Annotated in this window: 37 protein-coding genes (2 of these 37 running past the window's edge); 16 read left to right on the forward strand and 21 right to left on the reverse strand. The window is 61.6% G+C overall.

Features of this window, described 5'->3' with window-relative positions; all coding sequences use genetic code 11:
- From clpB to HZ994_03505, 8 genes are all read right to left on the reverse strand, one after another.
- On the reverse strand, positions 1-1,517 hold the 5' portion of the coding sequence (gene clpB, locus HZ994_03470) for an ATP-dependent chaperone ClpB (GenBank protein ID QTN31424.1). 1,057 nt of this gene lie to the left of the window's left edge; 1,517 of the gene's 2,574 nt are visible here — the first part of the coding sequence; the start codon lies at positions 1,515-1,517; the stop codon falls past the left edge of the window.
- Between the two features lie 160 nt (positions 1,518-1,677).
- Positions 1,678-2,064: a hypothetical protein gene (locus HZ994_03475; GenBank protein ID QTN31425.1), complete on the reverse strand. Its 387-nt coding sequence runs from the start codon at positions 2,062-2,064 to the stop codon at positions 1,678-1,680.
- The gene (locus HZ994_03480; GenBank protein QTN31426.1) at positions 2,061-3,200 is read right to left on the reverse strand and encodes a homoserine O-acetyltransferase; all 1,140 of its coding nucleotides are present in this window, start codon (positions 3,198-3,200) and stop codon (positions 2,061-2,063) included. Before HZ994_03480 ends, HZ994_03475 begins: the two co-directional genes overlap by 4 nt.
- Before the next feature lie 61 nt (positions 3,201-3,261).
- A complete protein-coding gene (locus HZ994_03485; protein ID QTN31427.1) occupies positions 3,262-4,320 on the reverse strand; it encodes a ribonuclease D in 1,059 nt (352 codons plus the stop codon).
- Positions 4,321-4,635: 315 nt separating this feature from the next.
- Positions 4,636-5,331: a DUF1080 domain-containing protein gene (locus tag HZ994_03490; GenBank protein ID QTN31428.1), complete on the reverse strand. Its 696-nt coding sequence runs from the start codon at positions 5,329-5,331 to the stop codon at positions 4,636-4,638.
- Positions 5,332-5,374: 43 nt separating this feature from the next.
- Positions 5,375-6,787 (reverse strand): family 10 glycosylhydrolase, encoded by a 1,413-nt coding sequence (locus tag HZ994_03495; protein ID QTN31429.1) that lies wholly within the window; start codon positions 6,785-6,787, stop codon positions 5,375-5,377.
- Positions 6,788-6,800: 13 nt separating this feature from the next.
- Entirely contained in the window at positions 6,801-7,163 is a 363-nt protein-coding gene (locus HZ994_03500; GenBank protein QTN31430.1) for a zinc ribbon domain-containing protein, read from the reverse strand.
- 116 nt (positions 7,164-7,279) lie between these two features.
- The gene (locus HZ994_03505; GenBank protein ID QTN31431.1) at positions 7,280-9,037 is read right to left on the reverse strand and encodes a chloride channel protein; all 1,758 of its coding nucleotides are present in this window, start codon (positions 9,035-9,037) and stop codon (positions 7,280-7,282) included.
- A gap of 160 nt (positions 9,038-9,197) precedes the next feature.
- Here HZ994_03505 and HZ994_03510 point away from each other — a divergent pair, with 160 nt between their 5' ends.
- Complete coding sequence (locus HZ994_03510) at positions 9,198-10,700, forward strand: peptidase S10 (GenBank protein QTN31432.1); 1,503 nt, start codon at positions 9,198-9,200, stop codon at positions 10,698-10,700.
- Between the two features lie 6 nt (positions 10,701-10,706).
- Here the strand turns inward: HZ994_03510 and HZ994_03515 are convergent, their stop codons facing one another.
- On the reverse strand, positions 10,707-11,615 hold the full coding sequence (locus HZ994_03515; GenBank protein QTN31433.1) for a LysR family transcriptional regulator: 909 nt from the start codon (positions 11,613-11,615) through the stop codon (positions 10,707-10,709).
- Positions 11,616-11,706: 91 nt separating this feature from the next.
- On the opposite strand from HZ994_03515, the gene HZ994_03520 reads away from it, so the two are divergent.
- Together HZ994_03520 and HZ994_03525 are read left to right on the forward strand one after the other, a co-directional pair.
- Complete coding sequence (locus HZ994_03520; GenBank protein ID QTN31434.1) at positions 11,707-12,741, forward strand: ABC transporter substrate-binding protein; 1,035 nt, start codon at positions 11,707-11,709, stop codon at positions 12,739-12,741.
- A gap of 196 nt (positions 12,742-12,937) precedes the next feature.
- Complete coding sequence (locus tag HZ994_03525) at positions 12,938-13,345, forward strand: hypothetical protein (protein QTN31435.1); 408 nt, start codon at positions 12,938-12,940, stop codon at positions 13,343-13,345.
- Between the two features lie 170 nt (positions 13,346-13,515).
- On the opposite strand, the gene HZ994_03530 is transcribed toward HZ994_03525, so the two are convergent.
- The 3 genes from HZ994_03530 to HZ994_03540 form a co-directional block, all read right to left on the reverse strand.
- Positions 13,516-15,138 (reverse strand): ATP-binding protein, encoded by a 1,623-nt coding sequence (locus HZ994_03530; protein ID QTN31436.1) that lies wholly within the window; start codon positions 15,136-15,138, stop codon positions 13,516-13,518.
- Positions 15,139-15,150: 12 nt separating this feature from the next.
- Positions 15,151-15,909, reverse strand: coding sequence for a PspA/IM30 family protein (locus HZ994_03535; GenBank protein QTN31437.1), 759 nt, complete (start codon positions 15,907-15,909; stop codon positions 15,151-15,153).
- Positions 15,910-16,103: 194 nt separating this feature from the next.
- Positions 16,104-17,246, reverse strand: a complete 1,143-nt coding sequence (locus tag HZ994_03540; protein QTN34306.1) for a Gfo/Idh/MocA family oxidoreductase — start codon at positions 17,244-17,246, stop codon at positions 16,104-16,106.
- Between the two features lie 108 nt (positions 17,247-17,354).
- On the opposite strand from HZ994_03540, the gene vsr reads away from it, so the two are divergent.
- Both vsr and HZ994_03550 read left to right on the forward strand, forming a co-directional pair.
- A complete protein-coding gene (gene vsr / locus HZ994_03545) occupies positions 17,355-17,870 on the forward strand; it encodes a DNA mismatch endonuclease Vsr (protein QTN31438.1) in 516 nt (171 codons plus the stop codon).
- 370 nt (positions 17,871-18,240) lie between these two features.
- Entirely contained in the window at positions 18,241-20,817 is a 2,577-nt protein-coding gene (locus HZ994_03550; protein QTN31439.1) for a cytochrome c, read from the forward strand.
- A gap of 4 nt (positions 20,818-20,821) precedes the next feature.
- Here the strand turns inward: HZ994_03550 and HZ994_03555 are convergent, their stop codons facing one another.
- From HZ994_03555 to HZ994_03565, 3 genes are all read right to left on the reverse strand, one after another.
- Positions 20,822-22,606, reverse strand: a complete 1,785-nt coding sequence (locus tag HZ994_03555) for an SLC13 family permease (protein QTN31440.1) — start codon at positions 22,604-22,606, stop codon at positions 20,822-20,824.
- A 55-nt stretch (positions 22,607-22,661) separates the two neighbouring features.
- Positions 22,662-24,449: a sodium-coupled transporter gene (locus tag HZ994_03560; GenBank protein QTN31441.1), complete on the reverse strand. Its 1,788-nt coding sequence runs from the start codon at positions 24,447-24,449 to the stop codon at positions 22,662-22,664.
- A 260-nt stretch (positions 24,450-24,709) separates the two neighbouring features.
- On the reverse strand, positions 24,710-25,780 hold the full coding sequence (locus tag HZ994_03565; protein ID QTN31442.1) for a LacI family DNA-binding transcriptional regulator: 1,071 nt from the start codon (positions 25,778-25,780) through the stop codon (positions 24,710-24,712).
- A gap of 132 nt (positions 25,781-25,912) precedes the next feature.
- On the opposite strand from HZ994_03565, the gene HZ994_03570 reads away from it, so the two are divergent.
- Positions 25,913-28,327 carry an autotransporter-associated beta strand repeat-containing protein gene (locus HZ994_03570; GenBank protein QTN31443.1) on the forward strand — a complete coding sequence of 805 codons (2,415 nt, stop codon included), beginning with the start codon at positions 25,913-25,915 and terminating at the stop codon, positions 28,325-28,327.
- A 98-nt stretch (positions 28,328-28,425) separates the two neighbouring features.
- On the opposite strand, the gene HZ994_03575 is transcribed toward HZ994_03570, so the two are convergent.
- Entirely contained in the window at positions 28,426-29,490 is a 1,065-nt protein-coding gene (locus HZ994_03575; GenBank protein ID QTN31444.1) for a substrate-binding domain-containing protein, read from the reverse strand.
- Positions 29,491-29,642: 152 nt separating this feature from the next.
- On the opposite strand from HZ994_03575, the gene HZ994_03580 reads away from it, so the two are divergent.
- From HZ994_03580 to HZ994_03605, 6 genes are all read left to right on the forward strand, one after another.
- Positions 29,643-34,148: an autotransporter-associated beta strand repeat-containing protein gene (locus tag HZ994_03580; GenBank protein QTN31445.1), complete on the forward strand. Its 4,506-nt coding sequence runs from the start codon at positions 29,643-29,645 to the stop codon at positions 34,146-34,148.
- A gap of 382 nt (positions 34,149-34,530) precedes the next feature.
- Positions 34,531-36,879, forward strand: a complete 2,349-nt coding sequence (locus tag HZ994_03585; protein QTN31446.1) for an autotransporter-associated beta strand repeat-containing protein — start codon at positions 34,531-34,533, stop codon at positions 36,877-36,879.
- Positions 36,880-37,358: 479 nt separating this feature from the next.
- Positions 37,359-38,615, forward strand: a complete 1,257-nt coding sequence (locus tag HZ994_03590) for a DUF1501 domain-containing protein (GenBank protein ID QTN31447.1) — start codon at positions 37,359-37,361, stop codon at positions 38,613-38,615.
- A 6-nt stretch (positions 38,616-38,621) separates the two neighbouring features.
- A complete protein-coding gene (locus HZ994_03595; protein QTN31448.1) occupies positions 38,622-40,796 on the forward strand; it encodes a tetratricopeptide repeat protein in 2,175 nt (724 codons plus the stop codon).
- Positions 40,793-47,866 (forward strand): tetratricopeptide repeat protein, encoded by a 7,074-nt coding sequence (locus tag HZ994_03600; protein ID QTN31449.1) that lies wholly within the window; start codon positions 40,793-40,795, stop codon positions 47,864-47,866. The genes HZ994_03595 and HZ994_03600 overlap by 4 nt, the downstream gene beginning before the upstream one ends.
- A gap of 308 nt (positions 47,867-48,174) precedes the next feature.
- Positions 48,175-48,780 (forward strand): CIA30 family protein, encoded by a 606-nt coding sequence (locus HZ994_03605; protein QTN31450.1) that lies wholly within the window; start codon positions 48,175-48,177, stop codon positions 48,778-48,780.
- 43 nt (positions 48,781-48,823) lie between these two features.
- On the opposite strand, the gene HZ994_03610 is transcribed toward HZ994_03605, so the two are convergent.
- From HZ994_03610 to HZ994_03620, 3 genes are read right to left on the reverse strand one after another with little or no spacing between them, the layout of a single operon-like run.
- Positions 48,824-51,076: a hypothetical protein gene (locus HZ994_03610; protein ID QTN31451.1), complete on the reverse strand. Its 2,253-nt coding sequence runs from the start codon at positions 51,074-51,076 to the stop codon at positions 48,824-48,826.
- A gap of 35 nt (positions 51,077-51,111) precedes the next feature.
- Complete coding sequence (locus tag HZ994_03615) at positions 51,112-51,321, reverse strand: hypothetical protein (protein QTN31452.1); 210 nt, start codon at positions 51,319-51,321, stop codon at positions 51,112-51,114.
- A gap of 3 nt (positions 51,322-51,324) precedes the next feature.
- Entirely contained in the window at positions 51,325-51,501 is a 177-nt protein-coding gene (locus HZ994_03620; GenBank protein QTN31453.1) for a hypothetical protein, read from the reverse strand.
- 177 nt (positions 51,502-51,678) lie between these two features.
- On the opposite strand from HZ994_03620, the gene HZ994_03625 reads away from it, so the two are divergent.
- The 4 genes from HZ994_03625 to HZ994_03640 all read left to right on the forward strand — a co-directional run bounded on the left by HZ994_03625 (position 51,679) and on the right by HZ994_03640 (position 55,983).
- Positions 51,679-53,838, forward strand: a complete 2,160-nt coding sequence (locus tag HZ994_03625; GenBank protein ID QTN31454.1) for a hypothetical protein — start codon at positions 51,679-51,681, stop codon at positions 53,836-53,838.
- Positions 53,835-54,458, forward strand: coding sequence for a response regulator transcription factor (locus HZ994_03630; protein ID QTN31455.1), 624 nt, complete (start codon positions 53,835-53,837; stop codon positions 54,456-54,458). Before HZ994_03625 ends, HZ994_03630 begins: the two co-directional genes overlap by 4 nt.
- A gap of 119 nt (positions 54,459-54,577) precedes the next feature.
- A complete protein-coding gene (locus tag HZ994_03635) occupies positions 54,578-55,615 on the forward strand; it encodes an HAD hydrolase-like protein (GenBank protein QTN31456.1) in 1,038 nt (345 codons plus the stop codon).
- Positions 55,612-55,983, forward strand: coding sequence for a dihydroneopterin aldolase (locus tag HZ994_03640; GenBank protein ID QTN31457.1), 372 nt, complete (start codon positions 55,612-55,614; stop codon positions 55,981-55,983). The genes HZ994_03635 and HZ994_03640 overlap by 4 nt, the downstream gene beginning before the upstream one ends.
- A gap of 20 nt (positions 55,984-56,003) precedes the next feature.
- On the opposite strand, the gene HZ994_03645 is transcribed toward HZ994_03640, so the two are convergent.
- Together HZ994_03645 and HZ994_03650 are read right to left on the reverse strand one after the other, a co-directional pair.
- Positions 56,004-56,591, reverse strand: coding sequence for a hypothetical protein (locus HZ994_03645; protein QTN31458.1), 588 nt, complete (start codon positions 56,589-56,591; stop codon positions 56,004-56,006).
- Positions 56,592-56,615: 24 nt separating this feature from the next.
- Positions 56,616-57,671: the 3' portion of a hypothetical protein gene (locus tag HZ994_03650; GenBank protein ID QTN31459.1), read on the reverse strand. It continues 258 nt past the right edge of the window; only the last 1,056 of its 1,314 coding nucleotides appear in the window; its start codon lies off the right edge, out of view; its stop codon occupies positions 56,616-56,618.

Below are 57,671 nucleotides of genomic sequence, written 5' to 3' on the forward strand. Positions count from 1 at the left end.
AAATCCCCGTAGGTGATCTGCGAGGCGCGGGTCAGGTCGCCGATCCGCTGCGCCTTCTCCACATCCGTCTTCAACGAATCGATCTTCTCCTGGGCGATGCGCACCTGATCGATCACCTCCTTCTCGTTGCGCCACTGCGCCATCTTTCCGGAGGATTCCTCCTTCAGGTTCGCCTGCTCCTCGATGACCTTTTCCAGCCGTGCTGCGGATGCCTTGTCGCTCTCTTTCTCCAAGGCCTTTTTCTCCATCTCAAGCTGCATGATCTGGCGCTCTAGCACGTCGATTTCCGTGGGCATGGAGTCCAGCTCGATTTTCAGGCGGGAAGACGCCTCGTCGATGAGATCCACCGCCTTGTCCGGCAGGAACCGGTCTGAAATGTAGCGATCGGAAAGCACGGCCGCCGCCACGATGGCTCCGTCCTGGATGCGGACGCCGTGATGGACTTCGTAGCGCTCCTTGAGGCCGCGCAGGATGGCGATGGTGTCCTCCACGGAAGGCTCACCGACCATCACCGGCTGGAAGCGCCGCTCAAGCGCCGCATCCTTCTCGATGTATTTCCGGTATTCATCCAGAGTGGTCGCTCCGATGGTGTGAAGCTCGCCTCGCGCGAGCTGGGGCTTGAGCATGTTCGCCGCATCCGCCGCGCCCTCCGCCGCGCCCGCGCCGACGATGGTGTGCAGCTCGTCGATGAACAGGATGATCCTGCCCTCGGACTCCGTGACCTCCTTCAGGAAGGCCTTGAGCCGTTCCTCGAACTCACCGCGGAACTTCGCGCCCGCCAGCATCCCGGCGAGATCGAGGGCGATGACCTTCTTGTCCTTCATCGAGTCCGGCACATCCCCGGAAACAATGCGCCGCGCCAACCCTTCGACGATGGCGGTCTTGCCGACACCCGGCTCGCCGATGAGCACCGGGTTGTTTTTCGTGCGGCGGGAAAGCACCTGCAGCACGCGGCGGATCTCGTGGTCGCGGCCTATCACAGGATCGATCTTCCCGGCACGGGCGCGCGCCGTCAGGTCCGTCCCGTATTTCTCGAGCGTCTGATACTTGCCCTCCGGATCGGCATCAGTCACCTTCTGCGATCCGCGTATCTCCTTCACCGCCGCCTCCGCCTTCTTGTCATCGAGGCCGGCATCCTTGAGCAGCTTTCCTGCAGGCGAATCCCCTTTCAGCGAGCCTAACAGAAAGTGCTCCACCGACAAAAAATCATCGCCCATCCTCTCGCGGATCTTGTCGGCGGCATCCAGGCTGGCGCGCAGCCCGGCGCTGATCTGCGGTTGGGTCGATGCTCCCTGCACGCTGACCTCCCTGGAGAGCGCTGCAGCGGTCGCCGCCTTCAGCATCGGCACATCCACCCCCGCTTTCTGCAACACCGGCACGGTGATCCCGCCCTCCTGCTGGAGCAGGGCGAGCAGCACGTGAGCGCTCTTGAGTTCCGGGTGAGAGGATTTCGAGGCAAGCCCCTGCGCGGACTGGAGCGCCTCCTGGAGTTTCTGGGTGAGTTTGTCGAGTGCCATGGATTTGGGAAAACGGGTTGTATCCGGCGCCAGCCCTAACAGCTGTTACCACCGTGAATCTTATCCAAAAAAGCCATCCCCGCAAGCCCACACAGGCTGCGTATCTTCGCGGAAATGGCGCAGGGATTCGCGCGGCGGCATGATGCGCGGGCGGGAGCTTTCAGCAGTCCTCACGGATGCGGCGGACACGCTCCTGGGCCCAGGCGCGGTAACAGCGGAGGAGGACGGAGATGCAGACCAGGGTGACGGCTGTTTCCAGGGCGGGTGCGATGCCGCGCGGGCGGGTGCCGACGATGAATTGGGCGAAATCCGGGAAGTTCAGCACGCCGCGCCCGAAGCCAAGGAGGGCAAGGACTCCGCCGCCGATGATGCCGTGCCATGGCATTCCCAGGGTGAAGAGCCCGCAGATCAGGAAGCCCCCACCGAGGGTCAGGGAGCCGAGCAGGAAGGCCGTGCCCGCTTCCTTTTCGAGGCGCATCGTCCCGAGCATACCGAGGCCGATGATGATGGCGGCGGCGAGAAAGAGGGCGGTGCGGGCGGCTTTCATCGCAGCGCCCAGGAAATGTGTGGGGTGTAGAGATCCGGCTCCAGCAGGAAGGAATCGTGCCCTTTGTCGGAATGGACGGTGATGTGCATGACCGCGACGCCGGCGGCCTCCAGATGGCGGACAAGCTCGGCCTGCTCCTCGGGGTAGAAGCAGAAGTCCGAGTCGATGGAGAAGACCAGCCACTTCTGGCCGGCCTCGCGGCACGGTGCGAAGAGGCCTTCCGGGCTTTCCGCACCGCCTTCGGCAAGCGCGTCGAAACGCGACCACAGGTCGATGATGCGGAGGTAGGTGTTCGCATCGAAACGGCGGACGAATTTTTTGCCCTGGTGGAGCATGTAGCTCTGGAACTGGTCCTGGACGCGGTACCAGGCCAGGATGTCATCGGGCTGGACGACGTCCTGGCGGGCGCGGTTCTCGAAGGAATCGAGGTGGACGAAGGTCTTGTGGGAAATCATCCGGGCAAGGGCCAGGCCGTAGAATGGCGGCTTGGTGTCATAGAAATCCCCGCCGTTGAAATTCGGGTCGTTCTCAATCGCGAGGATCTGCTCGAAGAGAATGAGTTTGTTAAGGACGGTGGTGCGGAAGCCCGCAGCGATGTCGATGACGGTTTTGACGCGCTCCGGCAGGCGAGTGGCGAAGGCGAGGGCGATGAGGCCGCCGACGGATGGGCCGACGAGGGCGTGGAGCGTCGGGATACCGAGGGAATCGAGAAGGAGGGCGGTGGCGTTGACCTGATCGGTGGCGGAGATGGATGGGAAAGCGGCACCCCAGGGTCGGCCGGTCGCAGGATTGGGGGAGGCGGGGCCGGTGGAGCCGTAGCAGCCGCCGAGGTAATTCGGGCAGATGACGAAAAGACGGTCGGTATCGATGGCCTTGCCCGGACCTATCATGCTTTCCCACCAGCCCTCGTGGAGTTCCGGCTGCCAGAGGGCGCCTGTTCCGGGGATGCCGGGATTGTGGCCTGCGGCGTGGTGGGAGCCGGAAAGGGCGTGGAAAAGCAGGACGGCATTGGAGCCATCCGCATTCAGCTTGCCCCATGTTTCGTAGGCGATGGTGATGCCTGGAAGCGTTGAGCCATCGCGGAGGGCGAAGTCTACCGAGCTCTCGAAAAACCTTGTCTGGATGTCGGCGGGCATGGGCGTAAGATCGGGAAAGGGGCGGTGAGCGTCCAACACGGAAAACCGGGAGCGGTGAAAATCAGAGCTCGAGGAGATCACGCTGCCATTTCATCAGCAACTCTTCCGGCTGTGCCTCGCCGGCGGGAAAGGATTCGATGACGCTGCGGGAGGCGATGAGCGAACCGTCGATGCCAAGCTCGGAGGCGATCCCGTTGCGGCGTGCGATCATGGCGTCTACCCGCTTGTCGAACTCCCGGTCGCGCTTGCGGCGTTTCGTGACCACGCGTGCCGGCCATTCGGATTTCGGGAGATCCCTGAGGCCGGAGATCGTTTCCCGGAGGCGCTTGACCCTGTCACCGCGGAAGTGGTGGGGGAATTCGATGTTTTTCCGCTCGGCGAGAAGCATGCTCCATTCGATGAGGTTGCGGTTGGTGGCGACCATGAAGGAGGGCTTGTCCCATGACTCCGCTTCCTTGTCGCGCCAGTTCCACAAGGCGCGCAGGCAGGCGAGCCCGAAGGGATCGAGCTTTCCGCTGCCGGAGATGCGCCATTGGTCTTCCTTGGAGTCGTCGCGCTCCGCGACCTTGGCCCTGGCGCTTTCGCAGCTCTCGGTGAACCATTCGTGGCGGCCTTTTTCCTTGAGCCGTGCGACGATGATACCACCCATTTCCAGGAGGTAGCGGACATCGTTGAGGGCGTAGTCGATCATTTTTTCAGAGAGCGGGCGCTTGCCCCAGTCGGCCTTCTGAGAGGATTTGGAGAGGACGATGCCGAAGTAGTGCTCGACGAGGTTGCCGAGCCCGAACTTTTCGACCCCGAGCAGGCGTGCGCCGATCTGGGTGTCGTACACGGTGGGCGGTAATTCACCGAACTCCCGCTTGAGCATGGTCATGTCGTAATCGGCGCCGTGCATCCAGACGGTGGCATCCCTGAGGTATTCCTTGAGGGGTGACATGTCCTCGATGGCGAGCGGATCCATCAGCACGCAATCCGGTCCGGCAGTGAACTGGATGAGGCAGAGCGACTCGCTGTAGCGGTGCAGGCTGTCAGCCTCCGTGTCGATGGCGCATACCTTGCGCCCGTCCGTTTTTTCGCAGCTGCCTAGGAAAGTGGCAAGTTCTGTGGTGGTTTGGATCATGGCAGCCGCTTGGAGGGCTGGGCATCAAATGGGATAGCGGCATGGAAAACAACGGAAATATCCGTTTTGAGAGCATTTTCATCCGAACACGCTAACAGGACTGGGGACGGGCAAAAAAAAAGGCCGCCGGGGCACCCACCCCGACGGCCAAGCTGAACAACTTCAACACACCCGAAGGTATCTGAGGCTGACAACTGCTGTTCACCCTTACATGAAAACACGGGCTTGCGCCCGGCCTTCAGTGAATTCAGACCGCCTGTGATGGAGTACGTTCAAAAAAAATCTCAAAAACCGAGAGTCTCCCGCCGGGGTGGGTCATTTCGGAGGGTTGATGAGGATCTTCATGTTGCGGAAATCGCAGCCATCCTGGTGATCCGTGAGCATGATGTGGCCCTCGATCTTCTTGCCGAAGCCTTCTGCCCCCTTGAATTTGCTCTTGGCGATGGCGGCCATGAGCTCAGGGCTGCCGAGCTCGTAGCCGAGGACGGGCGAGCCGTTGACCCAGTGCTCGACGCTGTTGCCACGTACGATGATGCGGGAGCGGTTCCACTCCCCGACAGGTTTGAGCAGCTTGTCGGGGGAAGGGGCGACGATGTCATAGAGGGCTCCGGTCTGCCGGTTCGCCCCCTTTTTCGCATCGGGATGCCCCTTGTCGTCCAGAATCTGGAATTCCGGGCCGGGTGCCTTGGGGCGGGATTCATCCACGAGATACTTGATCCCGCTGTTGCCCTTTTCCGAGATGCGCCATTCCCAGATCAGGAAAAAATCGTTGTATTTCTTTTTCGTCACGATGTCCCCGCCTTTGACACCGGGCAGTTTCTTGAGGATGCCCTGATCGACCTTCCAGCCCTCTCCGGGTCTTGCATCGGAACCGAATGCACGGAAATCCGAGAGATCTCGGCCATTGAAAAACAATTTCCAGCCGGCTGCCTTTTCCTCGGGACTAAGGGTGTTGTTGTCAGAGGCAAGGGCGGGAATGGTGAATAGCAGGCAGAGCAAAATGCGTTTCATATCTTGGAAAATGCAATGCTGGAGGGGAGTTGTCGATGCGGAATCATGGTAGGCCGAGGACTTTCGGGGCGGATGCGTTGCCGTAGCGATCCAGGCTGGAGAGGGCGATGGAATTCGCCCTGGGGATGGATACCGACCCTCGGCCGGCCGGGACGATGGCCACTGTCCGCCATGATGAGCCGTAACGCGCCTGCACCGCAATCTTCGATGCGCCCGCCGGGGCCGTCCAGCGGATGCGGGTGTCCGCGCCCTCGGCGGAGGCACCTGCCTGCGGCTGGGCGGGCGTGGTTTTGTTGATCCATGGCATGGGCGGGACGGCGACAGCCTGGGTGTAAACCTTGGAGAGTGCGGTGCTGATGCCTCCCTGGTTTTTCGTGAGTCCCTTTGCGCTCCAGTGGATGTGACCCACCCAGTTCTTACCGATTTTCCGGGAAAGGTCGATCTGGTTGATGATTTCCGAGGCTGGCCTCCCCGGGTCTTCCGAGGACTGGATGCGCGTCGTCGCGATGCCGGGCCAGACCGGGCGGCTGCCCTGCTGCCGCCACCATTCGAGCAGGGCGCTGTAACTCTGCTTCTGCGGGGAAATACGCCAGTAGAGCTGCGGGGCGAGGTAATCCACCCAACCGTTCCTCAGCCATTTCCGTGAGTCCCCTGCGAGATCCTCGTATGAATCGACACCTGCCTCGATCCCCGCAGGAACGCCCGGACGCCAGATGCCGAAGGGGCTGATGCCGACTCGCACCCAGGGCTTCTGCTTTTTCACCGTGGAGTAGAGTTGGCTTACGAAAGCATCCACGACGGCACGGCGCTGGGCGGGGGTTTTGCCATCCACGAACGTTTGGCCGGGCAGCGGATAAGGGTAGAAATAGTCGTCTAGGTGAACCCCATCGATGTCATAGCGGCGGACGACGTCGCTGATCGCGGCCAAGGCCCTGGTGCGGGTCTCCGGGTGGGATGGGTCGCACCACAGGGAGTCCCCGTAGCGCTTGATCATGTCCGGCCTGGTGCGGCTGACGTGGCTCGCGCTGCGGGAATGGGAGGTGTTGGAAATGGCGCGGAAGGGATTGAACCATGCATGGATCTCGATGCCGCGTGCGTGACCTTGCTGGATCCAGTAGGCCAGAGGGTCGTAGCCAGGGGATTTCCCCATCGTGCCGGTGAGCCATGGCGACCACGGCTCCAACGAGGATGCGTATAGGGCATCCGCGTGCGGCCTGACCTGGAGTATCACCGCATTCATTTTCAGGCTGGCGAGCCTGTCCAGGATGGCGCGCGCCTCGGCTTGCTGAGCGGATGCGCCCAGACCGGATGCGGAGGGCCAGTCGATGTTGTAAACCGCCGCCACCCATGCGGCGCGGAATTCGCGCGTGATCTGCGGCGGCCTTTCAGAAACCGGAGAGTAGTTCTGGGCGCAGAGCGGGAGGCTTGTAAGGATGATTGCTGGTATGAGTTTCATGGATGACAGGAGGCTAGTAGGACGATTGCTGCAAATCCTGCATGATCCCGATGAAGTATCGTGCGAGTTCGATGCTTTTCAGGATGGAGATCCACAACAGCCAGGAAAGGATGAGGATGGCGATGGAATTGATGATTTTCCAGCGCAGGCTCATCTTCGGATGCCAGATGATCTGCGGCAGCGCCAAGGGAGGGATGCTCAGCACCACGATGACGATGGCCGCCGTACGGAAATACCACGGGAGCTGATTTTTGGCGGGGATCGGCGGCGGATTGTGGTGGGCTGGGCGCTTGGACTCATCGAGGAATTCGCCGCAGTGCTTGCACTTGACGGCCTCGTCCTGGATTTCCTCGGCACAATACGGGCATTTTTTCATGGTCTGGGTGGGCGGCGATTTTCACAAGCGCGCACGGCCATTTATCCCGCGATCCCCGCAGCTTGCGAGAAAATCCCGAGTGGTAACCAATATCCCGGCGGGGGAATTTCACTCCACTACCCCTCCGCCGCGTTCTGTTGGCGGGCGATATCGTTGAGGGTCAGCCAGCCAAGGAGCTTTCCTGGATCTGCAATGCTGACGACGGGAACCTGCTGGAAGTCCTTCTCGATCATGCAGTTCGCAGCATCCCTGATTGAGGTTTCAGCTTGGACGGACAGGGTTTGCCGGCCGGCGATGATTTCCGCGACCGAACCAGCATCCCCGCAGCCCATGATCTCCTTTTGTGTGACGACTCCGGCCAGCCTGCCCGCATCATCGACGACGGGATAGGCATGATAGCTCCGGTTTTCCACCCTGATTCGCTTCAAGGCTTCGGCCGGCCTTTCCAGCAACCCTATGGTGAAGACATCATGGGTCATGATCGATTGCACCGGCAGCTTCCGGTAATCCTGCACGCCACGGTAGGCGGGGAGTTTCCGCAGAGAGATGCCGTCCTGAAGCAGCAGCGCATTGTAAATGCTGACCGGCTGGAGGTGCCGGGCGATCTGCCAAGCCAGGACATTGCCCGCCATGAGCGGCAGGATCAGGGAGTAGTTTCCCGTCATTTCGAAAATGATGATGAGCGATGTGAAAGGGCAGCGGACGACGGCAGCGAACATCGCCCCCATGCCCAGCAGAACGCAGCCGCCTATGACGTTACGATCCGTGGGGAATGCCGGTATCCACGGATACATGTGTTGGAAATCGGCCAGCCCCACGCCGATCAGGCCGCCGAGCATCCCGCCGAGGAAAAGCGTGGGCGAGAACAATCCGCCGGAGCCGCCGGATGCGTAATTGATGACAACCGCAAGGAACTTCATGACCAGCAGCGTAGCGAGGATCCCCACCGTCAGCTTGTCCTCGAAGGCCGCCTCAAGGCTCTCGTAGCCAATGCTGAAGACGGAATTCTGCGCATCCCCCAGATGAGCTGTCAGGTAAAAGGCGCCCAGCCCCAGCAATCCGCAGGAAAGCCCTCCGAGCGCAGGGTTCACCCATGCGGGAAAGAGCTTCCCACCCTTGAACCGCGACCGCAATTGTAGTGTGCTCCTTACGAAAAAATGGCCGATCAGCCCGGCCGCTAGCCCGAGGGGCAGCGCCACAAGCATCCATGCGGAGGTCTCGTAGTCTCCGGAAATTTTCGCCATCAAGACCGGATCCTCCCCGAGTATGGTGCGTGAAACCGCCGCCGCGATGACCACCGCGATGACCATCCCGCCGATCGCCTTCATCGAGAAATCATCCAACAGCTCCTCGAACACGAAGGTCAGAGCGGAAAGAGGCGCATTGAAGGCCGCAGCGATCCCCGCCGCCATCCCGACGGGTAGCATGGACTGGATGCGCGCGGGATCGTTGAACGCCCAGCGGCCTATCCGCGAGGAGATCGCCGCGCTGACATGCACTGTCGGCCCCTCGCGCCCAAGGCTATTGCCGAGGCCGACGTAGAGTGTGCCAAGTATGAAGCGCAAGATCCCCGCCCTGCCGGAGACTTTGCCGCCCTTGTTATAGTATGCAGCCTTTGTCTGAGGTATGCCGCTGCCCGCCGCATCCGGCGCAAAACCCTGCACCGCAATGCCTACAAGAAGACCGGCGAAAGTCGGTGCGGTGATGAGTATCGCACAGAATTCCAAAGGGTCCCGCCCTTGAGCGAAATGCCAAAGCCAATCGAAAAGCCCGTCGATGCAAAGGTGGAAGGCAACAGCAGCAAGACCGCACAGGAGCCCGGAAAGCACGCAGAGGGCGAGGAAGCGCTGGTTGTCGCTCAACCTGGCCCGCATCCAATCGGGCAATGTTCTTTTGATCCAGGGACTCATCCGGCGAGCCTGCGATAACACGCACAGCGCCCCTTGGCCAGCATGGCTTTGGTCTTCTAACTGCAGCAAATCACCGATGTTCCCACTTTGCAAAATCCGTTTCCGGGCGATGATCTGCCCGCACATGATCGCAAAAACCAGAACACTCCTGCTCCTCCTCTGCGTGCCTTTCACCGCCCTGGCCCAGGATCCCCCCACGAAAAAGGAGAACGATAAGAAGCAGGAGGCCGAAGCACCCAGGGAGCCAGTCTCCAAGGAAGGGAAGGTCAGCATCGCCGGGAAGGAGATCTCCTACACAGCCACCACAGGGAAAATGCAGCTCCGCGATGACAAGGGCAAGCCGAAGGCCTCCGTCTTTTACGTAAGCTACACCCGCAGCGGGATCAAGGATCTCAATGGGCGTCCTGTGATGTTCGCATTCAACGGCGGCCCCGGCTCCTCGGCGGTCTGGCTGCACCTCGGCATCCTCGGGCCACGCCGCATCGACATTCCCGGCGACGGCACGCTTCCCATCGCCCCACCCGCCCGGCTCATCGACAACGAATTCAGCATACTCGATGAGTGCGACCTCGTTTTCATCGATCCTGTCTCCACCGGATACAGCCGCGCCGAGGAGGGCGCGAACGTGAAGGACTTCCACGGAGTGGAGGGTGACATTGAGTCCGTGGGCGATTTCATCCGCATCTGGATCACGGAGAACAAGCGTTGGGGATCGCCGAAATATCTGTGCGGGGAGTCTTACGGCGGCATCCGTGCAGCAGGGCTTTCGGCTCATTTGCAGAACCGCTACGGGATGAGCCTCAACGGGGTTGTATTGCTTTCCTCGCTGCTGGATTACCGAACCATCATCGGGGCACAAGGCAGCCAGCTTTCCTACCAGGTGTTCCTGCCGACCTTCGCGACGGTGGCTCATTTCCACAAAAAGGTCTCCGGGGATCGCGCCGAACTGATCAAGGAGGTGCGGGAGTTCGCGTTCGGCGATTACGGGCTGGCCCTGATGAAAGGCAGCGAGCTTGGGGCGGAGGAAAAGGCTGGGATCGCCGGGAAGCTCGCTGGTTTCACCGGGGTTGGGGCGGAAACATGGTTGAGGAAAGAGCTGCGCATGGATGCCACCGAGTTCCGGGCCGAGCTGCTGAAGGCCGAGGGCAAGGTGATCGGGCGCTTCGACGCCCGCGTCGCGTGGGACTCCACGGATCCCGACTCGCGCGGGGCTGAATACGACCCTTCCTACTCGCTGGCCATCGGCGCGTTTTCCACAGCCATGCTCACCTACCTCGGCGAAGAGCTCGGCTGGAAGGAAGACCAGCCCTACGAGGTGCTCACCGGGGTCGGCCCATGGAAGTATGGGGCGGAGAACCAGATCGTGAACATGACCGGTAGGCTTTCCCAGGCACTGCGTGACAACCCGGAGCTGAGGGTTCTGGTGATGGGTGCGCATGCGGATCTTGCGACTCCGCCGGAAGGTGTGCCCTACTCGCTTCGGCAGGAGGTAAATCTCCCGGAATCCCTGCGGAAACAGATTTCCCACGTGGAATACGATGCCGGGCACATGTTTTACCTCAACCCGCCGGATCTGGTGAAATCCCGCAAGGATCTCATCGATTTCCTGGCTGCCGGGAAGCATTGAGCCACTTCAGCCCGGCATGTTGCCGAAAGCCATTTCGCACAGGCCGATGAAGGATTCCCCGACGAGGCTGGGAGCTCTCTGCGTGGAGTGGAAAACACCCCACTCCCGCCGGATGCGCGGCTCGCGGATTGGCACTGCACAGAGTGTCCCGTCGGCGATCTCCCTTGCGGCTACCCATGGGGCGACGATGCCCACCCCGGTGCCTAGCTTGGCCATCTCCTTGAGCGCCTGCATGTCGCCGAGCACCAGGGGCTTCCTGATTTTTCCGGCCATGCGCTCCATCCAGTCCTCGATGAGGCGGTGGGTCTCGGTCGCGCGGGCGTAGATGATGAAATGCTGGTCGCCGAGCGCATTGAGCATGTCATCCTTGTTTGCCGCCCACGGGTGGAAGGGCGAGACGACGAACGCCAACTCGTCGGTGAACATGGCCCGGTAGCCATCCCCTCCGTGGTTCTTCGGCTTCAGGCCTACGACAATGTCCAGCTCACCCTGGTCGAGTTTTTCCAGGAGCATGGTCGTATCGCCCGCGTCGATGTTCGGCTCGCACCTCGGGAAGCAGTCGCGGAACTCGCGCAGCACGCTGGGTATCAGGAAATGGCAGAGGCTGTGGGGCGCGCCGACCCGGATGCAGGTCTGGCCCCAGCGCCTCAGTCCGTCAAGGTCGCGTGTCGCCCCTTCGATCTCGTGGAGGATACGGCGGCAGCGGCGGAGCAGGATTTCGCCTTCCGAGGTGACCGCCACCCGTTTCCCCGATCGGTCGAGCAGCTTGCAACCGAGCTGATCCTCGAGCGTCCGCATCGAGTGGCTGACGGCGGATTGCGTGACGAACAGCCTCCTGGAGGCCAGGGTGAAACTCCCCTCCTCCGCCACCGCCACGAGAGCGCGCAACTGGCGCAGGTCAGGTACCCAGTCCATAGGAAATTTCACTCATCGCACGAATGCCGAAAACAAGCACCGCGTATGCCAAAGGCGCGGAATTGGCATTCGATCCGCTTATCACCCGCCCATGCGGCCATTCAACTCGAACCATAAGAAAACTCAGACGATCCGGCTCGGCTACGTCCCGCTCAACGATTGCGCCCCCCTGGCGGTGGCGCGGGAGATGGGGATTTTCGAAAAGCACGGCCTGAACGTCAGCCTACACCGTGAGCTGGGCTGGGCCACGATCCGCGACAGCCTCTTCTACGGGGAGCTGGATGCCGCGCAATCCATCGCCGGGATCGCACTCGCGCTTGGCTTCGGGCTAACCGACCTGCGCTGCGAGGTTTCCGTCCCCCTGATCCTCAATCTCCACGGAAACGCGATCACGCTCTCCTCCCACCTGCCCCATGATGAGATCGGCGATGGCTCAGGGCTGAAGGGATACCTTGCCCGCCATTGGAACAAGGAACGCCCGTTCACCCTTGCCACCACCCACCGCTTTTCATCCCACAGCGTGCTGCTCCACGCATGGCTGAAGCGCCACAACCTCGCGGATACCGACATCGAGATCATTGTCCTCCCCCCTTCCCTCATGCCGCGCCATCTCAGTGCCGGACACATCGACGGTTACTGCGTCGGCGAGCCATACAACTCCGAATCCATACTCGGCGGCTTCGGGTGGTCTCCCGCCACCTCTGCGGAACTCTCCTACGGGCATCCGGAAAAAGTGCTGTTGCTATCCGCCGAGTTCACCAAGGAGCGGAAGGCGGAAACCGTCCGGCTCGTCGCGGCTTTGTTAGAGAGCTGCAAGCTCTGCCAGGATCCAGCATTCCGGGAAGACCTAATCAACATCCTCGCACAAAGGCAATACACCTCCGCCAGTCCGGAAGTCCTCCGCAACAGCCTGGGTGAATCCTTTTTCACCGGGAATACGCGTGTGTCAGCCTCCTCGTTCCATATCTTCCATGGCGATTCGGTCAACCGCCCAACCACCGACAAGGCATCGTGGATGCTTGCAGGGCTTCGCAGCGCGGGGAGTCTCCCCGAGGCTTCCCTGGGATCGCTTTCCCGGCTCTACCGCGAGGATATCTACATGGCGGCCGTGGCGGCTACGCCGTAAAGGTGGGTGCAAGGACGGTGTCGGACGGGTCTCGGCATGGGGAGGAACATCTGAACAACCTGCGCGCGTCGGTGCTCTCCGACTCCGCTTAGCGCGATCTGGAACAGCATCTAACCGGTCTTGTGAACCCGGCCTGATCGGAAACAACGCGATGCGAATCGTCTTCTCAGCATAGCACCTGATTTTAGGATGCGGCATGTTGGAACTGTTGGAACAGGCGCTACTGCCTTTCAATCTGCCCCTCACCATCGCTTTGGGGGCTGTTATGCTGTTCTGGCTCGTCGTCCTGCTGGGTTTCATCGGCATCGACACCTTCGATGTCGATCTCACTCCTGAGGCGCTGGATGCCGAAACCTTTTCGCTGCCAGACCTCATCGGCAAGCTGACCAACGCCGCCGACATCCCGGTCACCATCATCATTAGCCTTTATACGCTTTTTCTCTGGATGGCGTCCCTCCTTGGAAACTATTACCTCAATCCCATGCAATCGAACCTGATCGGACTCGCCATCCTTGGCGGCGGGCTTTTCGTCTCGCTGGCCCTCACCAAGGCCATCACCCAGCCGGAGGTGCGGCAGGGGAAGGATGATGGGGATAAGGAGTGAAGATTACGGAACCACGGAAGGAAGAAGACGGGACTTCTGTTTGAAGAAGGAGGAACCACGAATTTCACGAATGATTTGGATCTCAAGGATCCGCTCTTCAAGATTCGTCCAATTCGTGAGATTCGGGGTTCGTTGAGTCTTCTTCCTTCCGTGTGTTCCGTGGTCAATTTTCACTCCCTGAAAACCTCCGGGACGAAGCGCAGCTCGGTGGCTTCGCGGACGGCGAGGCCGATTTGGAAACGCATGATTTCCTCGCTGACCGGCGCCTGGTAGTCGGCGAGGGTCTCGATGAGGGCGTCGGCGGGGCTGGTTTCCCGGGTGAGGACTTGGCGGGCGATTTTCACCGCGATGGCTTCTGCGGCACCGGGGGTGAGCAGGGCGGGCATGGCGGCAGAGGGGGCTGCTTCGGGCAGGTCGATGTCGCGCTGGCGGCAGAGGGCGCGGATGAGGCTGTAGGATTCAGCGTCATTGGCGGTGGGGAGAAGCGGGATTTTCACGTCGATGCGGCCCGGGCGCTTGAGATCGACCTCGATCAGGTCCGGGCGGCTGGAGGCCAGCAGCCAGAGGATTTTCCCGCGGTTCGAGGGCTCGCTCATTTCCTTGGCGATCATCGCATAGACGCGGCCGGAGAGGCCGCCGTCGTTGGCGCCGCTGTCGCGTTTGCCGAGGATCTGGTCGGCCTCGTCGATGAAGACGACGCAGCGGCCAAGACCCTGGAGCAGGCGGAAGATGCGTTCGAGGTTCGCCTCGGTGCTGCCGACCCAGCGGTCGCGGAAATTGGCGATCTTGACCACGGGCACGCCCGCTTCCCCGGCGAGGCAGTTGGCGAAATAGGTTTTCCCGGTGCCGACAGGCCCGCAGATGAGGTAACCCATCGGCATGGCATCGGTGGCGCCGCGCCGCCAGAGCGCGAGATCCTCCCGCACCCATTTCTTGACGGCTTCCATGCCGTGGAGGTCGTCGAGCGTGCGCTTCGGCGGGATGAATTCGATGAGCCCCTGGCACTCGCGCTCGACCATGGATTTTTTCAGCTCGCCGAGATCGCGGGCTTCGATGGGTTTCCTGCCGTGCTCGCTGCGGCGGGCGATGCGGCGGAGGGCGGAAAGGGTGGTGCCTGCGAGAAGGGCGGCCGAGTGCGGGCCGTCTTCCACCAAGGTCTTCAACGCGACGGGCGTCTCCTTGGCCAGGAGGTCCAGGGTGTGGAGGATGGTTTCGGGGCAAGGCAGGGGAACCTGGATGCGGTCGGCGCGGGAGTTCTGCACCAGCATGGGGTGGAGATCGCTGAGGTTTTCCGTGATCAGGAAAGTCGCGAGCCCGTGGGCATTGAGCCGAGGGTCGGCGGCCCAATCGCGGATCTGCAGGGCGGTGGCGGTGCCGCCCGCTCCGGCGGGAGCGACGAGATGCGCCTCGCGAAGCAGGAAGGCGACGCCGATGTGGCGGCCGCCGCCGCTGTGGAGGTTGGAGCAGAAGCGGAAGTAGTGGCTGAGAAAGGAAATGGTTTCGGCGGGATCGCGCGGCAGGGCGCGGTCGCGGGCGGTGGGCCATTGCTGGAATGTTTCCCGCCCGCGCTCGATGCGCAGACCCGCGCCGATGTCGTAGCTGAGGACGACATCGAAGGGGGCCAGCAGGCGGGAATCCAGGAATTCCGTTAGAGAACCGAGCCTCGCCGGGTTGTCGCCTTTCTCATCGATCAGGAAAAAGTCCTGCACATTGCCATGGAGGATGAACTGGCTGGAGGCGTCGCTTTCATAGAGCGCGGCCAGCTCCCGGGTCCATGGCGTCGGGTTTCCCATGACGGGGGAGGATCAGGCGTTGGCTTCCGGCTCGGAGGCGCCCATGGATTTGCGGACGGGGCTTTCCTCGGCGGTCTTGGGGGGAGCTCCGGGGATGTCGAGGCCTTCCGCCGCGGCGAAGTCGGCGAGCGCCATTTCCTCGAGGGCGGATTGCTCCGACTGCATCGCCTCGATGCTGGAGAGGTTCATGGAATCGCGGGCGACGCGGGCGCGGCCGGCGGCGGAGCTGCGCTGCTCCTCGACGATCTCGCTGAGGCGGTTGAGCGTTTCGCCGCCGCTGCCGAGATTGGTGACAAGGCCGGCGGCCATCTCGTTGAGTTCGGCGGTCGCTTGCTTGATCTGGACTTCTTTGAGCCCACGGGAAAGTTCCTCGATCTTCCGTTTCGCCTCGTTGACGGAGACTTCGCGGGCTTTTACGAGTTCGTTGTAGGTTTTTTCCGCCTCGGCGAGTTGCTGGCGGTTCTCATCGAGTTCGCGCTTGGCGGTCTGGTAACGCATCGCGAGCTGGCCGGCGAGGGTCTGGTTGTTGGCGCGGATGTTGGCGGCGGTCTTGGCCCGCAGTTCCTCGCATTCCTTTTCAAGGCGGCGTGTCTGGCCGATGAGCTTTTCGCAAAGCCCGGCATGGGCGGCGAGGCCTTGGTTGTATTTCGCGATCTGGGTGCGGAGATTTTCCTTCTCCAGCTCGAGCAGGGCTTCAGGGTTCTTTTTCTCCAGGCCGCTGACGAAGAGGCCGAAGAATCCGCGCACGATGTTGGATAGTCTGGAGAACATGCTGGTGAGGTCTTGCAATAGGAAAGGGCATCGCCAGGGGCATGCCAAGGCATTTCGGTGGCGAACGCGAAGAGGCGGTTAGGATCCCGGAGTCGGCCCCTGTGGCACCGGGACAAGCCCAAAATTCGCGTTGGATCGCCATGGCAAGGACGTCATGCCATCTGGCGGGGTCGCGAAGGATGCCCTACCAATGCTCACACCTTCGTCCAAGCCCCGTTCGCCTTTGATGATTTCACAGCGGCCTCGATAAAGGCCATGCCCGCCACGCCGTCATCGACAGTCGGGAAATCATAGGCGTCCGCTCCCTTGAAGTTTCCTTCGGTGGCGTCGGTGATGGCCTCGGCGGCGGCGAGATAGACGTTGGCGAAGGCCTCGATGAATGCCTCTGGGTGGCCGAAGGGAAGTCGGGTGTATTTCGATGCTTCCGCCCCGTTGTAGCTGTTGCCGCGGCGCCAGATTTCACGGGGTTTGTCGGCGAATTTCACGATGAGCTCGTTCGGATGCTCCTGGTGCCACTCGATGGATGCCTTGGTGCCGTAGATGCGGATGTTGAGGTTGTTCTCGTCCCCGGTGGAAATCTGGGAGGCGTAAAGCACTCCGCGGGCTCCGCCCTCGTAGCGGCAGAGCATGGAGCCATCGTCATCGAGCTGGCGGCCGGGGATGAAAGTGTTCAGGTCGGCGGCGATTTCCTCCAGCTTCAGGCCGGAGATGTATTGGGCGAGGTTTTCCGCATGGGAGCCGATGTCGCCGATGCAGTTCGATACCCCGGAAATGGATGGATCCATGCGCCAGTTCGAGATCGCGCCGCCGGAGGAGGAAGCTTCCTCGTAGGCACCGATAGCGTATCCCTGCGGATATTCGGCGACGATTTTGAGGATCTTGCCGAGCTTGCCATCCTTCACCATCGCCTTGGCTTCCTTGACCATGGGGTAGCCGGTGTAGTTGTGCGTGAGTGCGAAAACGAGGCCGCTCCCATCCACGATGGCCTTGAGCCGCTCGCCCTCCTCCCTGGAGAACGCGAGGGGTTTTTCGCAGATCACATGGATGCCGCTTTCGAGGAATTTCTTGGCCACCTTGTAGTGCAGGTCATTGCGGGCGACGATGCTGACGAAGTCGATGCGCTCGCCCACCGGGAGGGCTGATTCCTTGTCGGCCATTTCCTCGAAGGTGCCGTAAACCCGATCCGGGGAGAGGAAAAAGTCCTCGCCGGAGAGCCGGGATTTCTCTGGATCCGAGGAGAAACAACCTGCCACCAGCTCGATCTTGCCGTCGAGGTTCGCCGCCATCCGGTGTACGGAGCCAATGAATGCCCCGCGTCCGCCGCCTACCATGCCCATCCTGAGTTTTCTTTTCATAACCTTGCGGGCGAATCCTCCCCCATCCCCCCCGCAGCCTGCAACCCATTTTCCGTGGCAAAGTCCCCTTCCCGCCCCATCCTGTGCTTGATGGCCGATATTTTCAGCAAAGACCAGCGATCCTACATCATGTCGTGCATACGGGGGCGGGATACGAAACCGGAGGTCGCATTGCGTTCCATGCTCCACGGTATGGGCTACCGTTTCACCGTCAACGGCCCTAACAACAGAGGGCTGCCGGGCAGGCCGGACATCGTGCTGCCGAGGTATGGGACGGTGATCTTCATGCACGGCTGCTTCTGGCACGGGCATGAGAACTGCCCGGACTTCAAGATGCCGAAATCACGCCGCGAGTGGTGGCAGGCGAAGATTTCCGGCAACAAGGCCCGCGACATGCGCGTCGAAGAGGAACTGCGCGGCATGGGCTGGCATGTGGTGACGATCTGGGCATGCGCCGTGAAAAACAGCCACGCGAGGATGTGGCTGGAGACAAGGCTTCCGGCGCTGATCGGTGATGTTCCGCAGATTGCCGAAGACCCGTTGCCGAAAGTGGCGGAGGAATATGCGCCATACCGCGTCAATGGAACCGGACAAGATCCGCGTTGATGCGGCCTTCCGTACCGGATGTGTCCCCAAAGACAAATTGGGCCAGCCCGAATGACAGGCCGGCATCTACCAGATGATCTTTGGGAAGCCCTTCCAGAACGAAATTTCCATCACTCCCTATGCGCATCACGGCGATTGATTCCCCGGCTTCCGTGGCTGGCAATGCCGCCGATGGCTGTAGGAAAAGAAGCATGGGGCAAAGGCAGAGGGTGATGATTGGTGTGTGAGTGTGTTTTCACTTCACCCCAACAACACGTCGCGTCGCAGCTAGCCCTCGCGACGTGAGAAATCAAACGGCGATCATCATTTGCGGCCGGGATTCACTCTGGATTCTTTCATGGAAATGTGGATAGTCCGTCATCCCCACCTCATGTCCCCTTTTCGAATATGCCTGTTCACGCTGCTTGCGGTTTTGCCCTCATTCGCAACGCCGCTTCCGCCCAATGGCTTCGTCGAGTCCGAACAACCGTTCCTGCGCAGCGCCCTGGTCGTTTCCGAAAAGCCCCTGAACCGTGTCCGCCGTGGCGTGTTGCTGCCGCTCGGCAACGATCTCTGGACATGCTTCGATCCGGATCTCCTCCGCTATGCCGCAATCTGGAAAGCGCCCGCCGGACAAGCCCCGCTGACCATGGATTCCATGGCGGGCATTTCCTATCCCAGCGGAACCGCGAAGGCTGACACGCCGCCGAAACTGATGGGCAGGCTCATTGCATCGTCCCCCGAGCTTCCCGGTGTCGGCATCCGCAGCCTGCCGGACGGGGACGTCAGGAAAGCAGATCTGTTAGGGGGCGGGGGGAAGGTCGGCCCGATGCCTCCGGGGGCGGGTCGCTATCTCGGGCTTGCGCTTTCCGGGGATAGGGCGGCGCTGAATTACAGGATCGGCGGCAGGCTTGTCCGGGAAGGGAACCGTTCGCTGGGGCCGGATCTCATCGAGAGAATGATCGTTTTGTTTCCCGGTGCGGATCCGGTCGCCATCGGCATCGATGCTGGAAAAGGGAAAGCCGTAATGGATGGGAAGAAAGCCAGCTTGATGGTGACGTCCGGTGATATGCCCCATTTGGAAATCGAGGGGACATCCGGCTACCTTCTCAGGGAAGACGGGAAAAGGGGTGTCACCCTGCTGGTTCCTGGCGGGACGAAGGAGTGCGTCATCCGCATCCTACGCTCATCCAAGCCCATCGCATCCCCGCCTCCGATGGGAAAGGCGGCGGAGTTCCTTCCCGCTGCTGAGCCTTTTCAGGGAGAAATCAAGGTGGCCGGAGAAGCAACGCCAGAAACCGGGAAACAGATCGCCGTCCGCACGCTTCCATTGCCCGAGGAAAACCCATGGAAGCGCAGGATACGCCCCACCGACATTGCCTTCACCCAGGGTGGCGACGCTCTCATCACGACCCTGGACGGCGATGTCTGGCGTGTGAAAAACATCGGCGGAAAAACATCCGCATGGAGCCGCGCCGCCTCCGGGATCTTCGAGGCCATGTCCATCGCGGTCAATGCCAAGGGCGAGGTGTTTGTCTTGGGACGGGATCAGATCACCCGCCTGGATGACACCGATGACGACGGTTTTTTCGATGTCCATGCCTGCGCCTCCGATGCCTTCAACCAGACCCTCCACACCCGCGACTACGCCACCTCCCTGGAGCTTGATGCCGACGGTTCCTTCATTATCGCAAGGGCGGGTCTCATCGATTCCGGAAAATCGAAATATGGAGAAATGGCAGAGGATCGCGGATCGGTGCTTCGGATCAGCCCGAACGGCTTGCTTGTGACCAAGCTCGCCGATGGCCTGCGCGTTCCCTACATCGGAATGGCACCCGGCGGGGTGATCTTCGCCTCCGACCAGCAGGGCAATTTCATCCCGAGCACACCGATCCACCGGATCGGAAAAGACGTGCCCTACCTTGGCTACGAGCCATCAAATTTCCGGAAGAAGAGACATCCGGTGCCGCCGCTGCTGTGGTTCCCCTACCAGATCAACCGCTCCGGTTCGTCGTTCGCGACGCTTTCCGAAGAGGCCTTTCCTTCGCTCGGAGAGACCTTCGCCCACCTGTCGTGGAGCGGCCGGATTTTCCCCATTGTGACGCCGGGGAGAGGCCTGCCCTTTGCATGGAAGCTGCCAGCCGATTTCGATTTCCCCATCCTGGGTGCCGCGACAAATCCAAGGAACGGCAGGCTGTATGCCGTTGGCTTGGGCATCTCCGGCTATAAGCCCGAGACTCCGAGAACCGCCGGCCTTGCCGAGATCCGTGAGAGAGCCGCCATCGCCGCACCCGTCACCCTGGAGATTTCGGAAACATCCGTCATCGTGGGCTTCAGAACTCCCCTCCCCGCCTCTTTCAGCCTCATCTCCCCACGCCCGGAGCTCGATCTCTGGAACATAAGACGCACGGAGAAATACGGCTCCGGCCACTACCGCTGGAATGGGGAACCGGGCGAGCATTCCGTGAAAACCGGCAAGCTCACCATCTCCAATGACCGCACGAAGATCGCCATCGAGGTGCCCCCCATCTTCCGCTCGGACATCATGCGCCTGCGCCTCCATCTGCACGACACAGCCACCGGGGATTTGCCCTACACCATCGAGATCTACGCTCGTCCGACCCATCTTCCTGCTGCGGAAAAAGCGGATCTCGTCGCTGTTGGGAACCGCGAAAAATCCACCGCCGTCGCCATGGTGCCGGGTAGCGCAAAGACCGGCGAAACGCTTTTCAGGAACTACGGCTGCACCGGCTGCCATGCGCTGGATGGCACCAAGCTCACCGGCCCGCCGCTCAATGGCATCGCAAGCCGCCACAAGGGCGACATCGATGCTTTTCTGAAAACATCCATCATCGATCCCGCTGCGGTGATCGCGGAAGGTTATGAGCCGTCCATGCCATCCTTCGCAGGCGTCATCCCGGAGCAGGACATCCTGCATATCGTGGCCTACCTGAAATCGCTCAAATGATCCCTCAGAACGGCCAGATCCTCGGGATCAGTATCATCGCCGTCCCCCAAAGGAGAAGGCTCAGCGGCAGGCCGACCTTCATGAAATCCGAGAACCTGTAGCCGCCCGCGCCATAGACGTAGGTGTTCGTCTGGTAGCCGATGGGCGTGATGAAACTCGCGCTCGCAGCGAACATCACCGCCACGAGAAACGGGCGCGGGCTCACATCCAGCGAGAGCGCCACGGAGATCGCGATGGGCGTCATCAGGATCGCCACGGCGTTGTTGGTGACGAGTTCCGTCAGGATGATCGTGAGCAGGTAGATCCCGGCCAGGATGGCCAGCGGCCCGAGGCTTTCCATGGAGCCGACGACTGCGGCCGCGATCCACGCGGCACCGCCGGTTTTCTGCATGGCCAGCCCCATGCCGAGCATTCCGTAGATCATGAAAAGCACATCCCACTCGATGGATTTGTAGGCGTTGCGGATCTCCACGCAGCCGGTGAGGACGACGAGCACCGCGCCGATGAGAGCCGCGCTGGTGATGGAGAGGATGCCGAATGCCGCGGAAAGGACGACCGCCGCGAGCACCGATACCGCGACCGCCATCCGCGATCTCAGCGCGGGCAGGATCATCGTTTCGTTGAGGCTCAGGAAGCTCCCCTCCTCGTTGAGTTTCACGATGTTCTGCACCGGCCCCTCCATCAGCAAGGTGTCGCCGAAGGCCAGGCGCATGTCGCGGTAGCCTTCCGCGATGTTGATGCCCTTGCGGTGCACGGCGGCGACGACGATCCCGTAGCGCCTCCGGATGTTGGACTCCTTGATGCTCTTGCCGATCAGCGGGCTGCGCGGCCCGATGATCGCCTCCACGGTCTTGATTTCCTCGCCGCCGGCATCGCCGCCGCTCTTGCGGTGTATCATCCTCACCCCGGGTGCCGCCTGCATCTCGGCAAGCTGCTTCGAGGTGGCGCGGAACCACAGGACATCCCGCTCCCCCAGCGTGATTGCATCCAGCGGGATGTCTTCCACCCTGCGCCCCTGGCGGATGACCTCATAGACGATGGTGCTGTTTTGCTTGGAGAAAAGCGGATGGGCGATCAGCCGCTCCCCGATCAGAGGCGAATCAGTGGGGATTTCCACGGCGCTGGAAAATTTCCGGGTATCCTCCGCATCGAGCAGGCTGCTGACGGTATCCCTGTCCGGCAGGAAATGTCGCCCGATGAGCACGATGTATGCCGTCCCCACCAAGGCAAAGGCGATGCCCAGCGCGCTGATCTCGAAAATGCCGAACGGCGGACGGCCCTGCTTTGCGGAAAGCCCGGAGACGAGAAGGTTCGTCGATGTCCCGATCAGCGTGATCGTCCCGCCGAGTATGCTGAGGAAAGAGAGCGGGATGAGCAGCTTGCTCGCCTTCAGGCCGGTGCTCCTGGCGAAGGCCAGCAGCACCGGCAGGAAAACGATGACCACCGGCGTGTTGTTCATGAATGCCGAAAGCGGCACGACGATGAGCGCCAGGATCAGCATGGCGCGCGGCAGGGACCTGCCCGCCATCCTCTCAAAGTGCAGCGCGATCCAGTCGATCACCCCCGTCCGCGTCAACGCCCCGCCGATGATGAACATCGCGCCGATCGTCATCGGCGCGGGGTTTCCGAAAACCTCCGTGAGATCCTTTTCATCAATGATACCTGTTAGAAGAAGCACGGCCATCCCGCCAAGCGCGACGAGATCGTTGGGAAGCCATTCCTTGGCAAAGGTCACGAAAACCGCAGCAAGGACAACGAAGGTTACGATCATCTGGGTGTCCTGCGGCATGGCTTCGCGGCATAGCCTAGCGGCTTCCGGCCATGTGGCAACGAAATCGGCATTTCTAGCGGAACGGCCAGATCCAGGGGATGAGGATCATCGCGGCCACCATCAGGACGATGTTGAGCGGGATGCCCACCTTTGGGAAATCCGCAAAGCGGTATCCGCCCGCACCATAGACGTAGGTGTTCGTCTGGTAGCCGATGGGGGTGATGAAACTCGCGCTCGCCCCGAACATGATCGCCACCAGGAAGGGGCGCGGATCGACTCCCATGGACTCCGCGATGGTGATGGAAACCGGGGTCATCAGGATCGCCACCGCGTTGTTGGTCACCAGCTCCGTCAGGATGGAGGCGAGCAGGTAGATCGCAGCCAGCACCACCAACGGCCCCAGGCCGTGCATGACGCCGACCACACCCATGGCGATCCACTCCGCCCCGCCGGTGTTCTGCATCGCCAGGCCCATGCCCAGCATGCCGTAGATCAGGAAAAGGACATCCCACTCGATCGCCTTGTAGGCGTTCCTGAGTTCCACGCAGCCGCTGAGAACCACCAGCACCGCCCCTATCACCGCCGCGCTGGTGATGGATAGCAAACCGAAGGCGGAGGCGACCACCACCGCAGCAAGGATCGACACCGCGATGGTCATTTTCGATTTCAGCTTCGGCTGGATCAGGGTCTCGTTGAGGCTCAGGAAACTGCCCTCCTGCCGCAGCCGGGCGATGTTCCCGACCGAACCCTCTAACAGGATGGTGTCACCAAAAGCGAGCCGCACATCCTGGTAGCCCTCCTCGATGTTCACGCCCTTTCTGTGGACAGCCACCACCATGATCCCGTAGCTCCGCCTGATGTTCGATTCGCGGATGCTCTTTCCCACCAGGCGGCTCTGCGGCCCGATGATCGCCTCGACGGTCTTCACTTCCTCACCCTGCAGTTCCCCGTCGCTTTTCCGGTGTATCATTCGCAGACCCTTGCTTCCCCGGATCTCCGCAAGCTGCACCGAGTTCGCACAGAACCATACGATGTCCCGCTCCTCCAGCGTGATCGCGTCCAGCGGGATGTCTTCCACCCTGCGCCCGCCCCGTATGACCTCATAGACGATGGTGCGCTTGCCCTCGCTGAATGGCTGGCATTCCGTCAGGCGCTGCCCCGCCAGCGGCGAGTCCACGGAGATCTCCGCCGCGCTGGAGAATTTCCTCGTATCCTCCGCATCCAGAAGGCTGCTCACCGTATCGCGCTCCGGCAGCAGCCGAAGGCCGATGAAACGCATGTAGATCACGCCGACGGCTGCATAGGCAAGGCCCAGGCCGCTGATTTCGAAAATTCCGAAGGCCGGTTGACCGAGCTTTGCGGAAAGGCCGGACACGAGCAGGTTCGTGGAGGTGCCGATGAGAGTCATCGTGCCGCCGAGAATGCTGAGAAACGAGAGCGGGATGAGCAGCTTGCTCGCCTTGAGCCCGGTTTTCCGGGAAAACGCGAGCAGAACCGGCAGGAAAACGATGACCACCGGCGTGTTGTTCATGAACGCGGAAAGCGGGATCACGATGAGCGCCAGCACCACGATCGCCCGCGTCAGGGAGTCCCCGGCAAGATTCCCGAAATGGTGCGCGATCCAATCGATCACCCCCGTGCGGGTCAGCGCGGAGCCGAGGATGAACATCGCCCCTATCGTCATCGGTGCGGGATTGCTGAAGACCTCGCCCAGATCGCCCTCGTCGAGGATACCTGCCAGGAGCAGCAGCGCCATGCCGCCCAGCGCCACCAGGTCATTGGGCAGCCATTCCTTCGCGAAGGCAACGAAGACCGTTGCAAGCACGACGAAAGTGACGATCATCTGGATGTCCTGCGGCATGGCTATTCGGCCTATCCTAACAGCGTATGCCGATCAGGCAAGATCCCATCGACGACGAAGATATGGTTGGTGAATGGGCTCAGGAACGCTGGCCGGCCAGCAAACACGTCCACCCCCATGTGATGTTTTTCCAAAAACCGCAAACAGGCCGCCTCGGCATGGTTCCCATCATGGACATCACTCCGGATCCCGGCAGGGCTCCGTCCCATGGCCGGGGGCGGCGGTTGCTCCTCCCGTTTCCCCGTTTCCCCGTTTCCCCGCTATCCCCTCGCCGGGCCTATCGTGCCGCCGCGCAGGAATATCGCCGGGGTGTTTGTCTGGCGGATGTCCTTTTTCCCCCGTCCGACGTTCTTCGCCCAGCGCACCACCTGGCTCACAAGCGGTCGGGTGTCCCAGCTGATGTGGGAAACGGGAGGCTGGCACCAGCGGAATTCGGGGCTGGCGTCCGTGCACATCAGCGAGACGTCCTCCGGCACCATGAGGCGACGGCCTGAGAGGAACTGCAGGGCGGCGAGGAAAAACGGCGCCTCATCGGTGATGAGCGCAGTCGGCGGGCTTGTTTTGAAAAGCGATTCGAGCCGCGCATGAAGCCCGGCCACCGTTTCCTCCCAGTCGGGCAGGTTGTAGTCGCCGGATGGGATCCCGTGGGCTTTCAGCTCCGCGAGAAAGGCGTTTTCGGGCGATCCCGGGACTGGCGCGGGGATCCGCCTCAGCGCGCGGGTCAGAAGCACGATGCGCCTGTGGCCGAGGCCGATCAGCTCCCGCGTGGCTGCCGCAAAGGCCGGCGTCGTGTCCGGCCCTGCCCCTGCGATGGGCAGCCCGCGCCGCCGCCCGAAGATTGCGAAGACCGGCAGCTCCTCCTTGCAGAACCACTGCAGCACCCCGAGCGAGCCGGCCATCACCACCCAAGCATCCGCCTCGGTCTCGCGAACCATCCGGGCGATGCGCTTCACATCCATTTTCAGCACGTCCATGGAATGCGTGGTGTGGAAGGAGCTGTGCCCCGCATCGGAAAGCTCGTGCTGAAGCTCCACCATGTAGTCCAGCCTGCGATCCGCAGCCTCGCCCACCAGGATCGCAATGCGCAGGGACGGCTGTTTCATATCGGCGGGTATGCTGATGCGGCGCCGCCGCCCTGTGCCTTGCGGAACCAGCAGCCCCTCCTCCTCCAGCAGCTTCAGCCCCGCCTCCAGGGTGTTGCGGTTCACCCCCAGCCTGGACTCCAGCCTGAGGACACCGGGCATCGTCCCGCTCAGCTTGCCGCTGATCAGCTCCTCCCGCAGATGCGCCGCGACCTGCTCTGCGGCGGTAAGCAATCGCAATCCGGCCATGGGAGAATCCTACTGGAAAATAGGATAGTCGCAAGCAAATTAGGCGTTGTCGATTTTAGGATAATTCGTCAGCTTCTACACACGTTATCCCCCCACACGCTCTCCGGAGCGTGCATAACCCTTGTAAACCATATGAAAACCACATTGAAACTCCGCTCCTTCCTCCTCGCCTGCGGCTCGCTGCTGCTTGCGAACTCAGTCTCCGCCCAGCTCACCTGGGACGCCAACGCTGCCGGTGCCCTCCAGACCGACGGCGGCGGCACTTGGACCAACGCCAACCAATGGTGGGACGGTGCAGCGAACGTCAACTGGACGGACGGTAACAACGCCATTTTCGGCAACGGTGGGGCGGGCGGCGCTGTAAATGTCGGCACTGTTAGCGCAGGTACTGTCCTGCTTGATAATTTCTCGGGCACCTACACGCTGCAAAACGGCACCCTCACCCAGAGCGGAGGCTTCTCCGTCGGGCCCAACGCCGGCCGGGTCACCTTGGGATCAGGCATGACTCTCACGGGAACAGGAGGCCTCAGCGTCAATGGGACAACTCTTCAAACCAACCAAGCCACTCTGAGCTACACCGGAACAACCAGCGTCACCGGGAACGGGATCCTGCTGTCCTTCAACAATCTGCCGGCCGGCAACGTGACGCTGAACAACGGCAAGCTCTCCGACTACTACCGCTCGACCACGATCTTTGCCAACGGCTTGGGAACAGGAGCCAGTCAGATCCAGATGTACGGCGCCAGCGGCTTCGGCGGCGGCAACGGCGGTTCCAACTTCCGCATCGGCGCGAACAACTCCGTGCTGACATGGGGCGCGCTTGGCGAAGGCACTGCCACCGGATTCTTCAATCCGAGCGTGCTGGCCATGCGCTCGACCGCCGACAACAACGGGCCCAGCATCTACGGCCAGGTGACGCTCCAGAACAAATTGGACCTGAACGGCGGCGCGCGGACGATCGATGTGTTTCGGTCCGGTGCCAATATATACTCTTCTTCGGCAACGATTGCCGCCGGCATTCAGGACACCGGTGGAACCGGCGGCCTCACCAAGACCGGCGAGGGCACACTGTTCCTCGGGGCAGCCAGCACTTGGGGTGGCAGCACCAATGTGAGCGCCGGCTACCTCGATTTTGGAGCCACTAATCTCGCCAACATAGGCGGCGGAACAGGCCGCAACATAACCATCGGTGACGGGGCAGCCGTGAGGTTCGGAACCATGAACAACGCGAGCTTGAGCCGCGTCGTGCAAAACAGCAATAACATGACGTTCATAATCGCTACCTCCTCCACTGATTACGACTTCAGCAGCGGTGGGGCTGGGGCCTACCTTCCCAACGCATACCTCAGCAACTATGCAGGCAACGGCGCGAAGGCCGAATACAGCGGGACGGTGACGCCTGCGGACAACACCTACAGATTCGGCTCAGTATTGCAGAGCGGTTTGCTTGGCATCCGCAGCACTCTCGCAGATGATGGTTCGAACTCCAGATCCTTGCATGTCAACGGCCGCGTCGACTTGGTCGCAGCAAACACTTTCTCCGGTGAGACTGTTCTCGACGATAATTCGAAGCTCGTAATCGGCAACAACCTCGCGCTTCAAAACAGCGCCCTGAATGTGGGGACAACTTCCACAGGAAGGTTCTCCCTCGCTGCCGGCACGGCAACCGGCAAGATCACCGGCGAGACAGCGGCACCATCGCCAACGCTCGGCGGGCTCACTGGCTCACGCAATCTCTTCTCTGTGTTCAATGCTGGCAGTAACGGCAACAATGAATCCAACCTTGCCGCAGCTGCCGTCACTGGCTTCACCCTCAATGTCGGCACCGGAAAAACACACACGTATTCCGGAGCCATTGGCGGCTTCGGCACCGGTGGCATTATCTCAGGCGGCTCAGCAGGCACATTGGGCGACTCCACCCTCACCAAGACCGGCGACGGAATCCAGATCCTCAGCGGCACCAGCACCTACACTGGTGCGACTAACGTCGATGGCGGAACCCTGGTCATCAACGGCAGCATCTCCACCAGCTCCCTCACCACCGTGGCCTCCGGCGCGACGATAGGCGGATCGGGGACTGTCGGTGCGCTCACCGTGCAAACCGGCGGCTTCATCAGCCCCGGCAACAGCCCAGGCACCCTGAATACGGGCAACTACACGCAGCTCGGCCTCTACACCGCTGACATCACCGGCCTCACCCCAGGCACTCAGCACGACCAGATCAACGTCACCGGTTCGGTGGACATCACCGGCGGCAGCCTGTCGGCGGCGTTCACCGGCGGCAGCTACGCCCTGAATGACATGATCTTCCTCCTGCTCAACGACGGCGGCGATGCCATCACCGGAACCTACTCGGGCTTCAGCCAGGGAGCCGTGGTCACCGCCTTCGGCGGCTTTGACTGGCAGATCAGCTACGTCGCGGATTCGGTTGGCAGCAGCTTCACCGGCGGCAACGACATCGCCCTGATGGCAGTCGCCATCCCAGAGCCATCCGCAGCCCTGCTCGGTGCTCTCGGAGCCATGCTCCTCCTGCGCCGCCGCAGGTAATCGCCAACAAGCCTTCCACGGCCTTTCCGAAACGCCCCCGTGCCACCGCACGCGGGGCGTTTTCCTTTTCCCGCGTAGCTGCCCTAGGACGGAGGCAGCTACCCCTTCGCCCTGCCCATGGTGCCGCCGGTGACAAATTTCGCGGGAATCACCGACTGGCGGATGTCCTTCTTTCCCCGTGCGATCCTGGCCGCCCATTTGGTGATCCTGCCGACCAGCGGTTGGGTCTCCCAGCGCATGTGGGCGATGGACGGCTTGCACCAGGCGAAGGTGGCGTCGGCATCCGTGCAGACCAGCGAGACATCCTGAGGGATGAGGATTTTCCTCTGTGAGAGAAACTGCTGGACGGCGGAAAATAGCGGCGCTTCGTCGACGATGAGCGCCGTGGGCGGGGTGATGCGGAAAAGCGAGTCGAGACGGGCGTGGAAGCCATCCACGCTTTCAACCCAGTCGGGCAGGTTGTAGGTGCCGGAGCTGATCCCATGGGCATCCAGCTCCCTGAGAAAAGCCTGCTCCGGCTCGCCCGGCTCCGGAAAGCGCCGCATGCGGCGGGCGAGCAGCACGATGCGACTGTGACCAAGGGAAATGAGCTCCCTTGCCGCGGTGGTGTAGCAGGCCTCCTTGTCCGGCTCGACGCCGGCGATCGGAAGGCCGCGATGCCGCCCGAAGACGGCGAGGGTCGGCTTCCCCTGCTCGGAAAACCACTCCAACACATCCCGCGGGCCGGACATCACCACCCACGCATCGGCCTCGGTTTTCCCAACCATCCGGGCGATCCTTTTCGGATTTTTCCCGAGCTCGGCCATGTTTCCCGGGGCAAAGCTTGCGGTGTGCCCCGCCTCCACCAGTTCGTGCATCGCCTCGACGATGTATCTCGGCCGCCGGGTCGCCGTCTCGTCGGCAAGGATCGCGATCCGGAGTGCGGGGGGCGCGGTGCCCGGCTTGATCTCGATCCGGCGCTTGCGGCGCGGCCCCTGCCCCACAAGCAAACCTTCCTTCTCAAGCAGCCGCAGCGCTGCCTCAGTGGTCTTGCGGCTGACACCCAGCTCCACCGCGAGCGTGTCCACCCCCGGCATGAGCCCGCTCCATTGCCCGCGCAGCATTTCCTCGCGGAGAATCGCCGCGACCTGCTCGACGGCGGAAAGGAGGCGGATCTTCGGCATGCCGAAAACTAACCTCCTGAGGGGAGTAGAAGGCAAGGAAGAAATTCCTATCCAAACCTCGGGGAAGGTATCAGTTCTCACCCCGAAGCGAAAAACCCCACCTTCTGATCCGATTCAGATTCCCAATAAAAAACCCTCCAAAACCCCATCCCATGAAACCGAAATTCCGTAATCTGCTCGTTGCCGGCAGCGCCCTGCTGACCATCTCTTATGCCCACGCATCCACTCTATACTGGGATGGTGCTGATACCGGTCCAAACGCGCAAGGCGGCGCGGGCACTTGGATCACCGGTGGCACGAACTGGGACGCATTGGCCTTTGGTGGTGCCGACACCGCATGGGCGAACGGAGACACCGCCGTCTTCGGAGGCACGGCGGGCACGGCCACCATTGGCACGGGCGGCGTCACCGTGGGCGGACTCACCTTCAACACCACCGCCTACACGATCGCGGCCGGGACGAACGGCCTCACCTTCTCCTCAGGAAACAACTCCGTTTCCAACATCATGGTCGGCGCCACCACCGCAGCCACCATCACCGGCACGGTGGGCGGGACGGGGGCGAATCTCATTCTCTCATCCCACCCCCTCTCCAACTCAACGCTCACCTTCAGCGGCATTTCCGCAGGCGGTTGGACGGGCACGACGACGATCAATTCCAACTACACCCTCGCGACCACCACCACGAGCGGCAACATCAACCGGGTGCTGAACAGCACCAGCGGCATCACGCTCAACGGTGGTGCCATCCAGTTCAACCGCGCGACCAACGCCGGGCTCGGCGCCATCAGCGACACGGCGGCCATCACGGTGAACGGCGGCGGCACATTTGGCGTGACCTCGGCGGATGCCGGCGGTGCCAGCGCCAACGAAACCATCGGTGCCGTGACGGTGAACTCGGGGCAGATGAACTTCAACTGGACGAACGGCGCCAGCAGCGGCGCGCAGATGATTTTGGGTGCCAGTGGCTCAGGCAATCTTGTTGTGAATGGCACCGGCGCGGTGACATTTTCCGGTGCCTTGGGCACAACCGGCAGGTGGAAGGTCACAGGCGCGGGATCGACAACTCCAGGCGAGATTATCGGTGCCTGGGCCACCACCGGTGCTGCCAACGGCATTGGCGCCCAGAACGACTACGCCGTTTATGCCTCCGACTTTGTCGCCGCCGCGGGCATCGCCGCCACGGCGGAGAGCGCTTGGTCTATAAGCCATGCTATCGGCAGCAATTACACCCTTCAAAATCCCGGCGGCGCGTCAGCGTCGGCGGCAAACGGCAGACTCACCGCCACCCGCAACGTGAATACCGTGCGCAACACGTCCGGTGTTGCAAACATTACCTCGGTGGATACCACCCTCGAGACCATCACCATTACCGGAAGCTCCTTTGCCAATGGCGATGTGGTGCAGGTCGGCGGCACCGCGCCGGGTGGCTTGGCCAACAACGCCGCATACTACGTGGTTGGCGCCTCGGGGGCAAGCTTCCAACTCGCCAGCACTCCCGGAGGCACGGCGATCAACCTGACCAGCGCCGGAACCGGCAACGTGGGTGGTGGCATCACGCTCTCCTCTGGGAACAACCTCGGGACTTTCGGCATCCTCAATGGTTCCACGGCATTCCTGCCCATCGGACGGGGCACCACCGGTGGCCAGGTCACGCTGCCCACCAATGCGGCCGGCAACCTGTATGTCACCGCTGGCTCCGCCGGCATTGGCATCGACGCCCCGATCGTTGACCCCGGCACTGGCAATGGCCTCACCCTGGTCAAGGGCGGTTCAAGCGGTCTCTTCCTTTCCGGCACCAACACCTACACCGGCGGCACCGTTGTCAATTCCGGCACGCTCCAGTTCAACAATGCGGGCTCCTGGGTCAGCGGCCAAGACCTGTCCTTCGGTGGCGCAGGCACCGTCGTGGCCAACTTTAGTGGAACACTCACCGGCGGCACGCTGAAGGCCGAACAAGGGGCGGTGGCGGTGATCAACGGCTTGTCGGCCATCACCTTCAGCTCGACCACGGGCACGGGAACGATTGTCCGCAACGGAGGCAACGGCAATGTGGGCAACCTCAATCTGGGCAATGCCGGCGGCTTCACCGGCAATCTCCAAATCAGCCAGGCCAGTGGCACCAACCCCCGGCCAACCGTCGTCTTCTCCAATCTCGGCGACGGTGGTGCGCTGCAATACGGCGGCGGCCAGGGCGACTCGAACCAGAAGGTCACCTTCCAGTTCAACGGGTCCAGCCCGCTGACCTGGGATACGCGCCAAGTCCAGATCCTGCCCCGATCTGGCGGCAACAACGCCGCGCGCAGCATGATTCTCGAAAACAACAGCACTGACGCCGCCAACACGCTGACCATCAACACGGATTTGCTGAACAGCGGAGACCGGACGAACCAAGGCTTTATCTTGGGCGGCAGCAACACGGGCAACAACACCTTTGGCGGGGACATCGGCAACTCGACGCTGAACGGTGCCGCGCTGAACCTGTACAAGTCCGGCGCAGGCAAGTGGATCCTTTCCGGAACCAACACCTTCACTGGCGGAATCGCCGTCAACGGCACACTCTCGGTGGGCACGTTGAACGATAACGTACCGCCCGGCCCCCTTGGCAGCGGCAGCAACTCCATCCAGCTCGGCGGCATCGAGCAGCGGTTCAGCGGCACGGGAACTGAAAACATTCTCGGCGGCACCACTTCCGGCACCCTGGAATACACCGGCGGTGCCGTGACTTCGGCGCGCGCGTTCTTTGTCGGCGGCAATGTCGCTGGAGACACCGGCGGCGGCGGCATCAATAACAACGGCTCGGGTGCAATCACCTTCACCGCCACCAACTTCAACCCGACCCAAGCCGGCATCACCGCCACCCGCACGCTGACGCTGGGCGGCTCTAACACCGGCACCAACGACATCCAGGGCATCATCCAGGACAATACCGCTACGACCGGCAAGCTCAACCTCACCAAATCCAACGCGGGAACCTGGAGGCTGTCATCGGCCGACAGCACCTACAGCGGAGTGACGACCCTCAGCGGGGGAGGCGGCATCCTTGAGGTTTCCAAGCTCGCCGACGGCGGCAGCAACAGCAGCATCGGCACTTCCCCGAACGCCGCGACAAACCTGCTGCTGGGCAACACCTCCACGCTCCGTTACGTCGGCGCGGGCGATAGCACCGACCGCTCTTTCACGATCAACGGAACGGCAGCCGGCAACCAGGCCACCCTCGATGCTTCCGGTTCGGGCGCGATCAATTTCACCAACACGGCCAGCCCCGCCTACGGAACCGCCAACCAATCCCGCGTCTTGTTCCTTGCCGGCACGAACACCGGTGACAACACGCTTGCGGCCAACATCGCCAACAACGGCAGCGGTGCCGTCCAGATACAGAAGAACGGAACCGGCAAGTGGGTGCTGACCGGAACGAACAGCTTCTCCGGCGCGGTGACCGTCGCCAACGGAACGCTCTCGATCCCCACCATCAACAACGCGGCCACGAACGGCACGCTCGGCAACCAGGTGGCGGGAACGGCGGTCGTCCTCGGTTCCAATGGCAACACCGGCGTCCTCAGCTACACCGGAACCGGAGCTCCCCAAACGGCCGGAACGATCAGCAACAAGACCTTCTCCCTGGCCACCGGTGGCACGGGCGTGATCGAGGTCACCAATGCCGGCTCTACCCTGACGCTGAGCAACAACACCGCCAGCCAAGGCATTATCGGCGCGGGCAACTTCGAGAAGAAGGGCCCCGGTATCCTGGCTCTCCAGGGCGGCAACGCCGCCAGCACCTACTCGGGCAGCACGACGATCTCCGAGGGCACGCTCCAGCTGGGTCTCAACACCACCTCGGGCGCCCTGTCGCTCAATACCACCAGCATCACCATTGCATCGGGGGCGAGCCTTGCCATCAACCGTTCCAACGCAGTCACACAGGCTGCCGGAGGGATTTTGGGTAATGGAACGATCCCGCTCACCGGCGACGGCTCGTTCGTCCAGATGGGCGGCGGCGTGACGACCCTCACCCTGGGCAACACCTACACCGGCGGCACCACGGTCAGCAACGGCACGCTTTTGGTCAACAACACCAGCGGATCCGGAACCGGCACGGGCAGCGTGACGGTGGGAGCCACCGGCACGCTCGGCGGCACGGGTGTGATCAGCGGCGCGGTCAATGTCACCGGCGTCCTTTCGCCCGGCGCGAGCATCCAGAGCCTCGCCACCGGAGCGCTCAACATGGCCTCCGGCTCCACCTTCGTTTACGAGGCGGCGGACAACACCCCGACCGGCGCCGACCTTCTCGGCGTCAACGGTGGCCTTACCCTCAGCGGAGTGATCCTGAGCCTCGATCCGACAACGCTAAGCGCGCTGGGTGCCGGCGGATGGTCCGGTGGCGACAAGCTCACGCTGATCAGCTACATCTTCGGCGGAACGGAAGTCACCTCGGGATTCACAGATGGAACAAACCCCTATCTGGATGATACCAATTACAGCTTCGGCTCCAACGTCTGGACATTCAATTACAACGACACGACTGCGGGAGGCAACTTCCTTGCCGACGCAACGGCCAACGGCCAGAACCGCTTCGTGACCTTTACGCTGATCCCCGAGCCAAGCACCGCGTTGCTCGGAGCCCTCGGTGCCATGCTCCTCCTGCGCCGCCGCAGGTAGCCGGCCGGTTCGGAAATTGCATTTCACAAAGCGTCCCCGTCGGCACGGGGGCGCTTTTTTGTCCGTGCCGTAAGTGCGCTCTTGGGCGCGGTTCCAAAGCGGTTTCCGCCGTGATGTGTTGGGCTGCCGAGCGGCCGCTTGCAGCGAAGTAGCCCGAATCGGCGAAAAACACCGGAAAAATGCCAAATCTACCCCCCAAAACGAGATAGATGCCGTTTGCGATTCTTCTTGGGCGGGGCTCCTAAGATGCTAGATCTCCGCCCACGAACTTCGCCGAAACAGCGCATTTCCCCTGCCCCATTTCTGCAAACGCGACACTGATCGCTTCATCCAAAACAATTCGAAACCAATTCCTTAGCAATCCAAAACGCCAATCGATCCCATGAAACCAAAAGCATTCCTCCGCCACTCCATCCTTGCCTCCAGCGCGCTGTTCGCGGCTCCACTCGCACAGGCAGCAACCTACACATGGTCTGATGTCGTCAACGGCACGGCTGTTTCCGCGAATTGGTCCGCCGGCACGAACTGGACGGCGGCGCCTGTAAGCGCGGCTGACACCACCCTGAGCTTCGGCATGACTTACGGCTCCAACTCCACAGCCGAGACGAATACCTTGACCAACGATGTCGCCAACCCGTTCCAGTTGAACGTGCTGACTTTTGCCGGCAACACTCCTGGCGCAGCCAACGGAACAAACGTCGCCACCGTCAACATCGCCGGGAGTCCGTTGAGCCTCGTGCTCAACGGTGCGACCGCACCTAGGGTCAATCTGAACTCCAACCGATCCAACGGGCAAGGTGTGGTTTATAATGTGCAGAGCAATGTTTCTCTCGCCGCCGGCACCCTCTTCACCGGCAACGGCACCGCTACATTCAACTTCAGCGGGATCGTCAGTGGCACTTCCGGTTTCTCCAAAACCGGCACCAGCACCTTGACCCTTTCCAATGCGAGCAACGACTTCACCGGCGGCGTCACCCTTTCCGGCGGCAATCTTACCGGCGGCGGTCTGGCTCTCGCGAATGTATCGGCTCTTGGCAGTAACGCCATTTCGGTCACCGGAAACTCAACAATTTCCGCCACCTCGGGTACTGTCTCAAACACCTTCAACATCACCGATGGCGTGACCTTGGGTCTGCGGGCTATCGGTGCGACCGGCACCACAACCACCTTCAGTTCGGCGATCACCGGCGCAGTCGGCATCACCCTGGTGCAGGGACCAGTCACAAGCAACATTGTCAACCTATCCAGCACGAACAACACATTCACGGGTAACCTCACCTTGCCTACAGCATCAGGCACCAATGATTTCATCAATTTTGCGAGCATCGGCGACGGTGGATCGATCATCTTCGGCAGAGCCTCGTGGCTTGCGAACGTCCGCTATACCGGCGCAGCAAATTTGACCTTGAACACCCGCAACATCGCGCTGGCCAGCACTATTGGTATAGCTGCTGGTGTTGATGGAAGCGGCAACCCGTCTCACATGTTCGAGAACAACGGCACAGGCACCGTTACCATCAACTCGGCCATGGGGGTGACTAGCACGGCCACCTCAACTATCTTTTTCCTCGGCGGCAGCAATGCGGGCAATAACACCTTCGCCGGAGCCATCGCCGATCCGACCGGAGCCAATACCCTCGGAATCGGCAAGTCGGGAGCCGGCAAGTGGATTCTATCCAACAGCGCGAATTCCTATGAGGGCAACGTGCTTGTGCACCAAGGCACCCTATCTGTCAGTGATATTGATGTGGCAGCCAATGCCCAGTCGCTTGGCAAGGGCTCCCTCATCCAGTTGGGGTATCGGACTTCGCAGACTTCCGGCACGCTGGAATACACGGGTTCTGCAAATGCTACCACGGACAAACAAATCCAGGTTGGTTTCCTGGCGAACTCGACAAATACTAATTTTGCTGCTGGAGGTGTGATCCTCAACAACGGTCTAGGCACGCTGACCTTTTCCAACACCACATTCAACTCAATTGCTGGTGTCCCCGGCACCTCAACGGTTGACCGCACGCTGACCCTCGGCGGCTCCAACACGGGTGCCAACACCATCTCGGGCACCATCCAAGATAACCTACTGGGAGCTGCACAGGTATCGGTAAGCAAAACCGATGCAGGCACCTGGGTGCTCGGCGGTGCCAACAGCTACACGGGCACGACGAGTGTAACTGGCGGCACCTTGCTCATCAACGGCAGCACCTCCTCGACAAGCTTGGTCACGGTGGGAGCATCGGGCACTCTCGGTGGCAACGGCGTGGTGGGCGGCAACACCACGGTGAACGGCTCCCTGCGCCCCGGCAACAGCCCGGGCGTGCTTGAGTTCGGTGCCAACCTCACGCTCGGCTCGACATCCATCAGCACGATGGAGATCGGCGGCATCACCCGCGACACCCAATACGACGGGGTGAACGTGGCGGGAGCCATGGCCTACGGTGGCACCCTGTCCATCGACCTCACCACCCTCTTCGGTGGCGGCAGCTATACCTTCGACCTGTTCAACCTTACGAACGCGCCCACCGGCAACTTTACCGCCGTCAATCTCACCGGCAGCTACACCGGCACGCTCACCAACAACCTGGGCGTCTGGACGACGACGACGAACTCCGCCAACGAGTCCTGGACCTTCACCCAAAGCACCGGCGATCTCAGCTTGGTTGTCATCCCGGAGCCATCCGCAGCCCTGCTCGGAGCCCTCGGAGCGCTCGCCCTGCTCCGCCGCCGCCGCTGATCCGGCGCGGTGCCTGGTGCATCACTTCCCAGAACGCCCGCTTCCCCAGGAGGCGGGCGTTTTTGATTTGCGGCAGGGACGATCGTGCATCCGTCGCCGCGTTCAAAAAGAACGGATCGCCCGATCACGTCCATGGGCATCGCGACAAAATGGGACGACCTAGGGTTAGCGGGTTACAGCAGGAGTTCGCTGGTGACGGGGCTGCGGATGTGGTCTTTGGGCTTGCGGCCAGAGCCGGGTCTGGCACGCCACCTCGGGATGTTTCGGCGCCAAGTTCTGCCGAGGCGCGCGCCATGGGGGATTTCATTTCCCAACGGCTTTGCCGGGGTGACAAACGGATCAAAATTGGTGTTTTCCCAATCTTTTTTTGGGGGGATGGATCGTTGCGGTTGGGGCGGATGCGGTAGGGGGGGGCAAAATACCAGAAATTTAATGGCTGCATTTCAGGTATCAAAACATCATACTCCAGCGATTTTTTTATGAACCCCTGCACCGACTACCAGATCACCCGCCGCCGCATGCTGAAACTTTTCAGCGCCTCGATGCTCGGGATGCCGATCAGCCGCCTGATGGCCGACACCATCCCGGGGCAAGGCCACGCCGAGCATGTCGTCCTTTTCTGGAACAGTGGGGGCATGAGCCACCTCGATACCTGGGATCCGAAGCCCGGCCGCAAGGTGCAGGGCGAGTTCGCTCCGATCAAGACCTCGGTCGATGGCATGGAGATCTCGGAAATTTTCCCGCAGCTCGCCAAGCAGATGCACCACGCCGCGCTGATCCGCTCCATTGCCGGGACGAACGGCGACCACGGCCGCGCACAGTACGAGCTCCAGACCGGCTTCAACCAATCGCCCAACATCCTGCATCCCGGGCTTGGCTCCATCGTCGTCCATGAACGTGAGCCGCTCGGCGATCTCCCCGCCTTCATCAGCATCAGCGGCCAGGCGTCCCGCGCCGGATATCTCGGCCAACAATGCGAGGCGTATTACGTGGGCCGCCCCGGCGACAAGGATCCCTATCTCGCGTTTCCTGAAGGCATCAGCCACGCGCGCGGCATGCAGCGGCTCCAGGTTTTGGAAGCCATGAACCGCCGCACTTCCGGCACGCTTGGTGCCTCCGAGCTGAAAGCCTCCGAAACGGCGCTCAAAGATGCCGTCGCCCTGATGGAAAGCCCGGCGCTCAAAGCCTTCGAGCTGGATGAGGAACAACCCCAGACGATAGCCCGCTACGGCAACACGGAATTCGGGCGCGGCGCGCTGCTTGCCCGCAGGCTGGTGGAAAAGGGGGTCCGCTTCGTCCAGGTGAATCGCGGCGGATTCGACAACCACGGCAACATTTTCCAGGCCATGCGCGACCACGGCGCGGTGATGGATCCCGCCATCGCCTCCCTCATCTCCGACCTCAAGGCAAACGGCCTGCTTTCGAAAACCCTCGTGGTCGTGCTCAGCGAATTCGGCCGCACCCCGCGCATCAACGACGGAGCGGGCCGCGACCACTGGGCGCGCTGCTTCAGTTGCATGATGGCGGGCGGGGGCCTGCGCGGGGGAACCATCATCGGCTCCTCCGACGAGGACGGGATGGATCCAGCCACACGCCCCGTGAAAGTCCACGACCTCCACGCCACCCTCTGCCACGCCCTCGGCATCGATCTCCAGAAAGAGGTCATCACCCCGCAAGGCCGGCCGATGCGCCTCCTGCAAAAGGAAGCCCAACCGATCACCGAACTGTTTGCCTGACCCCAAATGAGCAAACTTTCTCCCCTTTTCCTGCTCACCCTCATCCTGGCACTTCCGGTCTCCGCCCAGGAAAAAGCCGAGCGCGGTTCGATCATCGAGGACAGGGCCGCCCGCAAGCTACTGCAGGCCGGCGATACCCGTCTTGAGCTCGGTGAAAACGAGAAGGCGCTGGAGATCTGGGAATCCGTCGTCGAGCGCTACCCGCGCAGCAAGATCCGCTTCGAGGCGCATCTCCGGCTCGCCGACCATTTGCTAAATGAAAGCAAGGACTACGACAAGGCGCGCGTCCACTTCGAGGCCGCGGCAAGCGATGCGAACGAGGACGATGCCCAGCGCGCCCACGCATTCCTGAACATCGGTGCATGCTTTTACGAAGCGGGGAACTACGGCAAGTGCTTCACCGTCCTGCGCGATGTCATCGAGCGTTTCCCCACCGCTCCGGAGGTGAACGAAGCCTACCACTACATCGGCCTCGGCCATTTCAAGCTGGGTCATTACAGCCGCGCCATCGAAGCGCTTGAAAAGGTTGGCACCGCCGTCTCTCCGCAAGACTCGCGCAACGGCAAGGTCGAGGCGGGCAAGCGGCTATACATCAAGATCGACGACAAGGACTTCGCGATCCTCCCGCCGGGCGCGAAGGTCACCGCGACCTGCACCACGAAAAACGGCGACAAGGAAACAGTCGATTGCGATCCCGTGGGACGCCATCCACGGCTCACGCTCGGCAGCATCGCGACCGCATCCGGCTCACCCGTTCCCGGCAACGGCATCCTCGAGGTGCGCGGCGGGGACGTGGTCAGTGTCAGCTACACCGACGCGCACACAGCCTCGAAAGCGTTCGACGAACCCCGCACCAAGCAAATCATGGTGGTCGGCAACGGCATCCCGCGGATCACGGATGGCTCCTACGGCCAGGATCTCCAGGCTGCGGTGATCGGGAAAGCCATTCACCTCCAGGTCACCGACGCCGACCTCGATGTCAGCGAAAATGCCGACGAACACACCGCAGAAATCCAGGTTTTCCGCAGGAAGACTGCGGAGGAGATCGACGACGAGGTCGCGCGCGGCGTTGCCAGCGGCGAGCTCACCGAAGGCCCGGACGGCGAGGACATGAAGACGAAGATCGATCCGCTGCTGCTGCTCCGCAGCCTGCCGGTGATACTCAAGGAATCGGATGAACCGGGCGTTTTCCGAAGCGCGATCCCCCTGCTTACCGGCAGCACCGGGGACGCGCTCACGGCGGAGCCCGGCCAGATCATCCGGCTCGTTTACCGCGACGAAATCCACCTCGGCGAGGGCACGCTCGTCCGCAGCGCGGAGGCAAGGGTGATCGAGGGCAACCTCGGCGAAATGCGAGTCACCCGCACCGAGATCTCCGATGAAGAACTGAGCCTGAAAACCAGCCTCCGCACAGCGACGGCGCTCACCGAGGTAGGAAACCACTACAAGGAATTCGGTCTCAGCGACAAAGCGGACCTGAAATACGCCGAGGCGCTCGATTCCTGCGAGACAATCCTGGCGGACTCGAAGAAACTCGGCGGGAAAATGCTGGAGGAAACCTACGTCCAGCTCTGGCGCATCTACTTCGCGATGGACGAGCTCGACCTCGCGCTAGGCATGAGCAAGCGCCTGCTTGCCGAGTTCCCCACCAGCGCCTTCGTGGACGAGGCGATGCTCCAGCAGGCGCATGTAGAGCGGAAACGCGAGAACCATGCCCGCGCGATCAGCCTCTACACCAGCGTCGCCAAACTCCCCAACAGCCCGCTGCGCGGCGAGGGCCAGTATTTCGTCGGCGAGTGCTACGAGGAAATGGCACTCAAGCCCGGCCAGCGCGATTCCGCCCGCCTGTTCGAGAACGCATTCCTCGCCTACCAGAAGGTCTTCGACCAGTTCCCTGACTCCGGGCGTGTCGGCGACGCGGTCGCAAAGATGGCCGCTTTCTATTACCAGAAGGAGGACTACGCCCGCGCCGTCGATGTCTTCGAAAACGTCCTCGCCGACTATCCCGACGCGAATTTCCTCGATGTGATCCTCTTCAACTACGGCCGCTGCCTCTACAAGCTCGACCGCAAGCCCGAGGCGCGGAAAAAGTTCGAACAACTCGTCAACGACTACCCGGAAAGCGAGATCTCCCAGGAGGCGCACAAGATCGCCGAAGCACTAACCAAGGCGGGGTTTTGAAAACGAAATTTGCACACATACCAGTTGCAATCCTACTCGCGCTGCCGCTGAGCGGTGCGCCTGCGGAGGAAGCCGCGAAGCTTGAAGCGCGCCTCAAGGAAAGCGCCGAGGCTTCCCCGCCGGCGGCGGAGATGATGCTTCAGCTCATCGATCTCTACAAGGAGGACGGGCAGGTCTTCGGCCTGATCCGCACCGCATCGAAGTTTTCGCGCGCCCAGACGGAGCATCCCCGCAGGGCTGAGGTTACGCTTGATCTCATCAAGGGCTACGCGGCGGCCGCCAGGCATGAGGATGTGATCACCACCGCCCGCCAGTTCCTGGATATCTTCCCGCAAAACCCGCTGACCGACGAAGTCAGGGATCACATCGCCTCCGCCTACGAGCGAACGGGACGGGTGACCCAGGCGGCGGAGCAGCGCGGCCTCGCTTGGCAGAATGGTGCACCGACCGAACAAGGAATCGCGGCGATACGGCTGTGGGTTTCCACGGACAAGGTCGATTCCTATGCCAAGGCCACGGAGCTCGCGGCGCTGATGGCGGATAAGATCGCCGTGGATGGGAAGCTGACTGGCATAGGCTTGCGCGGGATCGAATCCGCTCTGCGCGCCGAGAAATTTGCCGAAGGCCTGAAAATCGCGAACGCCCTGGCCCGCCGGAATGCGACGATGGATGCGGAGACGGACAAGCGGCTCGCATTCCTCAAAGGCCTCTGCGAAACCCGGCTCGGGCAACACGGAAACGCGGTGGCGTCCTTCCGGAAATCGCTGGTTCCCGGAAACGACGAACGCCACCGGGCGCTCATCGATGCGATGGTTGCCGCAAAGAACCCTCCGGCGGAAATCGAGGCCGAAGCCCGCCGCTATGCCGATGCATTCCCGCAGCGCGAAGACCGCTACGATCCCCTCGCCCGCTCCGCCCATGCTGCGGCGGAAGGCGGCAACATGGGAGCAGCTCTCCGCATTGCCGAGGATGTGATGAAGCACGATGCGATCTCCCGCGACATCGCGCGGGCATACGCCGGGTGGTGCGGCGACGACAACAACCGCGCCGCGGGCGGGCTCGCCGCCGCCATCGAGGCGAACAAAAAAGGCGCGCCACGGCTCCGTGCGGTTCTCGCGCTCGATGTCTATCGCGACCGAATGAAAGACAACGCGAAGGCGCGCGAAGCTGCACTACGTTTCCTGGAACTCTCCCCGGCGGAAGATGCCTGGACCGAGGAGATCGTGAAATTCCTCTACGATTCCTCGGCCACGTCCGAGACCTTCCGCGAAGACCTGAAAAAGGTCACGGAGAGCGCCGGGAAATTCCCACACCTCGCTGGCTTTCAGGATCGCGTGTGGAACCCCGCTCCCGCCGACAAGGAGCGCAACCGCGAATGGCAGAAAGCGAAGCGGGATTACCAATCGGACGCCATCACCAGGCTCTGGCGCGCGACCCGGGAAGACGGCGGCCGCTCCGGGCAAGCTTGCAAGGAACTGTTGGGCAAACAATGGCCTGCGGAAATCCGGCGGCACCTGCTTTCGCGCCTTTCCTATGTTTACCGCCACCACCTTGGCGGAAAATCGCGGGAGGTATCCGCAGGGCATTACGAAACGCTGTGCAAGGAATTCCCCAAGGACAGCGATGCCGCCGCCCGCTGGCTGGAGGCCGCCAGCCAATCCGGAAAAGAGCAGCAGCTCGCCGCCGCCCGGCATCTCCTGACCCTGCCACCCGTGGGGATGCATCCCGACAACTGGATACGCCTCTGCGAAACCAAGGACGAAGCGATCACCCGCAAGGCGGCTCCGTGGATCACCCAATCCGCCGCCGCCAGCCAATCCCCACTCTATCACGCCAGCCGCATCGGCGACCTGATGGCCGAGATCGGCATGAAAACCGAAGCCGCCGCGTGGTGGCGCTCACGCATGGATCTCGATCCCGCGAACCGCGATGCCATATCATGCACCCTTCGTCTCGCAGGCACCATGGATGCACCGCAGGCCGCGGATTTCCTGGCGAAACGCCTCGAGGCTGCCACCGAAAACCAGGGTGTCTATGCCGCCGCAATCGCCGACCTCCATTTCAAGGCCGGTGACATCGCCTCCATGGCCAAGGTGCTTTCGGCATCCCGCAATGCCGCCGATCAGCACCCTTTCCTCGAATGGGGCATGGGCGAGTGGCCTGCGCGGGGCTGGCTTGAGGCCGCTCGCAACTCCAAGGAAATGCCCGAAGCGGACAAGAAGCGGATTTATGAAATCATACTCGATCTCCGCCTCGGCCGCATCAGTGCGGAGGCCGGGATGATGCTCATCGGCGACAGGAAGCACGATCTCGCCCGCCTGCTCGAAACGCAGGAACTCATCCTCATGTGCGAGCCGCATCACGAGTCATGGGAACGCCTCTACCCCTTCGCGCAGGCCGCGCTGGCCAAGGAGGATCCGTCCCTCGCCGCCGCCATCCTCAACGGCCTCATCAACACGATCCGCTCCGTCGGCGGCGACCAGATGGCTGACGCGCGGACGCTGCTCCGCAAGGCTTACGGCGAAATGGGCGGCCTCAGCGCGGACATCCCCGCCGATAGCCCCATCGCACCCCTGCTCCAGATCGTCCTACATCTTCGGCTCGGGGAAACGGAACTCGCCGAGGAGGCCTATTTCAAGAACAAGGCGCTCTTCGACGCCCACCGCACCGAACTCCCCGTCGAGCTATTGCTTTTCGGAGCCGGGATCCACATCGCACAGGGCACCCCGGAAGACCACGAGCGGGCCGAGGACATCCTGCGTGGTTGGATGATGAAATTCGGCGAGGCGGAAAACGTCGATATCCGCGACAAGGCGCGCGTCCAGCTGCTCTTGGCCAGGAACTACCAGCGTGCCCTGCAATTCGACATCGCACGCGCCGAGTTCACCACCGTGCTGAACACCTACAGGGACCAGCCCGAGGCCATCGAGGCGCGCTTTGGGATCGGCGAAACCTACATGGCGCAGAAAGTCTACGACCAGGCTTCCGAGCTTTTCACGGAACTCGCCGAAAGCCCGGTGCCCGCGATCTCGATCCGCGCGAATTTCCTGCTCGGCGTGCTCGCACTGCGGCAGGAGGACAGCGAGAACGCCCGCCGCATTTTCCTCTCCGTCCTCGAAAACTCGCCCGACGCGGATCTCGCCAACGAGACGCTCTACAACCTCGCCGAGGTCTATGGCATCGAGCAGCGTTTCCTGACGCAGCTGGAAACACTACGCACCGTCGGACGGCTCGGCCAGGATTCCAAGGTCTGGCAAACACCGGGGAACGCGCTTCCCATCGTGGTTCAGGATCCCGATCTCGGCATCAGCCGTGGCGACACGCGCATCCCGGTTGTTGTCAGAACCGAGCCGGGCAACGACGAGGAGCGTTCATTTCTGACAAGCGGCGGCGCGGGCAAGGGCATTTTCCTCTCGGAAATCCCCACTGTCCTCGGCGAGGCGAAACCCAACGACGGAGTCCTCCAGGTCACCGGCGCGGACACGATCACCGTGGACTACCCGGAAGATTTCAAGAAGGAGTTCCAGTTCGGCTTCCCCGGAAACACCCGCCTGCGCATCGCCTCCGACGGAAGCCTGGATATCGCGAGCACCGAAATCGCCAACGATGCGAAGGAAACGATCACCGACGATCTCAAGAAGGAGATGGATGAGGAAAAGGAGGAGAAACCGCGTTCCGCGATCCGACCCTCCAACCAGGTGAAACCCGGCAACCTGATCTTCATCCAGGTGAAGGATGGCGACCGCGATGTGACGACCGCTCCGGACGAGGTCGGCATCCGCCTCACCGCATCGGGTGGCGACGAGGTGCAGGTGAAAATTTCCGAGGAAAGCTCCCACGGCGGGATTTTCCGGGGCACTGTCCGCACCGGCGAACTCCCCGCCGGCGCGGGCGCATCGGACTCCGCCCTCGACCACAGCCCGCTCATGGCGATCGACCACGATCCGAACAGCTCTTGGCGCAGCGAGCCTGACGGCGCGGCACCGAAGCTCCTAACGGTCGACATGAAGGAGCTCCGGGACGTCACGACAATCGTCCTGACCTCCCCCGACGCGGACAACGAGGCACCTGTCCGCATGGCCGTGCGTGGCAGCCATGACGGCAGGTTCTGGTTCCGGCTCGCGGATCTCCCCCCTCCCCCACCCGCGGATAAGATCACTTTCCCGGAAAAAGGGATGTTCCTGCGCACCTACAGACTTCCCGCGAATGAGCTTCGGGAAAACTACACCTGGGAGCAGATCGCGGACATCGCGAAGAAACTCGAACCGACGACAAAGGAAGAGGTTGCCTCGATATCATGGACGGCTCCCGAGGAGGACGAAAACGCCCATTTCCTGATCTGGTCGGGGCCGCTTGTCCAGGAGCGGGATGGCGCAATGCGCTTCTCCGTTTCCGGCAGGACGACCGCCCTGATGCTTGATGGCAAGCTGGAGCTACCGCCCGGTGAAGATGGACGGAGCGTGGATCTCCTTGTGGCGCGCGGCATCCACCACATCACCGTTTTCTCCATCGCCGAGCCGAAGGCGAAATCCGCCGGTGCCGTCCGCGCCCGTGAGAACCGCAACTCGTCTGCGGTTTCGCTGCACCCTTTCGCGGCATCCGATTTCGACATCGCCGCCTTCGAGGGACTGACCGAATCGGGCGATGCCACGACCAACCAGATCAACAAGGAGGCCAACACCTGGACGCTGGACATGCCATCGCGGAAGCTGCGCCACATTGAATTTTCCTTCCTCGAATATCGGGGCGAGGCGGTCGCGGTGAGCAATGTCGAGATCAGCGGAGGCGGAGCCCGCCACATCCCGCCAGCCCAGGACGTCCTCCAACTCGCCGACAACGACATCCTCGAACTGGCTCCCGGCGACAGCGTCCAGGTCTCCTACCTCGACGAACTGACCGCCGGCCGGCATCAGCCGAACCGCCTGCTGACACGATCCCTCACCGCCACCTACTACAACGGCGAGATCATCCCCATCACCTACGACTTCCAGCGCACCGGCGGCGGATCGGTCTCGGGCTCCCGGAAGGAACTGCTCCGCATCGATCCCGGAGAACGTATCGTCGCGGAAATCACCGACTTTGATCTCGACACCGGATTGGACCGCGACACGGTCGAGATCGAGGTACAGGTCAATGCCGACGCCTCCGTGAAATACCTCGCCACCGAAACGGGATCATCCACCGGCGTTTTCCTCGCGGAGATCGACACCGCCGCCGAAGCGGACGGAAGCAAGCTCGTCGTCAGGCAGGGCGACAAGGTTTACATGCGCTACAAGGACACGCAGAACACCTTCCCCGGGCACGCATCGGATCGCGAGGCGGTGGTTTACCTCAACAGCCCGAGCGATGGTCTCGTGCGCATCCTCGAAAGCGAGACCCCGCCCGGCGGCGCGGCGCGAATCCTCCCTGCGCAGCCCGGTTGGCAGCCGGGGCACGCGGGGAAAATCGAATACCGTGCGCCGCTCACCGTGGAGGTCATCGATCCGGACCAAGCGAAGGACTCCAAAAGCACCGTCACCGTGGAAGTCACGACCGACCAGGGCGCGCAAGCCCGGGTGATTTGCCAGCTCTCCCGCGCCTATGCCCCTGCCGACGAATCCATGGAAGGAGTCCGCAACCCCGCGCTCTTCGAAGGCCGCTTCGTCGGGCAGATCCCCCTGCTCCTGGGGAACGCCGCCGGACTTGTGCAAATCCCCGAGGACGGATCCCTGCCAGCAGCGGATTTTGGCGAGATCGTCTCCGATGAGGAAAAAACATCCGGACTCCATGCGCTCAACACCCTCGGCAACAGCGTTTTCACCGCCACTTACACCGACGATTCGGCCCAGCGAACGCTTTCATCAAAAGCCTCTCTCGCTTCCGCCGCAAGCCTCCGGATCACCGATAGCGAGTATCTGGAGGACGCGGAGATCGCCCATGTCGGCACCAAGCTCTATCTCCTTCTCGAGGATCCCGACCTCGATGTTTCCCCGGAGCGCGACAAGGCGCTCGTCCGTATCCTGACTGATACCGGTGAGGACGAAACGCTAGAGCTCGAGGAAACGCTCTCCCATAGCGGTGTGTTCAGCGCATCGTTCCCGCTCACAATCAATGCCAAGCCGGTTCCCGGAAATCCCGAGGCGGGCATCGAGTGTTTCTTCGGCGACGGGATCACCTCAGGATACCTCGACAATGTCCCGCAGACACCGGACGGCCTGAACATCATCGAGAGGAAGATCCCGGTCGCTGTCGGCACTGATGGCGAGTTGTCTTCATTCAGCAAGGTTTACAAGGATGAGGATCTCGCGGTGGAAACGCAGTTCCACATCGCGGAAAGCCATTTCGAACTCTTCAAGGGGCACCGCAAGCTTGAGCAGAAGGAAGAGGCCGCCGCCAACCTCGAGGCGGGCAGGCGCGTCCTGCGACAACTCCGCGAGGATTATCCCGATCCGAAATACGCACCACGCGTCTCCTACCTGCTCGGCCAGTTCGCGCAGGAGATGCAGGCATGGGACGAGGCGATCGCCGCCTACGCGGAGATCGTCCGCAACCACCCCGAACACAGCCTTGCTCCCGACGCCCAATACAAGCTCGGCCAATGCTACGAGGAGGCCGGCGAACTGGACAACGCGCTGGAGGCATACGTCACACTCGCCGCCACCTACCCGAAGAGCCCTCTCATCGCCAATGTCATGCTCCGCATCAGCGAGCATTTCTACGTCAAAGAAGAGTTCGCCGTCGCCGCCTCGGTGGGCGCGAAATTCGTCGAGCGTTTCCCCAACCACGAATGGACGCCCAAGATGGCGTTCCGCGTCGGCCAATGCCACTACAAGCTCGAGGAATATGGCCGTGCTGGCATCTCCTTCGATGCCTTCGTGAAACGTTTCCCCGAGCAGGAGCTCACCGCCCAAGCCCTCTTCTGGGCCGGCGAAAGCTACCGCATGGGAAACCAGATCCCCGAGGCCTTCCGCCGCTACAACCGCTGCCGCTGGGACTTTCCCGAATCCGACGCCGCGAAATATTCCCGCGGACGACTAGCGCTTCCGGAGCTGCTTTCCCAGTTTGAAAGGGAGGCGAATCTGAATGAGTGAGGCGACCGTTTGCAATCGTCAGATCACAAGCGGAAAACCGAAAAATCACACCAGGGGATTCTCACAGGAAAGCCCCGTGGTGGTGTTTAGCGCGACGGCTCCAGCCAAAGGGCGCAGCCGACCCCGAGGGGCATGAGATTGCAGTCGTCGCGGCGGATGCCGTGGTTGGATCCTCGATGAGCCCATGCCCCCCTTCCCTCCCCGCTGCCCTAGGCGTACAGGAGCGGGGGCGGTCGCTACTGCAAACGGGTAACGAATGATCAAAATGAAATTTGTGATCAGCCGGGTTGATGACATGTTGGGCACACATGAAAAAGATCCGGATCCCCGGCACATCCCCGGGAATATGTTTTTCGCTGTCGCTCGCTCTTTGCGCTTCTGCGGAGGAGGTCAAATCCATTGCGGAGTTTTCCCGGAATGATTCGAAAGAACCCAGGTGGCGAATCGTCGATGATGGCGTAATGGGAGGCCTTTCCAAAGGCGAAATGGAGATCAGGGATGACGGCTCTCTGCATTTTAGCGGAAAACTGTCTTTGGAGAACAACGGCGGGTTTTCCTCGGTGCGTTCCGGCAATCTGAAACTCGATCTGAGCGCCGCAGAGGGAATCGTCCTCCGGGTCAAAGGGGATGGCCGGACTTATGAGGTGCATTTTTCCACGCCTGCACGTTGGCAAGGCAAGGGCATCACCTTTGCCGCTATGCTGCCCACGGCAAAAGGCCAATGGAGGGAAGTGCGAATTCCGTTTTCCGCGTTCAAGGGCGATTACCGGGGCAAGCGGCTGAAGGATGGGGATATCAGATTCAACCCCGCAAATGTGCAGGGAATCACCCTCGAATTGGTGGACAAAAAAGCCGGTGTATTCGAACTGGAGGTTGATTGGATCCGAACGTACGGCAGCAGCAAATCCGGCTGAAATAGGTGGCCTCCGTCCGAAGCCTGATGTGCCTTCGGCCTATTCAGCGCGTTGCCTCAAGCCGCCAGAATGCTTTCGCGGCAGCCTGGATGGATGGGAGGGTGTAGTGGCGTTGGATGGTGAAATCGCCGTCGTCGATGATAGGCCCATAGGCGTTCATGCTTCCGCTGCCATCGGTGAAATTCGGGAAGTTCACCGTGGCGGCCGTGGCTAGCGTGAGTCCCTTGGTGTTTTTCGGGAGCCGGATTTCCACCACGTAATATGTCTGCGCGGGGTCGAGGCCAGCGGCAGCGATGGAATTGATCGCCGCCCCCGTGAGCGGCTGTTCCGAACCCACGAATGACACACCGGAGGTCGCGCTGCCTGGATCTGATCCATAGAGATATTCAAGAAGGTTGGGAACCCCATCCTTGTCGAAATCCCCGTCATCGGTTTGCTGGTCGGGGGGTATGCCGGCGGATGTGTAGAAATTGGTGATCGCAACGGCGACCCCGGGCTGCGAAACGGTCGTCGTAAGGATCGCCGTGGTGACAGTGGCGCTCGGCACCCTGCGTGTTAGAGCCCCGATCGCATGCAATCTCCCGTTGGCAAGAGAGCGGGCGGCGGTGAAAGTCCCCGTGAAATCCGTCAGCGGGACGAAGGTCGCATCCGCCGCACCATTCTCGGATAATCTTACGGTGCCCCCTGATCCGCATACCACAATGTTGTCGTCCGGCTGTATCTCGATGTCGGTGATCGATGAGGAAAAAGGAAGGCCTGCTGCGGCGAAGGTGCTGTCAGCCACCCCGTCGATGCCGATCCGTCCGATGCCCTGCGAACCGACCACATAGATTATCTTTCCGGAAGACTGCCATTTCAGCTGGGTTACATTCGTGGTGGTCACGACAGGCGGGAAAGAGGCGTCAACCGTGCCATCGGCCAACACCCTGAGGATCGCCCGGCTTGAACTGGCACCGGGGAGTCGGAACAACCCGCCCATGAGGGTCGAGCCATCCGCCAATGCCAGCATGGATGTGACGACCGCGGTTCCGACAGTCGGGACGGTGAAATTCGAAACCAAGTTGCCATTTTGGGAGAAAATCGATCCTCCGCTTGCAGCACCCCAGGCAATGATCGTCCCGTCAGGCCTTTCGGCAAACACCGTGGTATTTGCGAAACTCACATCCAGTGTGCCATTGAGGAAATAACGCTCCGTGTAATTCTCCGTGGTGAATCTGTCGATCTCATCCCAGGTATCCCCACGCGTCGTCGAGAACCGGAGATCCTGGTTACCGAAAACCGCCGGAGTCGTTACCAGCAGCGAGCCATTTCCACGGATCTGTGAAAGGATGCCGAGGAAAGGACGCCGCTCCCAAGTCTCCCCATTGTCATCGCTGACATAGGTGCCATCAGTGACAGTCGTGGGACCCGATGCGGCCACCATCACCCGCCCGTCCTGCTCGAAGAGACGGGTCAATCCGGTGAGAGGCGCTGTTTTCCGGGGCCATGTCAGGCCCTGGTCGGTTGATGTGAAAACACCACCATCGGAGGGGTGCTGCACTGTCAGGAAAACCTTCCCGTTCCTCACCAGAACGGATGTCGCGTTTGCGAATTGGCCGCTGCCTCCCGTCCCTTGCGTGGGCAGGCCGACGCGCCTTTCCTCCCATGCCAGCCCGTCCGCCGAGTAATAGCAGCCCGCGAAATTACTAGCTTCGTAGTAGCTACCTGTCGCCGCATCATAGGCCACATCGTCCACCGAGTCCGTGAAAACCGTATCCGGCAGGTTCACCTGGGAGGCCTGCGTCCAGACCGTCTGGCCGGCGGACAGGCGGTGCAGCGGGGTGTAGTTCTCCGTGTTGGAAGCCGCATTCCTCGCATCGCCGACATAAATGAAACTGTTCGCGTTTTTCACGAAACGCAACGGGCTTATCGAGAGATCATAGGCACTTGTCCCAGAAACGCCGCTGATCGCAGAGAACGTGTCTCCCCGGTTCGTCGAGCGGTAAACGCCCGTCTGGCCCAGCACATATAGCTCGTTTCCAAAATGGAGCAGCGAAGCTTGGTCCGCAGAAGACGGCACACCAGGCAGGTTCACCGTGAAATCCTGCCACCCCTCAGGCGTTCCCGTCACCCTCGCGGCGACAGTCGCCCCCCGGCTCCCAAGGCTCCCGGAAGCATTGGTGATCAGAACCCAATAGGTGCTCGGCGGATCCGCAGCAACCACCGTAAGGCTAGGAGTGGTCGCCGAAGCGACAGGTTGGGTGAGATCCCCGGGATGCCCCCGATACCACTGGAAGGCCTGCCCAGCGCCACTCACACCCACAGTCAGTGTAGCTCTGCCTCCGGCATCCCTCACCGCTCCCTGCGGCTGCGATGTGATCGTGAAATCACCCGCTCCATTCCGAAGCCCGGCTGCGCGAATGTGAACGCAGATGAGGAGATCCCGTTCTGCGTGGAAGCCGCAAATGTCTGGTTCCCAGTGAGGGTAAGCTTGATCACCCCGGATTCTCCATTCCCCAAAATCCCCGCATGGACGGCCGCCGTAGCGATCGTCGAATTCACCCACTAGCGATCCGTACCCCAGACGAGACCTGAAGTCGATCCCGTGAGCTCGAAGTAGAACGGCCCGCCCGACAATCCGTTTGCAGTGGACGGGGCAGGCTCCGGGGTGACACCTGGCGGGAGGGATGAAAAAGCAAGCGGCGCAGACAGCAATGCAAAGATGCAAAAAATGGATTTCATGTTGGGAGGGGCGGTTCTGTTAGTCCGAAGTGGCGGAAAGTGGGGGAAAGCGGCATCTTTCACAACCACGGCCGCATGGACACTAACAGGATCGCCGGGCGCCTGTATCCTCTGAACAGGGGATTTTACAAGTGGGGTGGAACATCATAGAACCGGTCGGGGCATAACGCTCCCAACATGCCGCATTCATTCAAGCTCTCTCCCATCACCGTCCTAGCCGCCGCAGTTGGAATCGGGCTTGCGGTGTGTGCGACGGTTGTATGGCTCGCCCAACATCAGCCGTGGCTGGGGATCAAGCTGGCTCCGACAGCAGATGGCAGGGGGGCGGTGGTAGTCTCTTCCGAGGGGCCGGGGTCGGCGCTTCCCGCAGGCACTGTTGTGTTAGAGCTTTCGGATTCAGCGGACTCCATGGTATTGGAGAAACTGGATCTTGTGGTAGAGCCGGACGGAATGATGGGCGATTACGGCACATACCGGAGATTCCTGGACAGGCAGGAGCGTCTGGCGGGGATCCAACACTCTGAAAAAGTCGTTTTCACCGATGATCGTGGGCGTCGTTATGAGGTTTCACCGGATCAGGATGGGCGGCCGCTGACATCACAGCCGCCGGATTTCTGGGTTCAGATCGCGGTGGGCTTGATCGCCTGGTTGGTCTCCGCAGCGGTGTTTGCCTTCCTTCCAAGGGAGGCGAGCGCGCGCTATCTGCTGCTGAGCGGGGCGGCCACCCTATTGTTCGCGCCGGCGGGCGCGGTTTACACCACCCGCGAGTTGGCGGTGCCGGGAACCATGCTCCAATGGGCGAGTGATTTGAATTTCCTGGGTGGCAGTTTGTTCGCCGCGAGTTTCGTGGCCTTGCTTTTGCATTATCCGCGGCGCCTCGCACCGGCATGGGTGGGCCTGGGCGTGGTCGCGCTCTACATCGCATGGTTTGTGATGCAGCAGGTGGGGGTTTTCGAATCGATGACCTTCGCCCGGCGTTTCCTGGTGATGCTGGGGGTGCTCACTACTTTCGCCCTGGCAGCGGTGCATTGGTACCTTACGAGGCGCGATCCGGTGGCCCGGGCGGCCCTGCAATGGTTCCTGCTCTCCTGGATGCTGGGAACGTGCTTGTTCGCCTTGTTCATCCTGCTGCCCCAGACTTTCGGGGTGGATACCTCGCCGCTGCAGGGCTACGCTTTTCTGCTTTTCCTGCTGGTGTATGGCGGACTGGCATTCGGCATCCTGCGCTACCGCCTGTTCGAGCTTGGTGAATGGTGGCGGCGCATCGTCTGGTGGACCCTATCCGTGCTCTTGCTGATCTCGCTGGATCTGATGTTCCTGTTCGGATTCCATTTTCACTCCGGACTTTCACTTGCCCTGACGCTGGTCATCTGCGGGGTGGTCTGGCTACCGCTGCGTGGGTGGGTCTGGGGATGGATGAGGGGAAAACCTGCTCTTAGCCACGAGGATTTGTTCGGGCGCATCATCGATGTGGCACTTGCCCCTCCGACCCACGGCGGTAGGTGCGCGGGCTGGCAGGAGTTGCTGAAAGCCACGTTCGACCCGCTAAACATGCGGGCGGATGAGGATGTCCCGCGGGAGGTGACGATCGAGCAGGATGGGCTGATGCTAAGGGTTCCCGCCGTGGGCGATCTTCCAGGCCAGACCATGGAGTTTGCCGGTGGTGGGCGGCGCTTGTTTTCCAAGGCTGATGACACCCTCGCCACCGGCATGGTTTCCATGCTGAGCCATGCCATGGAAAGCCATGCCGCCTACGAGAAGGGTGTGGCAGAGGAGCGGAGCCGGATCGCCCGCGACCTTCACGACAACTTCGGCGCCCAGCTGCTTGCGGCTCTCCACAGCCGTGACACGGAACGAAAAGACACCACGATCCGGGATGCCCTGGCCGATCTCCGCGACATGATCAACAACCAATCGGCCGCCGCACCTTCCTTCGACGAGGCGCTTGCAGAGCTGCGCATGGAAACATCCGAGCGCCTTGCAGCCACAGGTGTCACACTGCACTGGAGCAGTGATGCGGATGATTCCGAAGGGCTTGGTTTCCTGCCCGTGCATACCCTTCGCTCGATGATACGGGAGGCGGTCAGCAATGTGATCAAGCACTCCCTCGCCACCAAGGTGAGCGTGAAGATAGCGCTGCATGGGGGATGGGTTTCCCTGCAGATCGCCGACAATGGCATGGGATTCGATGCCACGGTCCCGGCATCCGGCAACGGCCTCGCCAACATGCGCGCGAGGCTCGAACCACTTCGCGGCAGTCTTGAGATCAGGCATGACCAGGGTGGAACACTTCTCGCCATGCGCTTCCCAACCCCAGGAAAAAAAAGTTTGAAATGAAAGACGTGCTGATTGTGGAAGACATCCCGGAGACACGCCGCTGGCTGGCGGATGTGGTGCATTGCGCGTTTCCCGAGTGCAGGATCCGCGAGGCGGCTAGCGTGGCTGCCGGGCTGGAGGCGGAAACCGGGATGGATCTGGCGTTAATCGATCTCGGATTGCCCGACGGCTCCGGCCTCACGATACTGCGCCATCTGCGGGAGCATTCCCCGCAGACGCTATGCGTCATCACGACTGTGGTTGGTGACGACGCACACATCGTGGCAGCCCTGTCTGCGGGAGCCCAAGGTTACCTCCTGAAGGAGCAACCGGCAGAGCAACTCAGCCGCCAACTCATCCAGCTCAACGAGGGAGTCCCAGCGCTCTCGCCCTCTGTCGCGAGGCGTATCATGGAGCATTTCCGGCTCACGGGCCCGGTGGCGGATTGCGATTCCGCGCTCACCGAGCGGGAAAAGGAAACCTTGGCCCTCATCGCTCGCGGATGCCGGAACAGTGACGCGGCAGTGGCCCTGGGCATCGCCGAGTCCACGGTGGCAAGCCATATCAAGGCGACCTACCGGAAACTGGGGATTTCCTCCCGCGCCGAGGCGTCTTGGCACGCGACGCGCCTCGGGCTTTGAGCTGATTGGAATTCACGCTGCGGAGAACGCGGCTCCGGGAAAAGAGCGAACCCGCGAGGCGGTGGCGGGCTCAGGCTTGTCATTCTCATGTGGGAAACCTACCTTGCGTTTACAGAACGATGTTCAAGAATCTCATATTCGACTGGTCCGGGACTTTGGTGGACGACATGGGGCCTGTGATCGAGGCGACGAATGCGGTGCTGGGGAAATACGGGATCGCGCCCTATGACAGGGAGGGATTCCGGCGCAGTTTCCGGCTGCCTTACCGGGAGTTCTACGCGGAGGTTCTGCCAGGTATCGCATTGGAGGATCTGGAAGCGCATTTCCGCCCGGCCTTCGAAGGAGCGGAGAGCCTCGTGACGGTGCTGCCGCATGCCCGCGAGAAGCTGGAATGGGCGAAGTCGCGGGGCCTGCGGATGTTCGTGCTGACCTCGATGGATGCAGACGCATTCCTCAGGCAACTCGTGGATTTCGGGATGAAGGATTTCTTTGAGGAGACTTACGCGGGCGTGCTGGACAAGCGCGAGGTGATCGCGGAGATCCTGGAGACGCACTGTCTGCTCAAGGATGAAACGGCCTTTGTGGGCGACATGACACACGATGTGGAAACGGCGAAGCATGGCGGGATTTCCTCCATCGCCGTGCTGACGGGATATCATCATGCGGAGGTGCTGGCGGGTGTCCGCCCGGATATCACCGTGCCGGATCTCGGGGTGCTGGTGAAGATGTTCGACAAGCGGAAAGCGGACAGGCCGGTGGCCACAGTCGGGGCGCTGATCCATGATGGCGCGGGGAAAATCCTGATGATACGCACCCACAAGTGGAGCAACAAATGGGGCATACCCGGCGGGAAGATCGAACGTGGGGAGACCTGCGAGGATGCCTTGCGGAGGGAAATGATGGAGGAGACCGCGCTGGAAATTTCCGACATTCGTTTCGTCATGGTACAGGAAAGCATAGACTCGCCGCAGTTCATCCGCCCCGAGCATTTCCTGCTGATCAACTACATCGCGAAAGCGGATTCGCACGAAGTGACGCTAAACGACGAGGCTGAGGAGTATGCATGGGTCACGCCAGATGACGCTTTCAGGCTGGATTTGAACAAGGCGACGAAAATCCTTTTGGAAAAGGTGCTGGAAGAGAAACTGCTCGCATGAAAGCCGATGAGATCGAGATCCGCCGCCTGGAGGTTGAGACCCACATCGGCGTTCCGGATGAGGAGCGGGCGGTCGCACAAAGGCTGTGGGTCAGTGTTTGGATGCGTCCCGGACAAGGCTTCCGGGGGCTGCAGGACAAGGTTGAGAACACGGTCGATTATTACGGGGTCTCGCTTGGGATCGTGGCGCTCGCGGTCGCGAGACCACGGAATCTGATAGAAACGCTTGCCACGGATGTTGCCGAGTTTCTCCTCTCCACCTATCCGCTGGAATCCGTGGATGTGAAGGTGGAGAAGAAAATCCTGCCGAATGCGGATTTCGTGGCGGTGAAGATCTCAAGGTGCGGAGGCCGCTATTCCGCCAGATAGGGATCCGGAGTTGGCTGGGGCTACCGGGCGCTTTTCAGCATAAGGTTCACGTTGTGGCGGAGGCCGGCGGCGAGGTTTGCGCTTTTCGCGTTCTTGTTGCTGAAGCGGCTGAGGAGGTCGCGCTTCTCGGCGTCCTTGCCCTCGGAAACCTTGCGCATCTCCACATCGAAGCGGCTGAAAAGATCGAAGATCAGTTCCTCGGTGGCATCGAAGCGCGGCACCTTGGGCGCTGGCTGACCTTCCACCATAACCGGCTGGGCTGGCGGCTCCGGGCGCCTGACCATTCCGGTGTCTATCGTTTTCCTGCCTACCGTGGAGCGGAGCTGCGCGCTGAGCAGCATGCCGCCGGAGCTGAATGTCATGTCGATGTGCGAGACAGCGCCGTTGTCACCGAAAAGGACGAGATCCACCTGGGTGGAAACGAAGATCCCGCCGCCGGGCGTGTCCGTGATGGTGGGCTTATGGGTGCGGTAGGTGGCGTCCGTGAAATCATAAAGCGCCGTGCCGTTTTTCTTCCAGCCGTTCAGGCTCTGGCCGAAGCCTTCGGTATCGAACCCTGCGGCGAAGGCAGGTGTGATGAGTGCGAGTGCGAGGAGGGTTGCTTTCATGTCGTTTGCATTTTTGGTTAGATTTCAGAAGGAGATGGAGGCGCCGGACTGCCATGTGAAGGAATCGGTGTTGAAGCCCGCACCGGCATCGTCTGTGATGATCCCGTATTCGAGGCCGTTTCGGATCACCAGGCTGTCCTTGTAGAGGTGGAGGTTCGCTCCGAGGTAGAGGGAGTGGTACTCGTTGCCTATGAAAAGAGGTGAGCTGTCGTAGAGAAGATCGCCGGAATTCCCCGGAGCGAAGACGAGCGCCCCCGGATCGTCCGATCCCGCGTAGTGATAGCGGCCGACGAGATTGAGCGTGCCGGGGATTGCCCAATAGGTGGCTCCGGCGGTCAGCCCCCAGGCGGTGGTGTCCCCCCTTGCGAGCTGGAAATCCCCGATGAATGAGTGGCGATCCGAGTCGATGCGGACACCGGTGGAGAAGAGATGTCGGTAGGAGGGGTTCTGGACGATGAGCTGGTTGCCGTTCGCGGAGCGTTTCCCGGCGATTTCGTAACCCATCGGGTTGGAACGTCCCGCATCGAAGTTATGGATGTAGTCGGCATGCCAGCGGACTTTTGAAAGCGTGTCGCCGGATTTTTCCACGAAGCTGCGGGAGATGCTGAGGTTCAGGAAGCCATCGCCTCGGATGGATGGGATGTTCGGGTCGAAATCCCCGGAAAACCAGCCGATGTCGTAGTCGAAATTTTGCCCTGCGCGGTGGAAGCTGACACCGAGGGAACTGGCGGGCGAGATCAGGTTCGTGAGCATGCTGCGACCCGGGTATGGGGAAAGCTGCGGCTCGGTGCGGGACTCGGTGCCGAAGTTCGGGCGGAATTTCCCGTAGGTGACACCGGTCGTATCCGAGAACCGGGTGTATGCCTTGAGACGCTCGATGCCCCGGTAATCGGAATCGCCGGCGAATTCTCCGACCGCCTCGATCTCGGTGTTGTTGAAGGCGCGGAAGCGCGCGCCAAGCCTCGCGCGACGGGTGCGGGTGCCATCGAGATCAGTGTCCCTCGCGGGGATGGCGCCGGATGGATCTGTCTCCGCGCTTCCGAAACCGGATTGGAAATCGAAGTAACCGGAGATCGCGAC

The sequence above is a fragment of the Akkermansiaceae bacterium genome (assembly GCA_017798145.1).
In the GTDB taxonomy this organism is placed as follows: domain Bacteria; phylum Verrucomicrobiota; class Verrucomicrobiia; order Verrucomicrobiales; family Akkermansiaceae; genus Luteolibacter.

What these genes read in the sequence shown, in the direction of transcription:
- HZ994_03475 (QTN31425.1), bottom strand. Translation starts at nt 2,064, where the DNA reads ATGAAAGCCGCCCGCACCGCCCTCTTTCTCGCCGCCGCCATCATCATC.
- HZ994_03480 (QTN31426.1), bottom strand. Translation starts at nt 3,200, where the DNA reads ATGCCCGCCGACATCCAGACAAGGTTTTTCGAGAGCTCGGTAGACTTC.
- HZ994_03485 (QTN31427.1), bottom strand. Translation starts at nt 4,320, where the DNA reads ATGATCCAAACCACCACAGAACTTGCCACTTTCCTAGGCAGCTGCGAA.
- HZ994_03490 (QTN31428.1), bottom strand. Translation starts at nt 5,331, where the DNA reads ATGAAACGCATTTTGCTCTGCCTGCTATTCACCATTCCCGCCCTTGCC.
- HZ994_03495 (QTN31429.1), bottom strand. Translation starts at nt 6,787, where the DNA reads ATGAAACTCATACCAGCAATCATCCTTACAAGCCTCCCGCTCTGCGCC.
- HZ994_03500 (QTN31430.1), bottom strand. Translation starts at nt 7,163, where the DNA reads ATGAAAAAATGCCCGTATTGTGCCGAGGAAATCCAGGACGAGGCCGTC.
- HZ994_03505 (QTN31431.1), bottom strand. Translation starts at nt 9,037, where the DNA reads ATGCGGGCCAGGTTGAGCGACAACCAGCGCTTCCTCGCCCTCTGCGTG.
- HZ994_03510 (QTN31432.1), top strand. Translation starts at nt 9,198, where the DNA reads ATGATCGCAAAAACCAGAACACTCCTGCTCCTCCTCTGCGTGCCTTTC.
- HZ994_03515 (QTN31433.1), bottom strand. Translation starts at nt 11,615, where the DNA reads ATGGACTGGGTACCTGACCTGCGCCAGTTGCGCGCTCTCGTGGCGGTG.
- HZ994_03520 (QTN31434.1), top strand. Translation starts at nt 11,707, where the DNA reads ATGCGGCCATTCAACTCGAACCATAAGAAAACTCAGACGATCCGGCTC.
- HZ994_03525 (QTN31435.1), top strand. Translation starts at nt 12,938, where the DNA reads ATGTTGGAACTGTTGGAACAGGCGCTACTGCCTTTCAATCTGCCCCTC.
- HZ994_03530 (QTN31436.1), bottom strand. Translation starts at nt 15,138, where the DNA reads ATGGGAAACCCGACGCCATGGACCCGGGAGCTGGCCGCGCTCTATGAA.
- HZ994_03535 (QTN31437.1), bottom strand. Translation starts at nt 15,909, where the DNA reads ATGTTCTCCAGACTATCCAACATCGTGCGCGGATTCTTCGGCCTCTTC.
- HZ994_03540 (QTN34306.1), bottom strand. Translation starts at nt 17,246, where the DNA reads ATGGGCATGGTAGGCGGCGGACGCGGGGCATTCATTGGCTCCGTACAC.
- vsr (QTN31438.1), top strand. Translation starts at nt 17,355, where the DNA reads ATGGCCGATATTTTCAGCAAAGACCAGCGATCCTACATCATGTCGTGC.
- HZ994_03550 (QTN31439.1), top strand. Translation starts at nt 18,241, where the DNA reads ATGTCCCCTTTTCGAATATGCCTGTTCACGCTGCTTGCGGTTTTGCCC.
- HZ994_03555 (QTN31440.1), bottom strand. Translation starts at nt 22,606, where the DNA reads ATGCCGCAGGACACCCAGATGATCGTAACCTTCGTTGTCCTTGCTGCG.
- HZ994_03560 (QTN31441.1), bottom strand. Translation starts at nt 24,449, where the DNA reads ATGCCGCAGGACATCCAGATGATCGTCACTTTCGTCGTGCTTGCAACG.
- HZ994_03565 (QTN31442.1), bottom strand. Translation starts at nt 25,780, where the DNA reads ATGGCCGGATTGCGATTGCTTACCGCCGCAGAGCAGGTCGCGGCGCAT.
- HZ994_03570 (QTN31443.1), top strand. Translation starts at nt 25,913, where the DNA reads ATGAAAACCACATTGAAACTCCGCTCCTTCCTCCTCGCCTGCGGCTCG.
- HZ994_03575 (QTN31444.1), bottom strand. Translation starts at nt 29,490, where the DNA reads ATGCCGAAGATCCGCCTCCTTTCCGCCGTCGAGCAGGTCGCGGCGATT.
- HZ994_03580 (QTN31445.1), top strand. Translation starts at nt 29,643, where the DNA reads ATGAAACCGAAATTCCGTAATCTGCTCGTTGCCGGCAGCGCCCTGCTG.
- HZ994_03585 (QTN31446.1), top strand. Translation starts at nt 34,531, where the DNA reads ATGAAACCAAAAGCATTCCTCCGCCACTCCATCCTTGCCTCCAGCGCG.
- HZ994_03590 (QTN31447.1), top strand. Translation starts at nt 37,359, where the DNA reads ATGAACCCCTGCACCGACTACCAGATCACCCGCCGCCGCATGCTGAAA.
- HZ994_03595 (QTN31448.1), top strand. Translation starts at nt 38,622, where the DNA reads ATGAGCAAACTTTCTCCCCTTTTCCTGCTCACCCTCATCCTGGCACTT.
- HZ994_03605 (QTN31450.1), top strand. Translation starts at nt 48,175, where the DNA reads ATGAAAAAGATCCGGATCCCCGGCACATCCCCGGGAATATGTTTTTCG.
- HZ994_03620 (QTN31453.1), bottom strand. Translation starts at nt 51,501, where the DNA reads ATGAAATCCATTTTTTGCATCTTTGCATTGCTGTCTGCGCCGCTTGCT.
- HZ994_03625 (QTN31454.1), top strand. Translation starts at nt 51,679, where the DNA reads ATGCCGCATTCATTCAAGCTCTCTCCCATCACCGTCCTAGCCGCCGCA.
- HZ994_03630 (QTN31455.1), top strand. Translation starts at nt 53,835, where the DNA reads ATGAAAGACGTGCTGATTGTGGAAGACATCCCGGAGACACGCCGCTGG.
- HZ994_03635 (QTN31456.1), top strand. Translation starts at nt 54,578, where the DNA reads ATGTTCAAGAATCTCATATTCGACTGGTCCGGGACTTTGGTGGACGAC.
- HZ994_03640 (QTN31457.1), top strand. Translation starts at nt 55,612, where the DNA reads ATGAAAGCCGATGAGATCGAGATCCGCCGCCTGGAGGTTGAGACCCAC.
- HZ994_03645 (QTN31458.1), bottom strand. Translation starts at nt 56,591, where the DNA reads ATGAAAGCAACCCTCCTCGCACTCGCACTCATCACACCTGCCTTCGCC.